Source organism: Pseudomonas sp. P135 (assembly GCF_020312125.1).
Lineage (GTDB): Bacteria > Pseudomonadota > Gammaproteobacteria > Pseudomonadales > Pseudomonadaceae > Aquipseudomonas > Aquipseudomonas fragariae.
In genome coordinates, this window is sequence record NZ_JAGPYR010000026.1 from 1 (window position 1) to 46,265 (window position 46,265).

At 60.7% G+C, this 46,265-nt stretch carries 38 protein-coding genes; 18 read left to right on the plus strand and 20 right to left on the minus strand.

Annotation, left to right across the window (positions count from 1 at the left end; translation table 11 throughout):
* Window positions 1–312 precede the first annotated feature (312 nt).
* Both KBY08_RS24555 and nadC read right to left on the minus strand, forming a co-directional pair.
* Complete coding sequence (locus tag KBY08_RS24555) at window positions 313–1,389, minus strand: TIGR00266 family protein (RefSeq protein ID WP_024639794.1); 1,077 nt, start codon at window positions 1,387–1,389, stop codon at window positions 313–315.
* Between the two features lie 47 nt (window positions 1,390–1,436).
* Window positions 1,437–2,285, minus strand: coding sequence for a carboxylating nicotinate-nucleotide diphosphorylase (gene nadC, locus KBY08_RS24560; protein WP_003406592.1), 849 nt, complete (start codon window positions 2,283–2,285; stop codon window positions 1,437–1,439).
* A gap of 354 nt (window positions 2,286–2,639) precedes the next feature.
* On the opposite strand from nadC, the gene KBY08_RS24565 reads away from it, so the two are divergent.
* The 3 genes from KBY08_RS24565 (at window position 2,640) to ampE (ending at window position 6,499) form a co-directional block, all read left to right on the plus strand.
* A complete protein-coding gene (locus KBY08_RS24565; RefSeq protein ID WP_024641528.1) occupies window positions 2,640–4,895 on the plus strand; it encodes a DUF1631 domain-containing protein in 2,256 nt (751 codons plus the stop codon).
* A 203-nt stretch (window positions 4,896–5,098) separates the two neighbouring features.
* Window positions 5,099–5,647: a 1,6-anhydro-N-acetylmuramyl-L-alanine amidase AmpD gene (gene ampD / locus KBY08_RS24570; RefSeq protein WP_011266650.1), complete on the plus strand. Its 549-nt coding sequence runs from the start codon at window positions 5,099–5,101 to the stop codon at window positions 5,645–5,647.
* Between the two features lie 15 nt (window positions 5,648–5,662).
* Window positions 5,663–6,499, plus strand: a complete 837-nt coding sequence (gene ampE / locus KBY08_RS24575; RefSeq protein WP_004412346.1) for a regulatory signaling modulator protein AmpE — start codon at window positions 5,663–5,665, stop codon at window positions 6,497–6,499.
* Window positions 6,500–6,534: 35 nt separating this feature from the next.
* Here the strand turns inward: ampE and KBY08_RS24580 are convergent, their stop codons facing one another.
* Complete coding sequence (locus tag KBY08_RS24580; protein WP_162886053.1) at window positions 6,535–7,335, minus strand: TatD family hydrolase; 801 nt, start codon at window positions 7,333–7,335, stop codon at window positions 6,535–6,537.
* Window positions 7,332–8,327, minus strand: coding sequence for a catabolite repressor/activator (gene cra / locus KBY08_RS24585; RefSeq protein WP_003406606.1), 996 nt, complete (start codon window positions 8,325–8,327; stop codon window positions 7,332–7,334). Before cra ends, KBY08_RS24580 begins: the two co-directional genes overlap by 4 nt.
* A gap of 354 nt (window positions 8,328–8,681) precedes the next feature.
* Here cra and ptsP point away from each other — a divergent pair, with 354 nt between their 5' ends.
* From ptsP to KBY08_RS24600, 3 genes are read left to right on the plus strand one after another with little or no spacing between them, the layout of a single operon-like run.
* Complete coding sequence (ptsP, locus tag KBY08_RS24590) at window positions 8,682–11,552, plus strand: phosphoenolpyruvate--protein phosphotransferase (protein ID WP_111522766.1); 2,871 nt, start codon at window positions 8,682–8,684, stop codon at window positions 11,550–11,552.
* Window positions 11,552–12,493, plus strand: coding sequence for a 1-phosphofructokinase (pfkB, locus tag KBY08_RS24595; protein ID WP_003406610.1), 942 nt, complete (start codon window positions 11,552–11,554; stop codon window positions 12,491–12,493). The genes ptsP and pfkB overlap by 1 nt, the downstream gene beginning before the upstream one ends.
* A gap of 12 nt (window positions 12,494–12,505) precedes the next feature.
* A complete protein-coding gene (locus KBY08_RS24600) occupies window positions 12,506–14,248 on the plus strand; it encodes a PTS fructose-like transporter subunit IIB (protein WP_024659553.1) in 1,743 nt (580 codons plus the stop codon).
* 39 nt (window positions 14,249–14,287) lie between these two features.
* Here KBY08_RS24600 and KBY08_RS24605 read toward each other — a convergent pair whose 3' ends face one another.
* From KBY08_RS24605 to dksA, 12 genes are all read right to left on the minus strand, one after another.
* Window positions 14,288–15,466, minus strand: coding sequence for an acetyl-CoA C-acetyltransferase (locus KBY08_RS24605; RefSeq protein WP_104652922.1), 1,179 nt, complete (start codon window positions 15,464–15,466; stop codon window positions 14,288–14,290).
* A gap of 107 nt (window positions 15,467–15,573) precedes the next feature.
* Window positions 15,574–16,440, minus strand: coding sequence for an oxygenase MpaB family protein (locus KBY08_RS24610; protein WP_032654549.1), 867 nt, complete (start codon window positions 16,438–16,440; stop codon window positions 15,574–15,576).
* A 383-nt stretch (window positions 16,441–16,823) separates the two neighbouring features.
* The gene (pgi, locus tag KBY08_RS24615) at window positions 16,824–18,488 is read right to left on the minus strand and encodes a glucose-6-phosphate isomerase (protein ID WP_103378524.1); all 1,665 of its coding nucleotides are present in this window, start codon (window positions 18,486–18,488) and stop codon (window positions 16,824–16,826) included.
* Between the two features lie 253 nt (window positions 18,489–18,741).
* Window positions 18,742–19,593 (minus strand): pantoate--beta-alanine ligase, encoded by an 852-nt coding sequence (panC, locus tag KBY08_RS24620; protein WP_060406416.1) that lies wholly within the window; start codon window positions 19,591–19,593, stop codon window positions 18,742–18,744.
* Entirely contained in the window at window positions 19,590–20,390 is an 801-nt protein-coding gene (gene panB / locus KBY08_RS24625; RefSeq protein ID WP_024660963.1) for a 3-methyl-2-oxobutanoate hydroxymethyltransferase, read from the minus strand. The genes panC and panB overlap by 4 nt, the downstream gene beginning before the upstream one ends.
* Window positions 20,391–20,618: 228 nt before the next feature.
* The gene (folK, locus tag KBY08_RS24630) at window positions 20,619–21,125 is read right to left on the minus strand and encodes a 2-amino-4-hydroxy-6-hydroxymethyldihydropteridine diphosphokinase (RefSeq protein WP_024639808.1); all 507 of its coding nucleotides are present in this window, start codon (window positions 21,123–21,125) and stop codon (window positions 20,619–20,621) included.
* Complete coding sequence (locus KBY08_RS24635; RefSeq protein ID WP_024641214.1) at window positions 21,118–22,521, minus strand: polynucleotide adenylyltransferase PcnB; 1,404 nt, start codon at window positions 22,519–22,521, stop codon at window positions 21,118–21,120. The genes folK and KBY08_RS24635 overlap by 8 nt, the downstream gene beginning before the upstream one ends.
* Window positions 22,522–23,219: 698 nt before the next feature.
* Entirely contained in the window at window positions 23,220–24,653 is a 1,434-nt protein-coding gene (locus KBY08_RS24640; protein WP_024639810.1) for a sigma-54-dependent transcriptional regulator, read from the minus strand.
* A gap of 22 nt (window positions 24,654–24,675) precedes the next feature.
* Complete coding sequence (locus KBY08_RS24645; protein WP_024641215.1) at window positions 24,676–27,630, minus strand: sensor histidine kinase; 2,955 nt, start codon at window positions 27,628–27,630, stop codon at window positions 24,676–24,678.
* A complete protein-coding gene (locus KBY08_RS24650; protein ID WP_002552060.1) occupies window positions 27,614–27,790 on the minus strand; it encodes a hypothetical protein in 177 nt (58 codons plus the stop codon). The genes KBY08_RS24645 and KBY08_RS24650 overlap by 17 nt, the downstream gene beginning before the upstream one ends.
* 98 nt (window positions 27,791–27,888) lie before the next feature.
* Window positions 27,889–28,776, minus strand: coding sequence for a tRNA glutamyl-Q(34) synthetase GluQRS (gene gluQRS / locus KBY08_RS24655; protein WP_024660965.1), 888 nt, complete (start codon window positions 28,774–28,776; stop codon window positions 27,889–27,891).
* Window positions 28,777–29,307: 531 nt separating this feature from the next.
* Complete coding sequence (gene dksA / locus KBY08_RS24660; RefSeq protein WP_003406657.1) at window positions 29,308–29,748, minus strand: RNA polymerase-binding protein DksA; 441 nt, start codon at window positions 29,746–29,748, stop codon at window positions 29,308–29,310.
* A 348-nt stretch (window positions 29,749–30,096) separates the two neighbouring features.
* Between dksA and KBY08_RS24665 the strand changes: the two genes are divergently transcribed.
* Together KBY08_RS24665 and sfsA are read left to right on the plus strand one after the other, a co-directional pair.
* A complete protein-coding gene (locus KBY08_RS24665; RefSeq protein ID WP_111522765.1) occupies window positions 30,097–31,269 on the plus strand; it encodes a pyridoxal phosphate-dependent aminotransferase in 1,173 nt (390 codons plus the stop codon).
* Complete coding sequence (sfsA, locus tag KBY08_RS24670; protein ID WP_003406665.1) at window positions 31,269–31,982, plus strand: DNA/RNA nuclease SfsA; 714 nt, start codon at window positions 31,269–31,271, stop codon at window positions 31,980–31,982. Before KBY08_RS24665 ends, sfsA begins: the two co-directional genes overlap by 1 nt.
* Before the next feature lie 30 nt (window positions 31,983–32,012).
* On the opposite strand, the gene KBY08_RS24675 is transcribed toward sfsA, so the two are convergent.
* A complete protein-coding gene (locus tag KBY08_RS24675; RefSeq protein ID WP_164990148.1) occupies window positions 32,013–32,342 on the minus strand; it encodes a Rieske (2Fe-2S) protein in 330 nt (109 codons plus the stop codon).
* 226 nt (window positions 32,343–32,568) lie between these two features.
* On the opposite strand from KBY08_RS24675, the gene deoC reads away from it, so the two are divergent.
* Window positions 32,569–33,354, plus strand: coding sequence for a deoxyribose-phosphate aldolase (gene deoC, locus KBY08_RS24680; protein WP_024651883.1), 786 nt, complete (start codon window positions 32,569–32,571; stop codon window positions 33,352–33,354).
* A 366-nt stretch (window positions 33,355–33,720) separates the two neighbouring features.
* On the opposite strand, the gene KBY08_RS24685 is transcribed toward deoC, so the two are convergent.
* Window positions 33,721–34,065: a pentapeptide repeat-containing protein gene (locus KBY08_RS24685; RefSeq protein WP_003371360.1), complete on the minus strand. Its 345-nt coding sequence runs from the start codon at window positions 34,063–34,065 to the stop codon at window positions 33,721–33,723.
* A gap of 100 nt (window positions 34,066–34,165) precedes the next feature.
* Window positions 34,166–35,704 (minus strand): bifunctional aminoglycoside phosphotransferase/ATP-binding protein, encoded by a 1,539-nt coding sequence (locus tag KBY08_RS24690; protein WP_003406690.1) that lies wholly within the window; start codon window positions 35,702–35,704, stop codon window positions 34,166–34,168.
* A gap of 130 nt (window positions 35,705–35,834) precedes the next feature.
* On the opposite strand from KBY08_RS24690, the gene mrcB reads away from it, so the two are divergent.
* The 3 genes from mrcB to KBY08_RS24705 are packed head-to-tail and all read left to right on the plus strand — an operon-like array spanning window position 35,835 to window position 39,246.
* Entirely contained in the window at window positions 35,835–38,156 is a 2,322-nt protein-coding gene (gene mrcB, locus KBY08_RS24695) for a penicillin-binding protein 1B (protein ID WP_003427455.1), read from the plus strand.
* A 17-nt stretch (window positions 38,157–38,173) separates the two neighbouring features.
* On the plus strand, window positions 38,174–38,917 hold the full coding sequence (locus KBY08_RS24700) for a tetratricopeptide repeat protein (protein ID WP_050427267.1): 744 nt from the start codon (window positions 38,174–38,176) through the stop codon (window positions 38,915–38,917).
* On the plus strand, window positions 38,917–39,246 hold the full coding sequence (locus tag KBY08_RS24705; protein ID WP_003406693.1) for a YqcC family protein: 330 nt from the start codon (window positions 38,917–38,919) through the stop codon (window positions 39,244–39,246). Before KBY08_RS24700 ends, KBY08_RS24705 begins: the two co-directional genes overlap by 1 nt.
* Window positions 39,247–39,257: 11 nt before the next feature.
* Here the strand turns inward: KBY08_RS24705 and KBY08_RS24710 are convergent, their stop codons facing one another.
* Window positions 39,258–39,674, minus strand: coding sequence for a DUF4124 domain-containing protein (locus KBY08_RS24710; protein WP_003406694.1), 417 nt, complete (start codon window positions 39,672–39,674; stop codon window positions 39,258–39,260).
* 397 nt (window positions 39,675–40,071) lie between these two features.
* Between KBY08_RS24710 and KBY08_RS24715 the strand changes: the two genes are divergently transcribed.
* From KBY08_RS24715 to msrQ, 6 genes are all read left to right on the plus strand, one after another.
* Complete coding sequence (locus KBY08_RS24715; protein ID WP_003406695.1) at window positions 40,072–41,796, plus strand: acetolactate synthase 3 large subunit; 1,725 nt, start codon at window positions 40,072–40,074, stop codon at window positions 41,794–41,796.
* Between the two features lie 2 nt (window positions 41,797–41,798).
* Window positions 41,799–42,290: an acetolactate synthase small subunit gene (gene ilvN / locus KBY08_RS24720; protein WP_002552075.1), complete on the plus strand. Its 492-nt coding sequence runs from the start codon at window positions 41,799–41,801 to the stop codon at window positions 42,288–42,290.
* A gap of 47 nt (window positions 42,291–42,337) precedes the next feature.
* The gene (ilvC, locus tag KBY08_RS24725; RefSeq protein ID WP_002552076.1) at window positions 42,338–43,354 is read left to right on the plus strand and encodes a ketol-acid reductoisomerase; all 1,017 of its coding nucleotides are present in this window, start codon (window positions 42,338–42,340) and stop codon (window positions 43,352–43,354) included.
* 170 nt (window positions 43,355–43,524) lie between these two features.
* The gene (pssA, locus tag KBY08_RS24730; RefSeq protein ID WP_003406703.1) at window positions 43,525–44,370 is read left to right on the plus strand and encodes a CDP-diacylglycerol--serine O-phosphatidyltransferase; all 846 of its coding nucleotides are present in this window, start codon (window positions 43,525–43,527) and stop codon (window positions 44,368–44,370) included.
* Between the two features lie 69 nt (window positions 44,371–44,439).
* A complete protein-coding gene (gene msrP, locus KBY08_RS24735) occupies window positions 44,440–45,453 on the plus strand; it encodes a protein-methionine-sulfoxide reductase catalytic subunit MsrP (RefSeq protein WP_103714208.1) in 1,014 nt (337 codons plus the stop codon).
* On the plus strand, window positions 45,453–46,085 hold the full coding sequence (gene msrQ / locus KBY08_RS24740) for a protein-methionine-sulfoxide reductase heme-binding subunit MsrQ (protein WP_057457682.1): 633 nt from the start codon (window positions 45,453–45,455) through the stop codon (window positions 46,083–46,085). Before msrP ends, msrQ begins: the two co-directional genes overlap by 1 nt.
* Window positions 46,086–46,265 lie beyond the last annotated feature (180 nt).

A 46,265-nucleotide genomic window follows, 5' to 3' on the forward strand; every position in this document is an offset into this window, starting at 1 on the left:
AAACGGCTTGAGCCCCGTAAAATACAGGGCTCAGGCGGCGAGCTAAAACTGTCCAACTTTCGGGGGGCAGTCCACAGCGTGGGAATGCAGTTCACGACGCTCCGCGTCGCAAGAGGACGCGGAGCGTCCGGAACGGCATGCGCCGCAGAGCGCCGCACGATAGTGAGATGATCGTTCCGCACGCTCCTGCGTGGGAATGCAGTTCACGACGCTCTGCGTCGCCAAGAGGACGCAGAGCGTCCGGAAATGCATGCGACGCAGAGCGCCGCACGATAGTCGGGATTTCTCCAGTCTAATAACGTAATGCTGAAGTTAACGTTCGCTTCTGCCTACGCCTGCCGGCCCTGCGGCCAGCATGCGCCCGGCCAGTCGAGAGAAGGGCAGGCTTTGCAGCCATACCGTGCCGGGGCCGGTCAGTCTGGCGAAGAATACCCCTTCACCGCCGAACAGCATCGACTTGATGCCGCCACCGACCATGCGGATATCGTAATCGACCGTCTGGGTCATGGCTGCCAGGCAGCCGGTGTCGACATCCAGCGCTTCGCCTGCCGCCAGTTCGATCTTGCGCACCGTGCCGCCCATGTGCACGAACACCCAGCCGTCGCCTTCCAGCTTTTGCAGGATGAAACCTTCGCCCCCGAACAGGCCGGTGAGGATTTTCTTCTGAAACTGGATACCGATGGATACGCCTTTGGCGCCGGCCAGGAAACTGTCTTTCTGACAGATCAGCTTGCCGCCGAAATCGCGCAGGTTGAGCGGCAGTATCGTGCCGGGGTAGGGCGCTGCAAATGCCACGCGGCCCTTGCCCGAACCCTGTTGCGAAAACACTGTGGTAAACAGGCTCTCGCCGGTCAGCATGCGTTTGCCAGCACCGAACAGCGAACCCAGCAGCCCGGACGATTGATTGCTGCCGTCGCCGAAGATGGTTTCCATCTGCACGTCGCAGGTCTTGTACATCATCGCCCCGGCTTCGGCGACGGCGCTTTCGCCTGGGTCAAGTTCCAGTTCGATGAACTGGGTTTCCGTGCCGTACAGTTTGAAGTCCACGCCATCGGTGGTCTGCGCCAGGCCATAGCCGCCCGAGGCGTTCGGATCAGGCGTAAACGAAGGGCGTCTGGCGGGTACAGAGGCCGGCGCGGGTGTCGGGGCTGCCTGCGCGGGCAGCCCCGACGGCTTGGGCTGGATCATGTCCGGCGTCGGCTCAGGGAAAGGCGTCACACCGTCCTTCTTCATGGCGCGCACCTGCGGCACCTGATAGATCGGCTGCCAGTCCGGCATGCCTTGCTTCCAGCACCACGCACCGGGCGACTCACGGGCAATCAGCCGTGCAGCATCCGCGTCCATCGGGCCGAGTTGCTTGCCCGCGTTCATCACAAACCATTGTTCCAAAGCGTCTACTCCCGAGCGAATAGTGACAGTTGGCTGTGCGCGATGGGTCAGAGGCTCAGGCGCATGGACAGGTCCACGGCTTTCACATCCTTGGTCATCGCACCGATGGAAATGTAATCGACACCCGTTTCGGCAATCACCCGCAGGGTATCGTCGTTGATGCCGCCGCTGGCTTCCAGACTGGCACGGCCCGCGGTGAGGCGCACGGCCTCGCGCATGTCATCAAGGCTCAATTCATCGAGCATGATGATGTCGGCGCCTGCGTCCAGCGCCTGCTTGAGTTCACCCAGGCTCTCCACCTCGACTTCCACAGGCTTGCCGGGTGCAATCCGGTGCGCCGCTTCCACTGCCTGGGCGATGCCGCCACAGGCTGCAATATGGTTTTCCTTGATCAGAAACGCGTCGTACAGCCCGATACGGTGGTTATGACAGCCGCCGCAGGTGACTGCGTATTTCTGCGCCATGCGCAGGCCGGGCAGGGTCTTGCGGGTATCCAGCAATTTGACCTGAGTGCCTGCGACCATGTCCGCGAAGTACTGCGCCCGCGTGGCCACTCCCGAGAGCATCTGCAGGAAATTGAGCGCGCTGCGTTCGCCGGTCAACAGCGAGCGGGCCGGGCCTTCAAGATGAAACAGGGCCTGATTCGGGTTGACGCGATCGCCATCGGTCACTTGCCAGTGCACGGCGACGCGCGGGTCCAGTTGCCGAAAGACCGCATCGACCCAGGCAGTACCGGCGATCACCGCTGTATCGCGGGAAATGATGGTGGCCTTGGCCAGTCGCTCTGCCGGAATCAATTGAGCAGTGATATCGCCGCTGCCGACATCCTCCAGCAACGCGCGACGCACATTGGCCTCGATCTCGGCGGTCAGGTCGGCAATTCGTAAATTCGGCATAGCGGGCTCCAGTAGCAAAGTCGTTCGAGTATAAGGCACCGCATCCCGCTTACCCACCTGCGCCAATGCCAGGGTGTTACCTCCGGGAACGTGCAGTTGGTCGGTTTGGCAAATTCGTTTGCGATGGAACGCGAATATCGCGGTCTATCGCTGCACATGAATGTCTTGCCGCTTCCTTTGCGAAAGTGAAAGAAAAGTCTGACTGGCGCTGATGACAAGTTTTGAAAGATAATCCGACTTGTAATTGACGCCATGGGTTTGACGTTGCGCAAGGCCAAGGGGGTCGCTTCACAGTGCGAGGGTAGCAAGCCACGTTTGTGATGGGGTTCAGGTTGTTTCCTGTCAGGGGGTGTAATGCCGAACGACGAAAAAGTAGTGCCGTTGAGCAAATCGTTCCCTTTACAGGGGGCGGGTACTCCTTTGGCCCGATTACCTGTTGTGTTGTTGCAGGTTCGCGACAAGGCTGCCCAGCAGCTCAAGGACGCATTGCAGGCGTTGTTCGATAACGCCGACGACACGCTGTTCGAAATGGCTGACCGCGCCCGCAGCAACACCGAGCAGAACATCTTTTTTGAAGCCATGCGTGACCTGCGCCTCAAGCGCAAAAGCATAGAACGGGGTTTCCTCGACAAGTTCTACGAGTCCTTCCTGGTCCTGGGTCAGTATCAGATTCAGGAACCCGTGCTTCCGGCCGCTGTGTCTTTCGACAAGCTGTCGCTGGTGCACAACGATGATCTCGAGAAGACCGTGGCCGTGGATGCCATGGTCAGCAAGGTCATGAGCCGTGACGCCCTCGCCCTGGGCCAGCTCACTGCCCGCCTGAACGTCCTCATTCCTCAAGCCATTGCCGAAGACTCCAACCCGCTGGGGCCGGCGATGCTCTGCAGATTCTTTCTGGAGGCCGGGCGCAGCCTTGGCGTCGAGATCAAGGTCAAGCTGATCATTCTCAAGCTGTTCGAGAAGTACGTCCTGGCCAATACGGACGATCTGTACAGCGAAGCCAATCAGTTGCTGATTGCCACCGGTGTATTGCCGGACATGAAAGCGTTGCCGGCCCGGCGCTCATCCGACCGGGCAGCGCCGAGAAGTCGCGCCGCCGAGATGTCCGACCCTGCCCTGAACGAAGCCGCCGACAAGCTCGACAAGGGTGTGCAGGAGGTTTTCTCGGCCTTGCAGGAACTGCTGCTGCACGTTCGCGGCAATCTTGCGCCGCGCCATGAACCCAACGCTGAAGTGCGTCCGATTTCCAGCCGGGACTTGCTGCGCCTGCTGTCTCACCTGCAGCAATATGTACCGTCGCAGGACACTGCAGACGATTTCGACCTTCGCAACCAACTGGAACAGCTGCTGACGCGAGTCAACGTTAAAACCGGAAAATCCAGAATCGTCGGTGTCGGTGATGAGGATGTCATCAACCTGATCGCTATGCTGTTCGAGTTCATTCTCGATGACCGCAACCTGACGCCGTCATTGCGCGCTCTGATCGGGCGCCTGCAGATTCCGATGCTCAAAGTGGCGGTCATCGACAAAAGCTTCTTCAGCCGCGGCAGTCATCCTGCCCGCCGCCTGCTCAACGAAATTGCCACTGCCGCGCTGGGCTGGGGGGGGCGTGACGACTATCAGCGCGACTCGCTGTATCAGCGCGTCGAGCAGATCGTGCAGCGCCTGCTCAATGACTTTGTCGATGACCCGGCAATCTTCTCTGAATTGCTGGCGGATTTTCTGGCCTTCACCAGTGACGAACGTCGCCGCAGCGAGTTGCTCGAGCAGCGCACCCGTGATGCCGAAGAAGGCCGCGCGCGTGCCGAACTGGCCCGACAGCAGGTACAACACGAACTGAATCAGCGCCTGCTGGGCAAAACCTTGCCTGAGGTTGTTGTGCGGCTGTTGCAGGAGGCCTGGAGCAAGGTCCTGCTGCTGACCTGCCTCAAGCATGGCGAGGAGTCCAGCGAGTGGCAGGCCGGGCTGGAGACCATGGACGAGTTGATCTGGAGCGTCGAGCTGCATGATGACCCGCAGGCCCTGCAGCGCCTGCTGGATCTGGTGCCGGGACTGCTCAAGTCGCTGCGTGACGGTTTGACCAGTGCCGCGTTCGACCCGTTTGCCACCAGCGATTTTTTCAGTCAGCTGGAATCGCTGCACGTCCAGGCGTTCCAGCACTTCTCGCGCTTGCAGGAGGGCGAGGGCGACACTGCGCAAGGCGGAACGGCGCAGGCAGACAGCCAGGCCGTCGAAGGCCCGCCGATGATGGCGGTGGTTGAAGAAATCGTCCTCATCACCCCTGAAGAGCAGATGCTCAATGAGCCGGTGGTCCAGTTACCTGACGATGACGCAGGCCTGCAGATGGTCGACAAGCTGCGGGTCGGTTGCTGGGTCGAGATTCAGGAAGATGAAGAGCACAAGCTGCGTTGTAAATTGACCGCGATTGTCGAGCCGACCGGGCGTTATGTGTTCGTCAATCGTACCGGCATGAAGGTTCTGGAAAAGACCCGCACCGGCCTTGCCGTCGAATTTCGTCGCGGCGCGGTACGTATTCTCGACGACGCGCTGCTCTTCGACCGGGCCCTGGAGTCTGTCATCAGCAATCTGCGCAAGCTCAAGGGCGCCTGATCGGCGGCTGTGCCTGTCGCCAGATACCCGTTTGACTAAGGTGCCGACGCCCCGCGTCGGCCTGCAGTCCACGCCGCTGAGCCAAGGATCCTTGCCGTCTACAGCGTGTTTCCTACATCGCGGATCCGTACCCAGGCCCCCACATAGGCTCCTGTCACGGGCATAATCAGTGCTACTTATTCCCCCCCGTTCAAGGAGCATTCATGCAACTGGACTCCGCAAGCGGCTGGTGCGACGGCGTGCAGCATTGCCCCTCGCCCAACTTCAATGCGCGACCCGAAGGCGAAATCTCGCTGCTGGTTATCCACAACATCAGCCTGCCGCCAGCGCAGTTCAAGACCGGCAAGGTGCAGGCTTTCTTTCAGAATCAGCTCGACATCGACGAGCATCCCTACTTTGTGGGGATTGCCGATCTGCGCGTTTCAGCGCATTTTCTGATCGAACGTGATGGCGAGGTCATTCAGTTCGTCTCTTGTCTTGATCGTGCGTGGCACGCCGGTGTTTCCAGTTTTCAGGGCCGGGAGGGGTGTAATGACTTTTCTGTCGGCATCGAACTGGAGGGGACGGATGACCAGCCTTTCACCGATGCGCAATACGACGCGCTGATCGACCTGACGCGACAGTTGCGTCAGGCGTTCGAGGCGATCACCCCCGAGCGTATCTGTGGTCACAGTGACGTGGCGCCGGGACGCAAGACTGATCCTGGGCCCTGTTTTGACTGGGCCAGGTTTCGAGCGGCTTTGCTGGATTGATGTGAGGGACGAACAATGAGTTTTCTGGTGCTACTGCTGGCCGTTCTTATCGAAAAGTTTTCTGCGCTGCGTCAGCGCGTTCAGCGTGACGGACCGTGGCTGAAAGAACTGGCAAAACTCGAGGCCAGCCCGCGGACCTCGACACGTCCGTGGGTAATGCTGGCGCTGCTGGTGCTTGTGCCCGTGCTGATCCTGCAACTGGCGCTGACCATCATCGGCTCGGTGGCCTATGGCTGGCTGGTTCTGCCCATTCACCTGCTGGTGTTGATCTACAGCCTTGGCCGGGTTGACCTGATTGCGGTGCTCGGGCCGTTTCGCGATGCCTGCCGACGTGGCGATGCGCAGGCGGCGGTGCATGTGGCCGAGCGCGACATGGGCGTGCAGGCGGACAACAGCGAGCAATTGCTGCAGGGTGTGCAGGGCTACCTGCTCTGGCAGGCGTTTCAGAGTTTCTTCGCCGTGATTTTCTGGTACTTCGTACTCGGCCCGGTGGCTGCGCTGGCCTACAGGCTGTTGGCACTTGCTGTCGAGCACGGCAAGACACCCGCACTGGTGGAACGCGCAGGGCAGTTGCGCCATGCGTTCGACTGGGTACCGGTCAGGTTGCTCGCCGCCAGCTTCGCATTGGTCGGCAATTTTGTGGCGGTCACCCGGGTGATGCTGCATGAGCTGCTGAACTGGAACATCAGTGCTGCACAACTGATCACGCGCGTCGGCTGCGCCGCCAGCGAGGTTCCGCCGCCGATGATGGGGGCGCAGGGCGTTACCGGCCTCGACATGCTCTGGGAGCTGCTGGTACGTGCTGCGGTGGTCTGGTACGCGGGGTTCGCCCTGTGGACCCTTCTGCTCTGATTCGATCCTGGCCGCGCAGGCTCAGGCATGTGACATCAGGTGTGTGACAGGCGAGGCCAGTCGAACAGTTCGCAGGCATTGTCCGTGCTCGCCTGGGCCAGGCGCTCGGGGCTGATCTTCATCAGCCCCGCGAGGGCCTCGCAAATGTCGGGCAAATGCTGCGGGCTGTTGCGCTGATAGGGGTGCATGGCGGGCGCCATGTCCGGTGAGTCGGTTTCCAGCACCACGCTGTCCAGCGGCAGTTCGGCGATGACCCGATGCATGCGCAAAGCCTGCGGCCAGGTCGCGGCTCCGCCCAGACCCAGTTTGAACCCCAGCCTGATGTATTCGCGCGCTTCTTCGCGGCTTCCGGCAAACGCATGAATGATGCCGCTGCGCTGTGGCTTGTGGCGCTTGAGCGTCGCGATCACATCGGCATGGCTGCGTCGCACGTGCAGCAAGGCGGGCAGGTTGAAGTCGTTCGCCAGCTGCAATTGCGCGTCAAAGAGCGCCTGCTGACGCACCTTGTCCGGCTGCTCGACGTAATAATCCAGACCGATCTCACCTACCGCACACAGCTGCGGATGGCCTTGCAGGCGCGTCAGCCAGTCGCCCAGCTCGGTCAGGTGTGCAGTGCGGTGCTCATCGATGTACACCGGATGCATGCCGAACGCTGCGTGCAGGGCGGGGTTGGCCTCGGTCAGTTCCCAAAGCCGCTGCCAGTTACGCTGATACACCCCGAGCACCACCATGCGCTGCACGCCGAGCGCCAGACAGTTGTCCAGCACTTGAGCGCGGTCGGCATCGAAGTCCGGAAAATCCAGGTGGGTGTGGGTATCGATCAGCGTCACATTCACGCCTCGTGAATACGTTGCTTGAAGGCCCTGGCAATCGCATGCACGCCTGGCTGGTAGTCATCCTTCTCGATAGCCGCCAGCGCCAGTTGCAGGGCTTTGTCGGCGATCAATTGGTGTTGCTGGGCCATGGCGTTGACGGGCAGCGGCAGGAAATCCAGCAATTGAGTATCGCCGAAAGTGCCCAGATGCAATTGGGTTGATTGCAGTGCCTGGCTTTGCAGTACATCGAACACGCCTTGCAGCAGCACGTAGGACGTGGTGATCAACGCGTCCGGAAGATGTCCCTGGCGCTGTAACATTTCGGTCATCAAACGCTGACCACACTGGCGGCTGAACGCTTCGCCATGCTCAATGATGGTGGCTCCGGTAAACCCGTCGAGTGCGTGTTCGAAGCCGGCGGCACGCGCGCGACTGATGCTCAGTTCAGGACGTGCGCTGATCAGGGCGATGTGTCGCGGTCGGGTTTGCAGGAGGCTGTGGGTCAGTTGCTGACAGGCGTCGTGGTCGTCGCTGACCACCGAGCAGAAAAACTCGGGATTCATTTCCCGGTCGATGGCGATGATCGGCGTGCCCTTGAGCTGCAATTCGCGGTAGCTGTCGTCACCGGTCGGCAGGCAACTGGCGACCAGCAGTGCATCACAACGGCGTGCACGGAACAGCTGCAGAAGCTGCAGCTCGCTGGCGGGGTCGTCATCGGAACTGGCGATAAGGAGTTGATAACCGAGTCTACGCGCGCCTTGCTCGAGCAATTTGGCGATACGCGCATAGCTGGGGTTTTCCAGGTCGGGCAGGATAAAGCCCAGTGTCTTGCTATGACGGCTGCGCAGGCCCGCCGCTTGCGGGTTGGGCCGGAAGTCGTGCTGCTCGACCACGGCTTTGACACGCTCGACCGTTGCCGGGCTGATACGCTGTTTTTCGGCCTTGCCATTGATGACGTAACTGGCCGTAGTGACAGAAACACCTGCCAGACGTGCGATATCGCTCAGTTTCACCCCGGAATTTCCTTTTATTAGGTACGCGGCTCAGGACAATCGAGTTATTTTTTTCATGGCGCTGATCTTTACACCAGACCGTAGGAAATTCCCAAGTACTTCACGTATTTTAGGAATTGTCCCACAGTGATCGCACCGTCCGGGCTTCAATGAATCCCCAGAATCGAGTAACGTGCCGGGCAATTCTAGATTAAACGATTCAGCACGCCTGTTGTCTGCTGCAATCGAGATGAAAGTGATGTCCGATACGATGCTCGGACAGATATCACCTTCATCCCCCTAAGCTGTCGATCACACGATCGCCATTAAAACAAGAATCAGGTGGCGCCTTGGCGCTGCACAGGAGTCAAGGCAATGCTCGAACTCACTCTGGAGCAAATATCCATGGCCCAGTCGGCTGTGGATAAAACTGCCGCACTTAAGCTGATTGCCGACCACCTGGTCGCTGATGGTCTGGTTGCCGAGGGCTACCTCACCGGGCTGATGAACCGTGAGCAGCAAGGCTCGACCTTCCTCGGTCAGGGCATCGCCATCCCACACGGTACACCCGAAACCCGCGACCTGGTGTTTACCACCGGTGTGCGTCTGATGCAGTTCCCCGAAGGGGTGGACTGGGGCGACGGACAAATGGTTTACCTGGCGATTGGTATCGCTGCCAAATCCGACGAGCACTTGCGCCTGCTGCAACTGCTGACGCGCGCATTGGGTGAAGAGGATCTTGGCCAGGCACTGCGCGAAGCGAAGACCCCGGAAGACCTGCTCAAACTATTGCAGGGCGCTCCGCAGGAACTGGCGCTCGACGCACAGATGATCAGCCTCGGCGTATCGGCCGACGATTTTGAAGAACTGGTCTGGCGCGGCGCACGCCTGTTGCGCAAGGCCGACTGCGTGAGTAACGGTTTTGCCGCCGTGCTCCAGCAAGTGGAAGCCTTGTCGCTGGGCGATGGACTCTGGTGGTTGCACAGCGAGCAAACCGTCAAGCGTCCTGGTCTGGCGTTCGTCACCCCCGACAAACCCATGCGTTATCTGGGCCAGCCGCTGACCGGACTGTTCTGCCTGGCCAGCCTCGGTGAGGCGCATCAGGCGCTGCTCGAGCGTCTGTGCCTGTTGTTGATCGAAGGCCGCGGCCACGAGTTGGGTCATGCCACCAACAGCCGCGCCGTGCTCGAAGCGCTGGGCGGCGAACTGCCAGCCGAGTGGCCGACCCGGCAGATTCAACTGGCCAACGCCCATGGCTTGCACGCCCGCCCGGCGAAAATACTGGCGCAGCTGGCCAAGGAGTTTGACGGCGAAATCCGCATGCGCGTGCTGGAAACCGGCGAAGCCGCCGTGTCGGCCAAGAGCCTGAGCAAGCTGCTCAGCCTCGGTGCCCGTCGTGGTCAGACGCTGGAATTCATCGCCGAGCCGACCATCGCCGACGACGCACTGCCCGCCCTGATCGCCGCCGTGGAGCAAGGTCTGGGCGAGGAAGTCGAACCCTTGCCCGCCGTCTCGCAGACCGAGGCTGCGCCAGCACCGGCCCCGGCTGCTGCCAAACCGCTCAGTGCTCCGCCAGCCGGTAGCGTATTGCAGGCGGTGTCTGCTTCACCGGGGATTGCCATGGGGCCGGCCCACGTTCAAGTGCTGCAAAGCTTCGATTATCCCCAACGGGGCGAGTCGGTGGCTGCCGAGCGCGAGCGCCTGCACAAGGCGATCGGCGAGGTGCGCAGCGATATCGAAAATCTTATTCAGCGCAGCAAGTCCAAGGCCATCCGGGAAATCTTCATCACCCACCAGGAGATGCTTGAAGACCCGGAACTGACCAGCGAAGTCGAAGCGCGCCTCAACAACGACGAAAGCGCGGCCGCGGCCTGGGCCACGGTTATCGAGACCGCTGCGGTTCAGCAGGAACAACTGCAGGACGCACTGCTGGCCGAGCGCGCCGCAGACCTGCGTGACGTCGGTCGCCGCGTGCTGGCGCAGATCTGTGGCGTCGAAACCGTTGCAGCTCCGGACGAACCCTACATTCTGGTGATGGATGAAGTCGGCCCGTCCGACGTTGCCCGTCTCGACCCGGCGCAGGTCGCCGGTATTCTTACCGCACGCGGCGGTGCCACCGCGCACAGTGCCATCGTGGCGCGTGCGCTGGGCATTCCCGCGCTGGTGGGGGCCGGTGATGAAGTGCTGCTGCTCAAGCCGGGCACCGTACTGCTGCTCGACAGCCAGCGCGGACGGCTGACCGTCGCGCCTGACGAGGCGACCCTGCAGCGCGCAGTACAGGACCGTGACGCGCGTGAGCAACGTCTCAAGGCGGCCGCCGCAGCGCGCATGGAGCCCGCTGTGACGCGCGATGGTCATGCCGTCGAAGTCTTCGCCAATATCGGCGACAGCACCGGCACACCGGCTGCCGTGGAGCAGGGCGCGGAAGGCGTCGGTCTGCTGCGCACCGAGCTGCTGTTCATGGCGCATTCCCAGGCGCCGGATGAAGCCACGCAGGAAGCTGAATACCGCCGCGTGCTGACTGATCTGGGCGGGCGTCCGCTGGTGGTGCGTACGCTGGACGTCGGTGGCGACAAGCCGCTGCCTTACTGGCCGATCGCCAAAGAGGAAAACCCGTTCCTCGGCATCCGCGGTATCCGTCTTACCCTGCAGCGTCCTGATGTCATGGAAAGCCAGCTGCGCGCCCTGTTGCGTTCGGCAGACAGCGGCCCGCTGCGCATCATGTTCCCGATGATCGGCACGCTCGAAGAGTGGCGTCAGGCGCGGGACATGACCCAGCGCCTGCGCGAGGAAATTCCGGTCAGCGACCTGCAACTGGGGATCATGATCGAAGTGCCATCGGCTGCGCTGATCGCCCCGGTGCTGGCGAAGGAGGTGGACTTCTTCAGCATCGGCACCAATGACCTGACGCAATACACCATGGCCATCGACCGCGGCCACCCGACACTGTCGGCCCAGGCTGACGGGCTGCACCCGTCGGTGCTGCAACTGATCGACATGACCGTACGCGCAGCGCATGCCAACGGCAAATGGGTGGGCGTGTGCGGCGAACTCGCTGCAGACCCGCTGGCGGTGCCGATTCTGGTCGGCCTGGGCGTGGATGAATTGAGTGTCTCGGCGCGCAGCATTGGCGAGGTCAAGGCTTGCGTGCGTGAACTGACCCTGAGCAGCGCTCGGGAACTGGCGCAAAATGCGCTGACGGCGGGCAGCGCCGCCGAAGTCCGCGCGCTTGTGGAGGCTGTGTAATGGCGAAGATTCTTACCCTGACCATGAACCCGGCGCTGGACCTGACTGTGCAGTTGGGGCAGTTGGAGCTGGGCCAGGTCAACCGCAGCACGGCGATGCTCACTCACGCAGCGGGCAAAGGCCTGAATGTGGCGCAGGTGCTGGCTGACCTGGGCCATGACCTGACCGTTGCCGGCTTTCTCGGCGTCGACAATCAGCAAGCGTTCGAAGCGTTGTTCGAGCGTCGTCAGTTCGTCGACGAGTTTGTCCGGGTGCCGGGCGAAACGCGCAGCAACATCAAGCTGGCCGAAGGCAGCGGCCGTATCACCGACCTGAACGGCCCGGGGCCGCAGGTCAGCGAAGAGGCGCAGCAGGCGCTGTTTACCCGCGTCGAACAGATCGCACAGGGTTTCGACGTGGTGGTCGTGGCGGGCAGTCTGCCGCGCGGCGTCACCCCGGAGTGGCTGCAAAAACTGCTGCTGATGCTCAAGGACCTTGGTCTGAAAGTGGCGCTGGACAGCAGTGGTCTGGCCTTGCGCGCGGGTCTGAAGGCCGGGCCCTGGCTGATCAAACCCAATACCGAAGAGCTGGCTGATGCGCTTGACGCTCCGATCATCTCCATCGCGGCGCAAGCCGAGGCAGCCGCGCGTCTGCAGGCGCAGGGCATCGAGCATGTGGTGATCTCTCAAGGCTCCGAAGGCGTGCACTGGTTCAGCCCGAGCGTGGCGCTGCATTCGCTGCCGCCCAAGGTCACCGTGGCCAGTACGGTCGGTGCGGGCGACTCGCTTTTGGCGGGCATGGTGCATGGCTTGATCAGTGGTCAAGAGCCGCACAAGACCTTGCGCACTGCCACAGCGATTGCCGCCATGGCGGTGACCCAGATCGGTTTCGGTATTACCGATGCCGCGCAACTCAAACGGCTTGAAGGCGGCGTCACTGTACGCAGCCTTTCAGAACAATAAGAGAGGATCGTCATGAAGTTAGCCATAGTTACGGCCTGCCCGAACGGCAAGGTCAGCAGCGTACTCAGCGCACGATTGCTCGAAGCGGCGGCCCTGCGCCAGGGCTGGGAAACCAGCGTCGAAATCATCGATCCCAACAAGGCCGATCAGCAGTTGTCCGCCGAGGACATCGAAGCTGCCGATCTTGTCCTGGTGGTCAATACCGGTCCTGTGGACTTGAGCCGCTTTGTCGGCAAGCGCCTGTTTCAGGATTCACCTGCGCATGCGTTGCAGGATGTCGACAGCTTTCTGCAGCGCGCCGAGCGAGAAGCGCAGGTGCATGCAGCGTCCGAAGCAGCGGCGCCTCAGGCAAGCGGTGGCAGCGGCGGGCAACCGCGCATCGTTGCAATCACGGCCTGTCCGACCGGTGTAGCCCACACGTTCATGGCGGCCGAAGCGATCCAGCAGGCTGCCAAGCGTCTGAATTACGACCTGCAAGTCGAAACCCAGGGCTCGGTAGGTGCGCGTAACCCGCTCAGCGCCAAGGCCATCGCCGATGCCGATGTGGTGCTGCTGGCGGCGGATATCGAAGTCAACACCGACCGCTTTGCCGGCAAGAAGATCTACCGTTGCGGCACCGGGATCGCGCTCAAGCAGTCCGAAGCGACTCTGAAAAAAGCCCTGGCGGAAGGGCAGGTGGAGTCCGATGAGGCCGCCGCCAAGTCACCTGCCAGACAAGAGAAGGCGGGCGTCTACAAACACCTGCTGACCGGCGTGTCGTTCATGCTGCCGATGGTCGTGGCGGGCGGGCTGTTGATCGCTCTTTCCTTCGTATTCGGTATCACCGCGTTCAAGGAGCCGGGTACGCTGGCTGCGGCACTGATGCAGATTGGCGGGGAAGCAGCGTTCAAACTGATGGTGCCGTTGCTGGCCGGGTACATCGCCTATTCGATTGCTGACCGTCCGGGGCTGGCCCCCGGCATGATCGGTGGTCTGTTGGCGAGTACGCTGGGGGCCGGGTTCATCGGCGGTATCGTCGCGGGCTTCCTGGCCGGTTACAGTGCTGCGGCGATCAACCGCTACGCACGTCTGCCGGCCAGCGTCGAGGCGCTCAAGCCGATTCTGATCATCCCGTTGCTGTCGAGCCTGTTCACCGGTCTGGTGATGATCTACGTGGTCGGCAAGCCGGTTGCTGGCATGCTCGAAGCGTTGACGCACTTCCTCGACAGCATGGGCACCACCAATGCGATCCTGCTGGGTGTGGTGCTGGGCGCAATGATGTGCGTCGACCTCGGTGGGCCGATCAACAAGGCGTCCTACGCCTTCTCGGTCGGTTTGCTGGCGTCCCAGAGCTACGCGCCGATGGCCACCGCCATGGCTGCGGGTATGGTGCCACCCATCGGTATGGGCATCGCTACGATCCTGGCTCGCCGCAAGTTCGCCCAGAGCGAGCGTGAGGCCGGCAAGGCGGCGTTCGTGCTGGGGCTGTGCTTCATTTCGGAAGGTGCCATTCCCTTTGCCGCCAAGGACCCGTTGCGGGTGATTCCGGCCAGTGTCGTGGGTGGCGCGCTGACCGGTGCGCTGTCGATGTACTTCGGCTGCAAGCTGATGGCACCGCATGGCGGCCTGTTCGTGATGCTGATCCCCAACGCCATCAACCATGCGCTGCTTTATCTGGTGGCGATCATCGCCGGTAGTGTGCTGACCGGCGTGATCTACGCGCTGATCAAGCGCCCGGAGCCCGCTGACATGGAAGTGGTGCCCGCAGCCGCCTGATGATGCAAGGCGCGGGCTGCCCCGCGCCTTCTTCCTGCTCTAGCGTTCGAGTGCCAGAGCAACCCCCTGACCACCACCGATGCACAGCGTGGCCAGGCCCTTCTTCACATCGCGCCTGATCATCTCGTGCAGCAGTGTTACCAGCACGCGGCAGCCCGACGCGCCAATCGGGTGACCAAGAGCGATAGCGCCACCATTCACGTTGAGCTTTTGCGGATCCAGCCCCAGCTCCTTGCCGACCGACAGGGACTGTGCAGCGAAGGCTTCGTTGGCTTCGATCAGGTCCAGCTCGGCCAGCGACCAGCCAGCCTTGTCCAGGCAGCGACGTGTGGCACTGACCGGCCCGATGCCCATGATGGCCGGGTCGACACCGGCGTTGGCATACCCGGCAATGCGCGCCAGCACCGGCAGGCCCAGTTGCTCGGCTTTAGCGGCACTCATCAGCATCACGGCGGCCGCTCCGTCGTTCAGCGACGAGGCATTGCCGGCGGTGACCGTACCGTCCTTTTTGAACGCGGGCTTGAGCTTGGCCAGCGTCTCGGCAGTGGTGCCGGCGCGGGGCTGCTCGTCTGTTGCAAAGGACAGCGGATCACCCTTGCGCTGCGGGATCAGGATCGGGGTGATCTCATCGACGAAGCGTCCGGCTTCACTCGCAGCCATCGCCTTCTGCTGAGACAAAGCGGCGAACTCATCCTGGGCTTCACGGCTGATGTCGTACTGCTGCGCGAGGTTCTCGGCAGTGATGCCCATGTGGTAATCATTGAATGCATCCCACAGGCCGTCAGTGATCATCGTATCGACCATGCTGGCGTGGCCCATGCGCAATCCGGTGCGCGCGCCCGGCAGCACGTAGTTGGACAGGCTCATGTTTTCCTGGCCACCGGCGATGATGATCTCGGCGTCGCCGCAACGAATCGCCTGGGTCGCCAGGTGCAGGGCCTTGAGGCCGGAGCCGCAGACCTTGTTCAGGGTCATGGCCGGTACCGAGAAGGGCAGGCCGGCCTTGATGGCTGCCTGCCGCGCAGGGTTCTGGCCAGCGCCTGCGGTCAGCACCTGACCCATGATGACCTCATCGACCTGCGCGCCGTCCACGCCGGTGCGGGCAAGCAGTTGACGAATGACCGCTGCGCCGAGGTCGACTGCGGCGACAGAGGCCAGTGAGCCCTGAAAACTGCCCACGGCGGTACGCGTGGCGGCGACGATAACGACGTCGTGCATGGTGCTGATCCTCATTGTTATTGAGTGCTCATGGTGGCACAGATAGGCAGGCAGGTTCCAACCGTGAACCGCCCGGTCACGGTTTGCCGAAAACCTTCATGTCACGTTCAAACGCCCATGCGGCGTCTGGCACGTTGCGCCGATCCGTCGCGCACGGCCCAGCGCAGAATGGGCGCAGTATTGTTGACGCCCAGGCGGATCATCCGGCGCTTGAAGGGGCTTTGCGTGACGTCGAGCATGTCGCTGGCCCAGTCCGGCAGCAGCTCGATACCGGCGCGCATCATCAACACGCCAAAAGGCTTGGCCAGCCAGTTGGGTGCGGGCGCATCGAGCAGCAGGCGCAGCACTTCGCGGCTGCGCGCGTCACAGACCAGTTGGCCGCGTATGTCGGCCAGATAGTCAGCAATGGCCTGACGGGAGCGCGGAACGTTGCGCGCGCCGAGTCGCTCGGCGACCAGCGCCGTTTCCGCGTAGTACGCGTCCTGATCGGCGAGCGACATGTCCGGGTTGAGATAGCGCACATGCGCTGCGAGAAAGCTGCTGACTTCGGCTACATGCACCCAGGTCAGCAACTCCGGGTCGCTGGCGGCATACGGCCGGCCATCGGGCGCGGTGCCGACGATGTTCAGGTGAATGTTGCGGACCTTGTCGATCAGCCAGTTGGCATCTCGCGTGGAGCCGTAGGTGGTGCCGGACAGAAACTGCCCGGTGCGCCGCAGGCGGCCGAGCATGTCCTGACGAAAGTTGGAGTGGTCCCAGATGCCCGCCAGTGCCAGCGGGTGCAACGCCTGCAGCATCAATGCGCTGATGCCGCCGACCAGCATGCTGGTGAAATCGCCATGCACCTTCCAGCACACCGCCTGAGGGCCAAACAGGCCCGGGTCGCCCTTGGGGGTCTCCAGATCCAGTTGACCCAGGGCCAGGCCGGTAAGGCTGATGACCTGGGTTTCGATGCGGGTGCGGATGAATTCCATGTCGTGCTCGGGCATCTGGGAGGGAAGTACGGCAAAGAGACTTTTGTGGTAACGGACCGTGCGACCCTTCGCTTGCTTGCGAAAGGGCCGGTACATCCGCTAAAGATGTATCACTCGAAATAAAGCTTTCGCGAACAAGTTCGCTCCTACAAGGAGAGCGTACATCCGCTGATGATGTACAGGGCTTCTGCCCGCAGGGCGTGGGAGCGAACTTGTTCGCGAAAGGGCCCTGTGCAGCCGCAGAAGTTTCTGCGTCTGACATAACGCCTTCGCGAACAAGGCGGATCGCCGCCCCGGTCGCTCCTACAAAAGCCCCGTTTCCCCTACTCATCAAGACTTCTGCGTAACGCTGAGCGCAGAGCGTGGGAACGAGAGGGAAACAATCAGCCGCGGTGACGGCCGCGGAAGTAGTTGATCAGGCCTTGGGTCGATGCATCGTCAGCCGGCTCTTCGGTGCCGCCGGTCAGACGCTGGTACACCGCCTTGCCCATTTCCTTGCCCAGCTCCACACCCCATTGGTCAAAGGCGTTGGTGCCCCAGATCACGCTCTGCACGAACACCTTGTGTTCATACATGGCCACCAGCGCGCCAAGACGACGCGGGCTGATGCGCTCGACCACCAGCGTGTTGCTCGGACGGTTGCCGGGGATGACCTTGTGCGGTGCCAGCTTCTGCACCTCTTGCTCGTCCATACCCTTCTCGCGCAGTTCTGCTTCGGCTTCTGCGCGGGTCTTGCCCATCATCAGTGCCTGGCTCTGCGACAGGCAGTTGGCGTACAGCCACTGGTGATGGTCGGCAACCGGGTTGAAGCTGACGATCGGCACAATGAAGTCGGCCGGAATCATCTGCGTGCCCTGGTGCAGCAACTGGTGGTAAGCGTGCTGACCGTTGGCACCCACGCCGCCCCAGATCACCGGCCCGGTGTCGGTCGAGGTCGGCGTACCGTCCTGACGGACGCTCTTGCCGTTGGATTCCATGTCCAGTTGTTGCAAGTGCTTGGTGATGTTGCGCAGGTAGTGATCGTACGGCAGGATCGCGTGGCTTTGTGCGCCCCAGAAATTGCCGTACCAGACGCCCAGCAAGCCCAGCAACACCGGCATGTTCTGCTCGAAAGGCGCGCTCTGGAAATGCTGGTCCATGGTGTAGGCACCGGACAGCAGTTCCTTGAAGTTGGACATGCCGATGGCCAGCGCGATAGGCAGACCGATGGCCGACCACAGCGAATAGCGACCGCCGACCCAGTCCCACATCGGGAAAATGTTTTCTTCACGGATGCCGAAGGCCACGGCCGCCGCGTTGTTGCTGGACACCGCGATGAAGTGGCGATGCAGTTCGACTTCCGAGCCGCCCTGCGCCAGGTACCAGGCGCGTGCAGCCTGCGCATTTTTCAGGGTTTCCAGCGTATTGAAGGATTTCGACGAGACGATGAACAGCGTGGTCTCGGCACGAATCTTCATCGACAGCTCATGGAACTCGCTGCCGTCGATGTTTGCCAGGTAATGGCAGCGGACACCTTTGTGCGCGTAGGCCACCAGCGCTTCGGAGACCAGCTCCGGGCCGAGGAACGAGCCGCCGATGCCGATGTTCACCACGTCGGTGATCGGTTTTTCGGTATAACCGCGCCACAGGCCGTCATGGATGCGGCCGACCAGTTCGGTCATCTGATTGAGGACGCGGTGTACGTCCGGCATCACATCGACGCCGTTGACTTTCAACTTGTCGCCGACCGGGCGGCGCAGAGCGGTGTGCAGGGCAGGGCGGCCTTCGGATGAGTTGACCAGCTCGCCATCATACTGAGCCTTGATCGCCTCCTTGAGGCCCACTTCACCCGCCAGGCTGACCAACAGGTCGCGGGTCTCGGTGGTGATCAGGTTTTTGGAATAATCGAGAAACAGGCCAGCGCTGCTTAGGGTGAATTGGCTGAAGCGCTGCGGGTCGGTGTTGAACGCTTCGCGCATGCTGAAGTTCTGCATGGCCTGGCGGTGTTTGTTCAACGCTTGCCAGGCGGGCAGAGCGGTCACATCGGAAGGAGTGCGGTAGTACGCCATCGCTGCGGGTTTCCTTTAACTGGTTCTGTCTTTGGATATTCTTGGAGCGAGGTCGCAAGCTTTCTCACGGGCTACACATCGCAGACTACCCTTCGCGTACCTGTTTGTCTGCGCCTCGCCTTACATGACCCCGGTACTTTTTCACACACAGGCAACCGGGGCTTTGTCACGAATACGGTCGGTTGTGGTTCAGGCAACCTGTACCGGTATGGCATTGCCGGTGTGCCTTAGTTCATTGCCGGCGCACATCCTGTCAGCTTCTGGTCAGGTGCAGGTTGTCGATCAAGCGGGTTTTGCCCAGGAATGCCGCTGCGAGGATGACCACTTCGCGATTGTCGGCAGTCGCCGGACGCAGGCTGGTGGCATCGCGTATCTCCAGATAGTCGATGCGAAAACCGGCAGCCTCCAGTTGCTGCTTCTTGCTCGCCAGCAATGCGTCGAAATCCTGTTCGCCGGCACTGATCACGTCGGCGGTCTGGCGGATCGCCTGATACAGCGCGGGTGCCGCGGCGCGCTGAGCGTCGCTCAGATACCCGTTGCGCGAGGACAGCGCCAGGCCATCGTCGGCACGTACTGTCGGTTCGCCGATGATCTGGATCGGCATGTTCAGATCACGCACCATGGCCCGAATCACGGCCAGTTGCTGGAAGTCTTTTTCACCAAAGATCGCCAGGTCAGGCTGCACCATGTTGAACAGCTTGCTGACCACGGTCGCGACACCTTCGAAATGGCCGGGACGGCTGGCGCCACACAGGCCTTGCGACAGGTGCGGCACGCTGACCAGTGTCTGGTCGGCCATGCCATGCGGGTACATTTCTTCCACGCTGGGCGTGAACAGCAGATTGCAGCCGGCCTGCAGGAGTTTTTCCTGATCGGCAGCCAGCGTGCGAGGGTAGGTGGCGAGGTCTTCGTTGGGGCCGAACTGCAGCGGATTGACGAAAATAGTGGCGACCACGAAATCGGCACGCTGCGCCGCCTTGGTGACCAGCGCGGCGTGGCCGCTGTGCAGGTTGCCCATCGTCGGGGTCAGCGCGATCCGCTTGCCTTCGCTGCGTGCCCGCGCAACGGCGGCGCGCAGGTCCTGTACGGTTTTTACTGTGTTCATGCCGAGAATCCGTGTTCAGTGGCCGGAAAGCTGAGGTCTTTGACGGCGGCCACGTAGGCCCGGATAGCCGACTGGATATCGGCCTGACCGGTCATGAAATTTTTCACGAACTTGGGCACGCGCCCGGTGATGGACAGGCCGAGCATGTCGTGCAGCACCAGGACCTGGCCGTCGGTGGCGCTGCCGGCACCAATGCCGATGACCGGGATCTTCACCGCCTGGGTGATTTCCTCGGCCAGTTCGCTGGGCACGCACTCCAGCAGGATCATCGCTGCGCCTGCCTGTTCCAGTGCGATGGCATCGGCGCGCATCTGCCGCGCCTGCGCCTCCAGCCGGCCCTGAACCTTGTAGCCGCCCAGCACGTTGACTGCCTGTGGGGTCAGGCCCATGTGCGCGCACACCGGAATGCCGCGCTCGGCCAGCAAACGGATCGACTCGGCCAGCCAGGCAGCGCCTTCGACCTTGATCATGTGTGCGCCCGCCTGCATCAGCGTCGCGCTGTTGATCAGGGTCTGCTCCAGCGTTGCGTTGGCCATGAACGGCAGGTCGGCAAGAATCATCGCGCCCTGGTTGCCGCGTTTCACACAGGCAACGTGGTACGCCGTTTCAGCGGTGGTAACAGGCAGGGTGCTGTCGTGACCCTGCAGGACCATGCCCAGCGAGTCGCCTATCAGCAGCACTTCGACACCCGCCTGGGAGGCCGTGTGGGCGAAAGTTGCGTCGTAGCAGGTCAGCATGGTGATTTTCTCACCCTTCTGCTTCATGGCCAGCAGCGACGTAACGGTTATGTTCGGCATGTAAAGTCCTCCATCAGGCGCTGTGAAGACGGGTGCTCAGCGCGTGAGAGTCATCCTGGAAAAGCAGGCACACCGTCGTGTCGCGGTGTTTTGCAAAGGCCTGTTTCGCGCCCGTTCGCCTGTGGTGTGGCGGCGGGAGGCCTATCTTCGTGAGGAGGGGGCGTGAAGTCAATTGAAGGTGTTACCTGTGCGTCGGAGCGGTTACACCGGCGCGGTGACAGACAGGCTTCATGCCTCGGCGGGCAGACGCTCAAGACCTGTGAACGGGCATTCATCGAGCAGACGATTCAGTGGGCGCCCGTCGGCCAGTGTCAGCCCCGGAGCCAGCTCTGCCAGCGGGTACAGCACGAATGCCCTGGCCTGCATGTGGTAATGCGGCACCTTGAGGCGTGGCTCATCGATAAGATGGTCGCCGAACAGCAGAATATCGAGGTCCAGCGTGCGTGGCCCCCAGCGTTCGTGGCGTTCACGGCCCTGGTCCAGTTCGATGGCCTGTAGCGCATCAAGCAGCGTCAGGGGCGCCAGAGCGGTGTCGACAGCCGCGACGGCGTTGGTGAAGCGCGGTTGGCCGGGCAGCAGCGAGTCGCTGATATAGAAGGACGACACGCCGCTCAACTGACAATCGGGTAGCTGCGCAATGGCCTTGAGGGCGCTGCGCAATTGCTCGGCAGGGTCAGCCAGATTGCTGCCCAGACCGATGTACACGCGTTCAGTGGCCAACAGCGGTTCATTCACCGCTTTGCGCCTCGCCCGTGCTGCGCTTGCGTTTGGCGCCGCTGTTACGACGCCGCTTGCGCGGGGCTGTGCCGGCCGCCTCGGGCTTGTTGCTCAGGTCGCGAATCATGTCGCGGCGTTCGCTGTCGTTGCAGTCCTGATAATCGGTCCACCACTGGCCCAGACCATCGGTCTGCTCGCCCGCTGTTTCACGCAACAGCAGGAAATCGTAGCCGGCGCGGAACCGCGAGTTGTCGAGCAGCAGGTCGGCACGCTTGCCCGAACGGCGCGGCAGGCGCTCCTGCATGTCCCAGATCTCGCGGATCGGCAGCGTGAAGCGCTTGGGGATAGCGATGCGCTGGCACTGTTCGATGATCAGTTCGTGAGCGGCTTCCTGCATGGCTGCGATCGGCGGCATGCCACGTTCCTGGGCACGCAGCACCTTGGCCGGCAGCGCAGGCCAGAGCAGGGCAGCGAACAGGAACGCCGGCGTGACCGGCTTGTTCTGCTTGATGCGCAGGTCGGTATTGATCAGCGCATTGCTGATCAGCGTATGGGTGTAGGTCGGGTTGTATTCCAGGGCCTTGGAGCTGGCCGGGAACAACGGTTCGAACAGTTCCAGGTCCACCAGCATTTCAAAGGTGGGGGCGGCATGCCCGGAGAGGAACAGTTTGAGCACTTCCTCGAACAGGCGTGCCGACGGAATGTCACGCAGCATCGGCGCCAGTGCACGGATCGGCTGAGCGCTGTGCTTCTCGATACCGAAGTCCAGCTTGGCAGCGAAACGCACGGCACGCAGCATGCGCACCGGGTCTTCCTTATAACGCTGCTCCGGATCGCCGATCAGGCGGATCAGGCGATTGCGGATGTCGTGCACGCCATTGGCGTAATCCAGGACGCGTTCGCTGACCGGGTCGTAGTAAAGCGCGTTGATCGTGAAGTCGCGACGCTGGGCGTCTTCTTCAAGCGTGCCGTATACGTTGTCACGCAGGATGCGTCCGCTTTCGTTGCGCGAGGACTGGTTGCTGTCCTCTTCTTCGTCATCCTGGGGATGATTGGCGCGGAACGTCGCCACTTCGATGATCTCGCGACCGAAGTGGATGTGCACCAGCTTGAACCGGCGGCCGATGATCCGCGCGTTGCGGAATTCGGCACGCACCTGTTCGGGCGTGGCGCTGGTGGCGACGTCGAAATCCTTGGGCGTGATGTTGAGCATCATGTCGCGTACGCAGCCACCGACCAGATAGGCCTGGTAGCCGGCGTTCTGCAGGCGCTCGACGATATTCACGGCATAGCGGCTGAACTGACTGCGTTGCAGCGAATGTTGGCTGCTGTTGAGCACTTCAGGCGTGGTGCGCGTATGTTGCTGCGGTTTGCGCAGTGGGGAACGAAATGACTGGAACAACTTCTTCAGCATGGGATGCACTGTTTGAAGGAATATTCGGCCAAAAACGTGGAATGACCGCATGATGGGCGGGGATTCTAGCATTTAGTCGAGGGATGGTGTAGGAAGCTGTCGCGGAAGGGTAAACGATGGCGCGGATCAAGGCGGGGAAGCTACTGGGGGAGCCGAAGCTCCCCCAAAGTGTGTGCTCTTTATTATTGTTTTCTGCCTGGGCTTCTTGTTTTTGTTGAGTGCCCATTCACGAGACCTGCGTCTGTGAAACCTCCCAGTCGGGAGTCAAGAGCAAACGGATTGCTTTGGTCGCTGCGTTGCAATGATCATTCGATCCAACCAGTTCAGGCGCTACCTAAGGGTAGTTTTTGTTGTTCTCGGCCTGGTTGCGGGGCAAGCCCCAAATACAACTCCTCTCCAAAAGAATCAGTTAGCTGCGCCTCCGCCGTGTTGTTCTTGTTATGCGTGAGTCGATTCGTATTGTTTTTATTGTGGGTGTCGTACTGCTTGTTGTTCTTCTTGTACTAAACATATAGCAGAAGCTGTGCCAACTTTTGCCAGGCCCCGTAAACCGGGGCTTTTCGGGCAGCAGGGCGTTTTTGCGCACACAAAAAAGCCGGGCCTGCGTTACCGTAAGACCCGGCTTTTGTTACGTGAAACGCTTGAGGTAACAGTTTGTCCCCGCCCTGCGCACCGCGTGCCAGAGCCCTGGGCCGGTTTTATGTCTCGCTGGCGACGCCCTTGCGCCGCGGGATGCCCAGACGCTGACGGCGTTCCCACAGACATTTGCGACTGACGCCCAGCTTGCGCGCCAGCTCGGTTTCAGTCATGTGATCCTGATGCTCCAGAACGAAGTGCTGAAAATAGTCTTCGAGTGACAGGTCTTCGGCGGGCTCGTTGCCCGACGAGCCGGAAGAGCCCGGTAACGGCGCCATGCCCATGTACTCGTCGTCATCCAGACCGTCGAGCTCGATGTCGATGCCCAGCAGGTCAGCGGTGATTTCCGGGTTCTCGCACAGAATCACCGAGCGTTCCACAGCGTTTTCCAGCTCGCGTACGTTACCCGGCCAGCTGTAATGGCGGATCGCTTGTTCGGCGTCGTGTGCAAATTTGAGGTCGTCGCGTCCGACCTTGCCGCTCTGGCGAACCAGGAACGCATGGGCGATTTCCAGGATGTCGTTGCCACGTTCGCGCAGCGCCGGGAGCTTCAGGGCGATGACGTGCAGACGATAGAACAGGTCTTCACGAAACTCGCCATTTTTGGCCAGCGTTTTCAGGTCTCGGTGGGTCGCGGCAATCAGGCGTACGTCGACCTTTTGCGATTGCACCGAACCGACCCGGCGAATCTCGCCTTCCTGCAATACGCGCAGCAGGCGAGCCTGGGCTTCCAGCGGCAGCTCGCCGATTTCATCGAGAAACAGCGTGCCACCGTCAGCAGCCTCGACCAGACCTGCGCGGCCTGCGCTGGCCCCGGTGAACGCGCCTTTTTCATGACCGAACAGTTCGGACTCGATCAGCGATTCGGGAATGGCCGCACAGTTGACGGAGATCATCGGCGCCTTGGCGCGGCGTGAGAGGTTGTGCAGGGCGCGGGCGACCAGTTCCTTACCGGTGCCCGATTCCCCTTGAATCAGGACGTTGGAATCAGTCGGGGCGACTTTGCGGATCTTGCTGTAAAGATCCAGCATGGGCGGGCATGAGCCGATGATGCCGATCTCGCCATTGTGGTTCTGTGCCGGGCCTTTTTCAGCGCTGCTGGTCCGGGCGGTGGCGCCGCGTTCGTCCTGAAGGTGCTTGACCGTCTGCCGATCACGCAGGATCCGCGAGACGGCCTGGAGCATTTCATCGTGATCGAAGGGTTTGGCGATGTAGTCCACCGCGCCCATCTTCATCGAATCGACTGCCGAGCGCAGGCTCGCGTAACTGGTCATGATCAGCACCGGTTTGCCCTCGCCGAGCTTGATCAGCTCGGTGCCGGGTGCGCCGGGCAAGCGCAGGTCGCTGACGATCAGATCGAACGACGGGATGCTGAAGCGTTCCTGAGCCTCTTGAACGGAGCCGGCTTCACTGACTTCATACTGGTTGCGTTCAAGCAGGCGACGCAGGGCTGAGCGGATAATCGTTTCGTCTTCGACGATCAAAATATGCGGCATTGATTCAGTTCTCTCGACGGTCTCAGTTCGCGGTGGACGTCGCGTCGACATGGCGTGGCAAGGTCACCCTGATTCGGGTTCCACGCTGCTGCTCGGGATCGGCCGGGCTGTCGATGGTGATTTGTCCATAATGCTCTTCAACGATGGAATAGACCAGCGCCAGGCCAAGTCCGGTTCCCTCGCCAGGATCCTTGGTGGTGAAGAACGGCTCGAACAATCGGTCCATGATTGCCTTTGAAATCCCACTGCCTTCGTCTTCGACGATCAAGTCCACAGTGTGCTCGGATACTTCGCTTCTGACCCTGACTGCGCTGCCTGCCGGGGAGGCGTCGCGGGCGTTGGAGAGCAGGTTGATCAACACCTGCGCCAGCCGTTGCGGATCGCCAACCGCCCAGTGCTCGGGGTTACACAGGTTGTAGAAGTGTACTTCGAAATTGCGCCGGTTCAGTGCCAGCAGACCAATAGCATCCTGAGCCACCACGGCCAGACAAACGGCTTCGTCGCTATGCTGATGAGCGCCCGCGTGAGCAAAGCTCATCAATGACTGGACGATGCGCGATACGCGTTTGGTCTGTTCGAGGATCTGGCTGCTGATTTCCTTGAGCTCGCCGTCTTCTTCGCGTTCTTCGCGCAGGTTCTGGGCGAGGCAGGCAATGCCGGTGATCGGATTGCCGATTTCGTGCGCCACACCGGCGGCCAGGCGGCCGATACTTGCCAGGCGTTCCGAATGCACCAGTTTGTCTTCGAGCATCTGCGTGTCGGTCAGGTCCTCGACCAGCACCACCAAGCCGCTGTTGCCCGGCGCCAGAGGCTCGTTGATGGCTGCCTTGTGCAGATTGAGCCAGCGTGTCTGGCCGTCCAGACCGAGCTTCTGCTTGTGCAAATGCTCATCGGGCAGGCTGGTAAAACCGGTCAGCAGGCCCTTCCACGGCTCGGCAATGGTTTCCAGTCGCGAGCCGACCACACGCTGCGCGACGATGCCGGTCAATTCTTCCATGGCCCTGTTCCACATCAGGATCTCCTGATCTTCGGCCAGCGAGCAGACGCCCATCGGCAGTTCTTGAAGGGTCTGGCGGTGGTAGCGACGCAGGGCATCGAGTTCGGCGGCAAGGCCGGTGAGGCGCGAATGGTAGTCCTCAAGCCGGCTTTCAATGAAATGTATGTCTTCGGTGACGTATTTTTCGCTGCCCGATTTGTACGGCAGAAAGGTTTCCACCATGTCCTGGGCAACGCTCGGCCCCATCAGCCCGGACAGGTTGGCCTCGATGCGGTCGCGCAGGCGACGCAGGGCATAAGGGCGGCGCTCGTCGAAGGGCAGGTAGAGATCGCGCAGCGCTTGCTCGACCTCCTTCTGCGCGGCTTTCGCGCCCAGCGGCTTGGCCAGTTGGGTGGCGAACTCCTGCGGCGACACCGCGTGCAGTTCCCGGCGTTGCGGGCGGCGCACGTTGTCGACTGCGCAGGCCTCGGCGGCCCCGGCTTCTTCAGGGCTGGCATTGGTGAACAGCGAGATCAGGGTGAACAGCAACACGTTGGCGGCGAGCGAGGCGATGGCTGCCATGTGCCAACTGGTGTCGTCCAGCACATAGATCATGTTCAGCCAGGGAATGTAGAAGCCCTGCAGGTTGCCGATCAGCGGCAACAGCATGCTGACCGCCCAGACTGAAATGCCGGCCAGCAGCCCGGCGATGAAGCCGCGTCGGTTGGCGGTCGGCCAGTACAGCACCGACAGCACGCCCGGCAGAAATTGCAGGGTTGCAACGAAGGCGACGATGCCCAGGTTGGCCAGATCCTGCTGCGCGCCGAGCATCAGGTAGAAGCCGTAACCCAGCGCGATGATCGCCACGATCAGTCCGCGTCGTGTCCACTTCAGCCAGCGGTAGATATTGCCCTCGGCGGGTGGCTGATACAGCGGCAGCACCAGGTGATTGAGTGCCATGCCGGACAACGCCAGCGTGGTGACGATGATCAGCCCGCTGGCCGCCGACAGCCCGCCGATGTAAGCGAGCAGGGCCAGGGACTTGCTGTTGGCGGCGATACCGATGCCGAGCGTGAAGTATTCCGGGCTGGTGGTGGCGCCAAGTTTCAGCCCGGCCCAGAGGATCAACGGCACTGCCAGGCTGATCAACAGCAGAAACAGCGGCAGACCCCAACTGGCGCTGACCAGCGAGCGCGGATTGAGGTTTTCCGTGAAGGTCATGTGATACATGTGCGGCATGACGATGGCCGAGGCGAAGAACACCAGCAGCAGCGTGCGCCACGGGCCTTCCTGCAAAGGCGTGTGCAGCGAGGCGAGGGCGGTCTGGTTCTGCAGCAGCCACAGTTCCAGTTGTTGCGGGCCGTCGAACACACCATACAAGGCATACAGCCCGACGCCGCCCAGGGCAATCAGCTTGATCAGCGATTCAAAGGCGATGGCGAACACCAGGCCCTCGTGTTTCTCGCGGGTCGCGATGTGCCGTGAGCCGAAGAAAATCGTGAACAGGGTGATCAGTGCGCAGAACGCCACGGCGACCCTGTCCTGCACGGGCTCGCGGGTCAGAATGCCGATGGAGTCGGCGACCGCCTGAATCTGCAAGGCCAGCAGCGGCAGCACGCCGATCAGCATAAATACGGTGGTCAGTGCACCGGCCCAAGTGCTGCGAAAACGGAACGCGAACAGATCGGCCAGTGATGACAGCTGGTAGGTGCGGGTAATTCTGAGGATCGGGTAAAGCAGCACCGGCGCGAGGAGGAAGGCCCCGGATACCCCCAGATAACTGGACAGAAAGCCGTAGCCATACTGATAGGCCAGACCGACCGTGCCATAAAACGCCCAGGCGCTGGCGTAGACGCCCAGTGACAGGGTGTAAGTCAGCGGATGACGAATGATCCAGCGCGGAATCAGGCCGTGTTCGCTGACCCAGGCTACACCGAACAGCACCAGCAGGTAGGCGGCGCTGACCAGCAGCATCTGCGTCAGACTAAAGCTCATCGGCATCTCGCTGGCTCTGCAGAATGAACGTCACCACAATCAGGATCAGCCACAACATGTAGGGCCGATACCAGGCACCTGTGGCATCGATCCACCAGTCCATGATGGCTGGAGAGAACAGATAAATGCCGACCACCAGAAGCAAAACCAACCGGTATATGTACATCTGGTCTCCCTGCGCTGGTAGATGAGGAGCGGCATGTTAACGGATGCCGGGCAACCTGCAAGTATCCTTGCGTCGCAGTTTGTGGCGACTGCTCTGGATCAGTCTATCCGGGCTTCTTCAATATTGCGCAGTCGGGGTATCAGGTCAGCGTTCCAGTGACGGATGCCCCAGGCAAGCACTTCCTGTGCAGTGCCGTCGGCCATGTGCGTATCGAGCGGTTGCCCCAATGCGCGCAAGGCCCGCAGCAGCAGCGGCGTCGCCTGATCGGCCGGCAGCGGTGGGGAGCGATAGGATTTGCCCAGCTTGTGGCCATCCGGCTGGGTGATCAACGGTACATGCAGGTAGCGCGGTTGGGGCAGGCCCAGCAGTTCCTGCAGGTACAGCTGGCGGGGGGTCGAGTCGAGCAGGTCGGCGCCGCGGACGATATCGGTGACGCCTTGCCAGGCGTCGTCAATGACCACGGCCAGTTGATAGGCATACAGCCCATCGCGCCTGCGGATCACAAAGTCACCGCTTTCGCGGCCCAGGTGCATTTTGAAGGTGCCCTGAACCCGGTCGTCGAAACGATATTCCAGCTCCGGTACGCGAATGCGGATCGCCGCGTTGTCTGGCGAATGTCCGGCATTGCGGCAGAAACCCGGATAAATACCCTGAAAGCCTTCGAGCTGTTTGCGCGAGCAGGTGCAGGCGTAGGCCAGGCCATGATTGAACCAGCGCTGGAGGATCTCGGCGTAGGCGTCATGGCGCTCGCTTTGCCGCACCATCTGGCCGTCCCATTCAAAACCGTAGCGCTCGAGTGTCTCGAGAATCCCCGCCTGCGCACCGGCCACTTCACGCGGCGGGTCGAGATCCTCCATGCGCAACAGCCACTGACCGTCTGCCGCGCGCGCATCGAGATAGGAGGCTAGGGCTGCGACCAGCGAGCCAAAATGCAGGTAACCACTGGGAGTCGGCGCAAAGCGCCCGATATAGGCCGGTTTTTTCATGGGCGGGATGTTACGGGTGACGGGCTTGGGCGGGCAAGTGGAACGCAGTGGGTGGTTATGCAGAGTCTTGTGCCAATGCTCCGCGTTGGCATGCAGTTCGTGACGCTCTGCGTCACACGGCGGTTCTGCGATTTCAGGTGGCTGGGGGTTCGACTCAAGTCACCTTTTCGCCCCTCGGCGACTCACTTTGAGGGACCAAAGTGAGCAAAGTCCCCGCTCCGGTTTCCGGCCCGACTTCGTCGGGTTCCTTCGCCCTGTCACTGATCCGGGGGTCGCCGCAACGCGCCATCCATGGCGCGGTGCGGCTAGCCTGGCGTCCTGCCAGGCTACCCCCGGATCAGTGGCAGGACTCAGCCGTCACTAACGTCGCACTCTGCGTCGTCAGTGCCATCGCGATCAAAGAGCGCATGGGAGTCAGTTGGGCTGTGGACAGCGATGAGCAAGGAGTGGGAGCAAGATTCGCTGTCATAGTGCTTCAACAGGCACAAAAAAAGACGCCGAAGCGTCTTTTCAGTCAAAGGCGGCCCCAGGTCATTTACCGACCTGTTTTTCCTTGATTTCTGCGAGGGTCTTGCAGTCGACGCACTGGTCTGCAGTCGGGCGAGCCTCAAGACGGCGGATGCCGATCTCTACGCCGCAGGATTCGCACCAGCCATATTCTTCGTCCTTGATCAGTTGCAGCGTCTTGTCGATCTTCTTGATCAACTTGCGTTCGCGATCGCGGGCACGAAGTTCAAGGCTGAACTCTTCTTCCTGACTGGCACGGTCTGCCGGGTCGGGGAAGTTGGCAGCTTCGTCCTTCATATGGTCTACCGTTCGGTCGACCTCTTGCATCAAGTCCTGCTTCCACTTGTTCAGGATCTTGGTGAAGTGCGCGCGCATCGGCTCGCCCATGTACTCTTCACCCTTCGTTGGCACGTAGGGCTCAAAGCCGCTGATTAGATGGTTCTGTTGCTTTTCTGGGGTGGGCATGTCTGGACCGCCTCTCACTCTTCTAATCTATTGCGCAGGATTGTTCCATCACCGACACCCGTCGGCCCTGCAGCTGCAAGCGGGCGAACTTACCAGATCAAATCGGAGTGCGCTACTCCCGGTTGTCGAGCATGACGACGCCGTCTTCTTATGGAGATGGCCATTTCGCATCTGCCCTGCATCTAAATGAACTCTAGTCGCTGCGCACCGTCGTAGCTTTCTTTTATTCAGCGTTTGGAGACCGCGCTTTTCAGTCCGCAAATGCACCGTCGGGCGGGTGGTTGGGTAGAATCATGGCGCGCCGTGATGACAATCATGTTTTAACATCCGCCCTTTAAAGGAATATCCATGAGCCAGCCTTACAGTGCGCGCAGTCGCGCCATAGAACCTTTTCATGTCATGGCGTTGCTGGCGCGTGCCAATGAATTGCAGGCGGCGGGTCATGATGTGATTCACCTTGAAATCGGCGAGCCCGATTTCACCACTGCAGAGCCCATCATAAAGGCTGGCCAGGCGGCACTGGCGGACGGCAAGACGCGTTACACCGCCGCGCGCGGTCTGCCGCAACTGCGTGAGGCCATTTCCGGGTTTTACGCTCAGCGTTACGGCGTCGACATTGATCCTCAGCGGATTCTGGTCACGCCGGGCGGTTCAGGCGCCTTGTTGCTGACCAGCAGTCTGCTGGTCGATCCGGGCAGGCACTGGTTGCTGGCCGACCCTGGCTACCCGTGCAATCGTCACTTTTTGCGCCTGATAGAAGGCGAGGCGCAACTGGTGCCCGTCGGTCCGCAACAGCGTTATCAACTGACCCCTGAGATGGTGGCCACGCACTGGAATCACAACAGTGTCGGCGCTCTGGTGGCGTCACCGGCCAATCCGACCGGCACCCTGTTGAGCCGCGACGAACTGGCAGCCTTGTCTCAGGCACTGAAAGCCCGCAATGGCCACTTGGTGGTGGACGAGATCTATCACGGCCTGACCTACGGTGTGGACGCCAGCAGTGTGCTGGAAGTGGATAACGACGCTTTCGTTCTCAATAGTTTTTCAAAGTATTTCGGCATGACCGGGTGGCGTCTGGGCTGGCTGGTCGCGCCACAGGATGCCGTGGCCGATCTGGAAAAGCTGGCCCAGAACCTCTACATCAGCGCGCCAAGCATGGCGCAACATGCCGCGCTTGCCTGCTTTGAGCCGCAGACACTGGCCATACTCGAGCAGAGGCGCGCCGAGTTCGGCCGCCGCCGGGACTTTCTGCTGCCAGCGCTGCGCGAACTGGGTTTCGGTATTGCCGTCGAGCCGGAAGGGGCCTTTTATTTGTATGCCGACATCTCCGCGTTTGGCGGCGATGCCTTTGCCTTTTGCCGGCACTTTCTGGAAACCGAGCACGTCGCCTTTACACCAGGCCTCGATTTCGGCCGTTTTCAGGCCGGGCACCATGTGCGCTTTGCCTACACGCAGAGCCTGCCGCGCCTTGAGCAGGCGGTCGAGCGAATCGCTCGTGGTCTGCGTAGCTGGGGTGTCTGATGCGTTTTTCTCCGCAGCTTGAACAGGGTCGTCTGCTGGTGCGTTACAAGCGCTTTCTCGCTGATATCGAAACCGATAGCGGTGAATTGCTGACCATTCACTGCCCTAACACCGGTTCGATGCTCAACTGCATGATGCCCGGCGGGCGCGTGTGGTTCAGTCGCTCGAATGACCCCAAGCGCAAACTGCCGGGCACTTGGGAAATCAGCGAAACCCCGCAGGGTCGCCTGGCCTGTATCAATACCGGACGGGCCAATACGCTGGTTGAAGAGGCGTTGCGCGCCGGGGTCATCAGCGAACTGACGGGGTTCACGGCGCTCAAGCGCGAGGTGGCTTACGGACAGGAAAAAAGTCGTGTGGACTTTCGTCTGGAGTACCCGGATGGCTATCTGTATCTGGAAGTTAAAAGTGTCACTCTGGGATTCGATGGTTCCAGCGTGGCGGCATTCCCCGATGCGGTGACCCAGCGCGGCGCGCGGCACCTGCGCGAACTGGCGACGCTGGCGCGCGAAGGCGTGCGCGCCGTGCTGTTGTATTGCGTCAATCTCACCGGTATCGACGCTGTGCGGCCGGCGCAGGAGATTGATCCTGCCTACGCGGCGGCGTTGCGTGAAGCCATCGATGCCGGTGTGCAAATTCTCGCCTACGGTGCGCAACTGACGTCGGAAGAGATTTTTATCGACCGGCGCCTGCAGGTGCACGGGCTGGATTGAGGCGTCTGGCTACAGGCGGCTCAGACTTCGTCAGGCCTCCAGATGCAGCGACACCCAGATGCCCTCGGCGTCTTCACGGCTTTTGATGACGGTCAAGGATTGACCTTCGCAAGGCCCGGCAACGCATTCGCCGTTCTCGATCAGAAACAACGCCCCATGCGTCGCGCACTGGATCAGGCTTGCACTGCTGTCCAGAAATTGATCGGGTTGCCATTCCAGCGGAATGCCGCGATGCGGGCAGCGGTTCTTGTAGACAAACACCGCGCCCTGACGACGCACGGCAAACAGCGCATGTTCGCCCAGCGCAAAGCCTTTGCTATGAGCTTCGGGCAGGTGACTTGAAGTGCAAAGGAATATCAAGAAGCCTCCATAGGCCCATTCTTCGGGTGCCAGTTTTCGGGTCGATGCCTGATCGGACAAGTCTGTCATTTTCTTCGGATTGATGCGCTGCGTTACGTTGAAGTCATCACAGGATGCGTCGGTTCTTTCCTGTCTTTTTGTAGCCATCGTCTTTAAGTACGCCGCTCGCACCTGTCAGCCTTGCAGCTGTATATCGTCCGCTCATGTTTTGCAGAGCGGAAACACTATGAAAGAGATGACAGCAGATGATGAGCGGCTGGCGCGTCAGGTCATCGGGCTGCTTGAGCTGTTTGCCCTCAATACAGACGACACGGAGCAGCGCATTGTCGGCATCTGTCGGCGCGCATGCACGCCTGTGGGGCCGGTTGCAGCGGTCAGCGTCCAGCAACGTTTCGTGTGTCTGGCACGCACCACGCTGGATCGCTTACAGGCTCGTCATATCAAGGTCGTCGCCGTGGTCAATTTCCCTCATGGCAGCAGCAATGTTCAGTCCGTCATCGCCCAGGTACGTGCTGCGCTGATGGCTGGCGCGGATGAAATCGACGTCGTGTATCCCTTTCGCGCGCTGCTCGGCGGAGACCGGCAGCCCGGCCTGGCGATGATCTCGGCGTGTTCGGCCTTGTGTGCCGGGCAGGTGAGGCTTACAGCGACGCTTGAAACCGGTGACTTGCGTGACTCGCAAATGATCCTCGACGCTTGCCGCGATGCGATCGTTTCGGGCGCTGACTTCATCAAGACCAGCACCGGCAAGGCCGCCAGGCATGTCACGCCGCAGGCTGCACGGATCATGCTGGAGTCCATTGCCGACGTAGGCGGGCAAGTAGGGCTGAAGGTTGCAGGCGGGATCCGTACGTTCGACGAGGCGCGTGTTTACATGGCACTGGTCCGCGCGCGATTTGGCCTGCAATGGATCAACGCCGGGCGCTTTCGGCTGGGCGGCTCCAGCGTGCTGGACGACTTGCTGGCAAGGCTCGGCCTGCTCGAGTCGCATGGTGGTGGCGATGGCTTTTGAATGATCGATGGCTTTGCGCCGGACAAAAAAAGACCCGGCAAAGAGCCGGGTCAAAAACCGTGATTAGCCTGATGAGGAGATAATCTGAAAGTCCGAACCAAGGTCTTTCAGGCTACCGTCCAGTCTCGCGACCGGATGTGATAATCATAACGATTCTCATTTGTAAGTCAACATTTCTTTTGGTCGCACGCGTGCCTGTGCCTGCGGGTGATTCAGGCAGGATATTCATGGATTAAACGTGACGGAGTACAGCGTAGCCTCAGTGGCGAGCGGGTTGCGCATGCGAGGGAAGAAGGGGTGAAAGCAGGGCGCTACATCGCCAGCCTGCTGTGCATTGCGCGTGCAGGCTGCAACGTTTTTGCGGTATCAGTGGGTACGGTAGCGCAGGCGCGTGCCGAAATTCACCGACATCAGAATCTCGTCAGCCGAGAGTTCAGCCGGGAAGAACACGCCTGAAATCTGTGCATGAGCGATGCTCGCACCTTCCATCGGCGTATTGCGCAGGTCCAGGCCACGAAGGTCGGCAGAGCGAAAATAGGCGTCGGTGAAGTCGATATTGGCGGTGTCCAGCGCGCGCAGGTCCAGCCCCCTGAAGTCGCCCCCCACCATGTCGATGGTGCCGGTTCGCGGTTTCTCTTGATTGAAACCTTCGACGTCATCTTTGCGCAGCAGCATATAAAGCGGTGAGTCGATCTGTTTGGGGTGGCTCATGATGGCCTCCGACATGTCATTGCGTTGGAATTGTGGCGCCAGTATATCGCCATCATTGTAAGGCCGTGAAGCGCTAACCGCTCAACGGCCATGTGTCGTTTTACAGACCCGGCAGGCGCTGACGCAGGTTGTCGATAAGGCTGTCCAGATCGCTGCTGACGTTGGTTGCAACCTTCTTGCTGCGCAGGATTTCGTCGGCGCCGAGCGGCTCGCGACTGGCCTGCTGAGCCTCGATGACTTCCAGTGTCGCGTCAGAGGGGTCGTTGTCCTGTGCCTGACGCTGCGCAAGCCAGCCAGCGATCACCGCCTGCGGTGCTTCGCAATCCAGAATCAGGAACGGGACGCCGGTGTTTTCGGCAATCTTTGCCGCCGCATCGCGCTGCTCGCGCTTGAGGTAAGTGGCATCGATTACCACCGAGAAGCCTGCGCGCAGGGTTGCGGTGGCCAGCTCATGCAGGCGTGCATAGGTTGTGCTGCTGGCTTGCGCGTCATACAGATCCTGACCCTGGCCGGCAAACAGGCGCTTGCGCTCTACGTCCGAGCGCAGGCGGATGGCGCCCAGCGATTCCACCAGACGCATCGCCACGTGGCTTTTGCCAACGGCAGAGACACCGTGGGTGATCGTCAGAAACGGTGAAGGGATGGCGCTGTAGCTCTCGGCCAGATTGGCATAGTTGCGGTACTGACGAAGCGTCGCCGCGCGCTGCAAGCCGTCGGCATCGGCCGGCTGGCTGAACAGTGCCACCTTGGCGCGGACCATTGCGCGGTAGGCCTTGTAGAAATTCAACAGCTCCAGGCCCGCGTAGTCGCCGGTGACTTCCAGGTACTGACTGATCAAACGCCGTGACAGCGACTTCAGGCCACGGTCTTCAAGGTCCATTGCCAGAAAGCCGATGTCGGCATAGACATCGGTCTTGCGGAACGGCTCGTTGAACTCGATGCAGTCGAACAGCACGACCTTGCCATCAATCACCGTCGCATTGCCCAGATGAATGTCGCCATGGCACTCACGGATGAACCCATCGGCCTTGCGGTGGGCCAGCAACGGCTTGAGTCGCGCAAAGCTCGACTCTGCCCACGCGTGCAGGGCATCAAGCTGTGCCAGGTCGGATTTTTCGCTGATCAGCGGGCGAATCTGCTCGAAATTCTGTACCACCGGGGCCATCACGCTGTCAGCCGAGCCCAGTTCGCTTTCAGCTCCGACCTGCGGCGAGGTCAGGTGAAAACCGGCAATCTGGCGCGCCAGTTCGTCGATGTGCGCAGTCGTCAATTCACCGTTGGCCTGCAGCGTGCTCAGCAGGCCATCCTGCGAGAACTGTTTCATCTTCAGCGCGTATTCGATCGCTTCACCGTCGCCGCCCAGTTGCGGCGTGTCCTCTGTGCCAGTGATTGGCAGGACTTCGATGTAGAGATCGTCGGTCAGACGCTGATTCAGGCGCAACTCTTCTTCGCAGAAGTGCTTGCGCAGGGCCAGCGTGGTGAAATCCAGAAAGCCGAAGTTCATCGGCTTTTTGAATTTGTAGGCATACGGACCCGTCAGCAGCACCCAGGAAATGTGCGTTTCGATGACCTGGAAACTCTCCACCGGATGGGGGAAGAGGGCAGGGTTCTGCAGGGCAGCAATCAAAGACTGGCTCACGGTCGATCCTTCAGGAATGTGTTCAAAATGTAAGTACACGATGCCGCCATTATGGCCGCTTGGCGCGAGGCTGCAAACCGCTGACTCGGGCGTCTGTCGATCCTCGGTAAAGTGCGTATAATCCGCGCCCATGACTCGATCCCGCACCTCTCGTTCTGCAAAAAAACAACCTCCCCGCAGCCTTAACAAGTGGCTGGGCTGGGCGTTGAAGCTCGGTATTGTCGGCCTGGTTCTGCTCGGCGGCCTGGCCATTTATCTCGATGCAATCGTCCAGGAAAAATTCTCCGGCAAGCGCTGGACCATCCCGGCCAAGGTCTATGCACGGCCGCTGGAGCTGTTCGTCGGACAGAAGCTGAGCCGCGATGACTTTCTCATCGAACTCGACGCCCTGGGCTATCGCCGCGAAAGCGTGGCGAATGGTCCCGGCGCCGCTGCGGTGAACGGCAATACCGTCGACCTCAATACGCGTGGCTTTCAGTTTTACGAAGGCACTGATGCAGCGCAGCAGGTGCGCGTGCGCTTTTCCGGTGACTATGTAGCCGACCTGTCTTCGGGCAATGGTGCCAAGCTTGCGGTGGCACGACTCGAGCCCTTGCTGATCGGCGGCCTGTACCCGAAGAATCTGGAAGACCGGATCCTGATCAAGCTGGATCAGGCGCCGCCCTATCTGCTCGACGGGCTGGTAGCGGTCGAGGACCGGGATTTCTATCACCACTTCGGCGTGTCGCCCAAGTCCATTGCCCGGGCGATCTGGGTCAATACCTCGCAGGGGCAGATGCGCCAGGGCGGCAGTACGCTGACCCAGCAGTTGGTCAAGAACTTCTACCTGACCAATGAACGCAGCCTTACCCGTAAGCTGACCGAAGCCATGATGGCCGTTCTGCTGGAGATTCATTACAGCAAGCAGGAAATCCTCGAGGCCTATCTCAACGAAGTGTTCGTCGGGCAGGACGGCCAGCGCGCCGTTCACGGTTTCGGTCTGGCCAGCCAGTATTTCTTCAGCCAGCCGCTGTCCGAGCTGAAAATCCATCAGGTGGCGATGCTGGTCGGACTGGTCAAGGGGCCTTCCTTCTACAACCCGCGGCGCAATCCGGAGCGTGCTCTGGAGCGTCGTAATCTGGTGCTCGACCTGTTTGAGCAGCAGGGCGTCGCCACTCCCGAAGTAGTCGCTGCTGCGAAAAAAATGCCACTGGGTGTGACCAAGACCGGGACCCTCGCCGACAGCTCGTTCCCGGCGTTCCTCGATCTGGTCAAGCGTCAGCTGCGCGAAGACTATCGCGACGAAGACCTGACCGAAGAAGGGCTGCGGATCTTTACCAGCTTCGATCCGATCCTGCAGATGAAGTCCCAGGCGGCCATGGACGACACGTTCAAGAAGCTCGCCGGGCGCAAGGGCTCTGATGAAGTGGAGTCGGCCATGGTCGTCACCAATCCTGAAACCGGCGAAGTGCAGGCGTTGATCGGTGGGCGTGAGGCCGGGTTCTCGGGCTTCAACCGGGCGATCGACGCGGTGCGTCCGATCGGCTCGCTGGTCAAGCCGGCTATCTACCTGACGGCACTTGAGCGGCCAAGCCAGTACACCTTGACCAGCTGGATTGCCGACGAACTGTTCCAGGTCAAAGGCGCCGATGGCCAGATATGGAAACCGCAGAACTACGATCACAAGTCACACGGCAATATCTTCCTGTATCAGGGGCTGGCGCACTCTTACAACCTGTCGACCGCCAAGCTGGGTCTTGAACTGGGCATTCCAAACGTGTTCAAGACACTGGCCAAACTGGGTGTGACGCGCGAATGGCCGACCTATCCGTCGATGCTGCTGGGTGCGGGTGGCTTGAGTCCGATGGAAGTGGCCACCATGTATCAGACCATCGCCAGCGGCGGGTTCAATACGCCGATGCGTGGTATTCGCAGCGTGCTCACCGCGGAAGGCGAGCCACTCAAGCGTTATCCGTTCCAGATTGAACAGCGCTTCGATCCGGGTGCCATATACCTGGTGCAGAATGCGATGCAGCGGGTCATGCGCGAAGGTACGGGCAAATCTGTTTACAACGTATTGCCGAGCTCGTTGAATCTGGCGGGCAAGACCGGTACCAGTAACGACTCGCGTGACAGCTGGTTTGCCGGGTTCAGTCAGGACCTGCTGGCGGTGGTGTGGATGGGGCGCGACGACAACGGCAAGACACCGTTTACCGGTGCCACCGGTGCCCTGCAGGTCTGGACCAGTTTCATGCGCAAGGCCGGCCCGCTGCCGCTGGACATGGCGATGCCGGACAACGTCGTTCAGGCGTGGGTCGATGCGCAGACCGGTCAGGGGTCGGATGCAAGCTGCCCGAATGCCGTGCAGATGCCGTATATTCGCGGCAGTGAGCCCCAGCCCGGCGCGACATGCGGCGGCGCTCCGGCACCTGCCACTGAGGTGATGGACTGGGTCAAGGGTTGGTTGAACTAGGCAATCGAGGTTTTCAAGTGAATAAATGGTGGATTCCAGCTTTAACGGCACTGGCCTTGCTGAACGGCTGCGCCAGTGTGGAACGCGGCTCGATTCCGGTCGTGGATTCGAGCTCCAAGGTGTCCAATGGCGAAGGTGCGGCAGCGTCGCGTAACGGTACTTACCGGACCAACACGGCGCCTGTGCAACAGCAGCCGCAAGCCGTGCCGCAGGACTCGGGCGTCGTAGTGATGGTGCCGGGCGCGGGTGGCGCCGATGCAGGACAGAGTTACTCTGCGCCAGCCAGTCAGGCGCCGTTCAGTGTCAACACTCCGCCTGTCGATGCTGCGCCGGTCACCCAGGCCCCGGTCAGTCAGGCTCCCGCAAACAACAGCTACAGCATGCCGGCCGCTTCTGCCCCGACCGGGATCCCGTCCAGCGGTGGCGGTCTGTCGGAGGACGAGCAGCTTGACGGGCCTGTACTGGCATTGTTGACCACCGCCCAGCAACAGCAGACCAGTGGCGATCTCAATGGCGCGTCGTCCAGTCTCGAGCGTGCGCAGCGGGTTGCACCGCGCGAGCCGCAAGTGCTCTATCGTCTGGCTCAGGTGCGTCTGGCTCAGGGCGATGCGGCCCAGGCCGAGCAGCTGGCACGTCGTGGTCTGACTTACGCCAACGGGCGTACCAGCCTGCAGGCCAGTCTGTGGGGATTGATCGCTCAGTCACGCGAAAAGCAGGGTGACGCGGCCGGTGCTGCCCTGGCTCGTCAAAAGGCTCGCTGATGGACGGACGTTTACCTGAGGTTGCCGAGCAACTGTTGCTGATAGAGCGCGAGTTGCGCGTGCTGGGCTGGTGGGATACCACGCCGCCCAGCGAGCAGGCGCTCGCCAGTCAGGAACCGTTCAGCGTCGATACCCTGGAGTTCGCCCAGTGGCTGCAGTGGATTTTCCTGCCGCGGATGAAGGTCATCCTCGAGCGCGACCTGCCGTTGCCCAATGCTTCCGGCATTCTGGAAATGGCCGAGATGGTCTATGCCGGGTGCATGAGTGAAACCCGGCAGCTGCAAGCGCACCTGGCGCGGTTCGACCAGCTGATCACAGCAGCGCGCTGATCGGCGCGCTTCTAGCGGCAGTATTCGCTGATCGCCTTGTTGGTTTCTTCGATACGCGTCTTGCGGTTCTCATCCGTAAGGCGCCTTGATTCTCCTCCAACCTGCTCGCGCACTCGCGGATTGTTTTGCAACTGCGCAAGATTGGTGCGCAGGGTTTCGCAATTTTCCGCGCGCTTGGCTTCCTGAGCCTTCACCTGGCTTTTGACTTTCTGGTCAATCTCGCGTTGTTGCGCAGCCCCGTCGTCCGCAGGCATGCCCGGCGCGGCGGCAGGTGGCGGAGTCTGCACATTGATTTCCTGCACCGGCTGGCCAGTGGGGGGCTGGGCATCAAAGTGCGTTACGCCCTGGGCATCCACCCACTTGTAGATCGAAGCGGCCTGGCTGGTTGCGCTGATGGCCAGCGCGGCGGCGAGAATCATCCAATGCATGTCGGGTCCTTGAAAGTCTGTGCATGCAGAAAGCTACCATAACAGTGCATTTCAGTCCGAAACGGTGCGATTTCACTTGTCGGGTGTCAAGAAAGCGCACGGATCGCTTGACTTGAAGGGGGGGAATCACAACAATCCAAAGTTCGCTGTAGAAGGACTGCCAGAAGCAGACCCTCTCGGTAGATCATGAGGCGCACACCCGCGCCGACCTGTAACACCCGCAACGCGTTACCTCGCGCTGGGTGGGAATGTTCCGCAACACTCAGGGACCTCCCAATACTTGCTCAGTCAGTGCTGACGTAGTCGGCGACCACCGTCGCTCATGCTCTGCTGGCAGTAAACCTATTAAGACCCGTCCCGGAGTGGGCGGTATTCTGGCGTTTTAGAGGTGAACAACGTGGAGCTTTTATCTGGCGCTGAAATGGTCGTCCGCTTTTTGCGTGACGAAGGCGTTGAGCATATCTATGGGTACCCCGGTGGTGCCCTCCTGCATGTCTACGATGCTCTGTTCAAAGAACCGGCGGTGAGCCACATCCTTGTTCGCCACGAGCAGGCTGCCACGCACATGGCCGATGGCTATGCGCGGGCTACCGGCAAGGCAGGCGTGGTGCTGGTGACCTCGGGTCCTGGTGCAACCAATGCCATTACCGGTATCGCCACGGCGTACATGGACTCCATTCCGATGGTGGTCCTGTCCGGTCAGGTAGCCAGTACGCTGGTGGGCACCGATGCGTTCCAGGAGACCGACATGATCGGTATCTCCCGGCCGATCGTGAAGCACAGCTTCATGATCAAGCACCCGTCGGAAATCCCGGACGTCCTGAAAAAGGCTTTCTACCTGGCACAGTCCGGTCGTCCGGGCCCGGTGGTCGTCGATATTCCGAAGGACATGACCAACCCGGCCGAAAAATTCGAATACGTCTTCCCGAAAAAAGCCAAGCTGCGCTCCTACAGCCCGGCGGTTCGTGGCCATTCCGGTCAGATCCGCAAGGCCGTCGAGATGCTGCTGGCGGCCAAGCGTCCTATCGTCTACGCCGGTGGCGGGGTGATCATGGGCAATGCTTCGGCGCAACTGACCGAGCTGGCGCAACTGCTCGATGCACCGGTAACCAACACCCTGATGGGGCTTGGGTGCTATCCGGGCACGGATCGCCAGTTCGTCGGCATGCTCGGGATGCACGGCAGCTACACCGCCAACCTCGCGATGCACCACACCGATGTGATCCTGGCCGTCGGCGCGCGCTTCGACGACCGAGTCATCAACGGCGCCAGCAAGTTCTGCCCGAACGCCAAGATTATTCACATCGATATCGACCCGGCTTCGATCTCCAAGACCATCAAGGCCGACGTGCCTATCGTCGGTCCTGTCGAAAGCGTGCTGACCGAAATGGTTGCCACCTTGAAAGAGATCGGCGAGACACCCGACAAGGCATCCGTTGCTGCGTGGTGGAAGCAGATTGACGAGTGGCGCGGTACGGGGGATCTGTTCCCGTACAACCGTGGCGATGGCACAGTCATCAAGCCGCAGGCCGTTATCGAAACGCTGTGCGAAGTCACCAAGGGCGACGCTTATGTCACCTCGGACGTCGGTCAGCATCAGATGTTCGCTGCGCAGTACTACCGCTTCAACAAGCCGAACCGCTGGATCAACTCGGGCGGCCTGGGCACCATGGGCTTTGGTTTTCCGGCAGCAATGGGCGTGAAACTGAGTTTCCCGGACGAGCACGTGGCCTGCGTGACCGGCGAAGGCAGTATCCAGATGAACATTCAGGAGCTGTCGACCTGCCTGCAGTACGGCCTGCCGGTGAAGATCATTCTGCTCAACAACGGTGTGCTGGGCATGGTCCGCCAGTGGCAGGACATGAGCTACGGCGCGCGTCACTCGCATTCCTACATGGAGTCGCTGCCTGATTTCGTCAAGCTGGTCGAGGCCTATGGTCACGTCGGCATGCGTATCACTGACCTGAAGGATCTGAAGCCGAAGATGGAAGAAGCCTTTGCCATGACTGACCGGCTGGTGTTCATGGATATTCAGGTCGATGTGACCGAGCACGTCTATCCGATGCAAATCAAGGACGGCTCCATGCGCGATATGTGGTTGAGCAAGACGGAGCGGACATAATCATGCGCCATATCATTTCCCTGCTGCTGGAAAACGAACCGGGTGCACTGTCGCGCGTCGTTGGTCTGTTCTCCCAGCGTAACTACAACATCGAAAGCCTGACGGTTGCGCCGACCGAAGACCCGACCCTGTCGCGTCTGACGCTCACCACCGTAGGTCATGATGAGGTGATCGAGCAGATCACCAAGAACCTCAACAAGCTCATCGAAGTGGTCAAGCTGGTCGACCTGTCGGAAAGCGCTCACATCGAGCGCGAACTGATGCTGGTCAAGGTCAAGGCCACCGGCGCGCAGCGTGCGGAGATCAAGCGCACCACGGATATCTTCCGCGGGCAGATCGTCGACGTGACCGCCAGCGTCTACACCGTGCAACTGAGCGGCACGAGCGACAAACTGGACAGCTTCATTCAGGCCATCGGCACCGCCGCTATCCTGGAAACAGTACGCAGTGGCGTAACGGGCATTGCCCGTGGCGACAAAGTGCTGAGCATTTAAATCAATTAAGCAAATGGCCTGCGTGGCCAAGATAACAGGGGATTTCCATGAAAGTTTTCTACGACAAAGACTGTGACCTTTCGATCATTCAGGGCAAGAAAGTCGCCATCATCGGTTACGGTTCGCAAGGCCACGCTCAGGCGTGCAACCTGAAAGACTCCGGCGTTGATGTCACTGTCGGCCTGCGTAAAGGTTCGGCCACTGTCGCCAAGGCCGAGGCTCATGGCCTGAAAGTGACTGACGTCGCTTCTGCCGTTGCTGCCGCCGACCTGGTCATGATCCTGACCCCGGACGAGTTCCAGTCCCAGCTGTACAAGAACGAAGTCGAGCCGAACCTGAAAAAGGGCGCAACACTGGCGTTCTCCCACGGCTTCGCGATCCACTACAACCAGGTTGTGCCGCGCGCTGACCTCGACGTGATCATGATCGCGCCGAAGGCCCCGGGCCACACCGTGCGTACCGAGTTCGTCAAAGGCGGCGGTATCCCTGATCTGATCGCGGTTTATCAGGATGCTTCCGGCAATGCCAAGAACGTTGCCCTGTCCTACGCTTCGGGCGTTGGCGGCGGCCGTACCGGCATCATCGAAACCACCTTCAAGGACGAGACTGAAACCGACCTGTTCGGCGAGCAGGCTGTTCTGTGCGGCGGTACTGTCGAGCTGGTCAAGGCTGGTTTCGAAACGCTGGTCGAAGCTGGCTACGCGCCGGAAATGGCTTACTTCGAGTGCCTGCACGAACTGAAGCTGATCGTTGACCTCATGTACGAAGGCGGTATCGCCAACATGAACTACTCGATCTCCAACAACGCCGAATACGGCGAATACGTCACCGGCCCTGAAGTCATCAACGCCGAATCCCGTCAGGCCATGCGCAACGCTCTGAAGCGCATCCAGGACGGCGAATACGCGAAGATGTTCATCAGCGAAGGTGCTACCGGCTACCCGTCGATGACTGCCAAGCGTCGTAACAACGCTGCGCACGGTATCGAAATCATCGGTGAAAAACTGCGCTCGATGATGCCTTGGATCGCGGCGAACAAAATCGTCGACAAGGACAAGAACTAAGCTTTTCCGGTTCACCGCCGGACTACAGCTGGTTTACAGGAAAAGGCGCGACCCATCGGTCGCGCTTTTTCGTTCTGGGTCAGGCTCTGGTATAAAGCTGCATCGTTTGCTGGCGAACCGTCGCCGCAGATCTGTGTCGAACCTTTTCATACCGCTGCAAGGTAATCTCCATGAGCGAACGTCCTGAAGAGCCCGTCAAGGCCTCTGACGCTGAAAGTCTGCTACCTATCGATGAACACGTGGAAGAGGGCCATGACGCCGAAGGCCGGCAGGTCCGGCATCGGGGTATCTACCTGCTTCCCAACCTGTTTACCACGGCGAATCTGTTCGCGGGTTTCTACTCCATCATCAGCTCCATGAGTGCGCAAAGCGCCATGAGCGCCGGTGATTTTGCCGGGGCAAGCAAGTATTTCGCATTCGCTGCGATTGCGATCTTCGTGGCCATGGTGCTCGACGGCCTGGATGGTCGTGTGGCGCGCATGACCAACACGCAAAGCGCGTTTGGCGCCGAGTACGATTCGCTGTCCGACATGGTTGCCTTTGGTGTGGCCCCGGCGTTGCTGGCATTTGGCTGGGCGCTGGGCGACATGGGCAAGGTCGGCTGGATGGTTGCCTTCATCTATGTAGCCGGCGCCGCATTGCGTCTGGCGCGCTTCAATACGCAGGTCGGCAAGGCTGACAAGCGCTACTTCATCGGCCTGGCCAGTCCGGCAGCGGCAGGTGTAGTGGCCGGCACGGTCTGGGCATTCAGCGATTTCGGGATTCAGGGCTCCAAGCTGTCGTTTCTCGTTGCGTTGCTGGTCGCGGCCGCCGGTATGCTGATGGTCAGTAACATCAAGTACAACAGCTTCAAGGAGCTGGACTTGAAGGGCCGCGTGCCGTTCGTTGCGATTCTGGCGGTGGTCTTGGTGTTTGCTGTCGTATTCAGCGACCCGCCGCGCATTTTGCTGCTGATATTTCTCGCTTACGCTCTGTCCGGCCCCATTCAGTATCTGCTACGTCGCCGCAAGGCCTAGTCAATGATCTAATTTCCACCATACTCCGTAGTCTATTGGTGCATCAGTTCCCTGGCCTGCGGAGTCATCATGTTAATCAAACTTCCTTCTGCGTCCGACTCCAAAGAGTCGGACGTCACGCCTGAATCCATTTATCTCTCGCGACGCACATTGCTCGCCAGCTCGCTTGCAGGTCTTGCCGTCACGGCAATGCCGCGCTGGGCGGGGGCCGCAGATGCTTCGCGGTATGCCGATGTAGAGCCAGGCAAAGCGCCAGGCTGGTTCGCGGAAAAACTGCCTGCCACGAAATGGCAGGCGGTCAACGTCCAGGACGAGGCGATCACGCCGTTCAAGGACGCAACCCATTACAACAACTTCTATGAGTTCGGTACTGACAAGGGCGATCCTGCCAAGAACGCTGGCTCTCTGCAGACCGAGCCGTGGAGTGTCGTGATCGATGGTGAAGTCGCCAAGCCTGGCCGCTATGCGCTCGAAGACTTCATGAAGCCTTACCAGCTGGAAGAGCGGATCTACCGGTTGCGTTGCGTCGAAGCCTGGTCGATGGTCATCCCATGGATCGGTTTTCCGATCTCTGCGTTGCTCAAGCAGGTAGAGCCGACCTCCAAAGCCAAATACATCCGGTTCGAAACGCTGGAGGACGCCAAGTCCATGCCGGGTCAGCGCTCGGACTTTGCCCTGATCGACTGGCCTTATGTAGAAGGGCTGCGTCTGGACGAGGCGATGAACCCTCTGGCGATTCTGGCGGTGGGCATGTATGGGCGTGAGCTGCCTAACCAGAATGGCGCACCGTTACGCCTGGTGGTGCCATGGAAGTACGGTTTCAAGAGTGTGAAGTCCATCGTGCGTATCAGTCTGGTCAGTGAGCAGCCGAAGACCACCTGGCAAAGCATTGCGGCAAACGAGTATGGCTTCTATGCCAACGTCAACCCGACTGTCGATCACCCGCGCTGGACGCAAGCCCGCGAGCGCCGCTTGCCGAGCGGTCTGTTCAGCCCGAATCTGCGCGACACGAAAATGTTCAATGGCTATGAGGAAGAGGTGGGTTCCTTGTACGCCGGCATGGATTTGCGGAAGGACTATTGATGCGATATCCGTTTTTGCGTCTGGCTGTATTTCTTGCCGCTTGTATTGCGCCTGTGTGGTGGTTGTACCAGGCATGGATTTTTGCGCTCGGACCTGATCCCGGCAAGGTCCTTGTGGAAAACTTCGGAGTGGCGACGCTGGTCATGCTGCTGATCACGCTCTCCATGACACCGTTGCAGCGCCTTACCGGTTGGTCCGGGTGGATTGTGGTGCGTCGCCAGCTGGGCCTGTGGTGCTTTGCCTATGCGTTGCTGCACCTGAGCATGTACGCACTGTTCATTCTGGGGCTGGATTGGGGGCAGTTGGGTGTCGAGCTGGTCAAGCGTCCTTATATCATCGTCGGTGCGCTGGCGTTGCTGGGGTTGCTTGCGCTGGCGCTGACTTCCAACCGTTATAGTCAGCGCCGTCTGGGAGCACGCTGGAAAAAGCTGCATAGGATCATCTACGTAATTCTGGGGCTGGGCCTGCTGCATATGTTCTGGATTGTCCGGGCCGACCTTAAAGAGTGGGCGCTGTATGCGGGGATAGGTGCATTCCTGTTATTGCTGCGCATTCCCGTGTTTGCTCGGCGAATCCCGCGTCTGGGCGGCGCTGCGAAGGCCAGATCGGTAAAAGTTCAAAATAACGGTTGACGCCCTCGCTGAGGTGTCTATAATTCGCCCCACTTCCGGCGCAGACGGAAACGAAAAAGCCTTGTAGATCAATGGTTTGCAAGGTTTTGAAGTGAAGAGTCAGCGAGGAAGGAGGTCGGGTCTGGAGTGATCGACAGCGGTGAGAAAAAAGAGTTTGACACGCGGTTGTAACGCTGTAGA

Bases quoted from the DNA above. Each gene is read 5' to 3' on its own strand.
- deoC (WP_024651883.1), top strand. From the start codon at position 32,569: ATGAAAGAGATGACAGCAGATGATGAGCGGCTGGCGCGTCAGGTCATC.
- sfsA (WP_003406665.1), top strand. From the start codon at position 31,269: ATGCGTTTTTCTCCGCAGCTTGAACAGGGTCGTCTGCTGGTGCGTTAC.
- KBY08_RS24645 (WP_024641215.1), bottom strand. From the start codon at position 27,630: ATGCCGATGAGCTTTAGTCTGACGCAGATGCTGCTGGTCAGCGCCGCC.
- KBY08_RS24610 (WP_032654549.1), bottom strand. From the start codon at position 16,440: ATGGAATTCATCCGCACCCGCATCGAAACCCAGGTCATCAGCCTTACC.
- pssA (WP_003406703.1), top strand. From the start codon at position 43,525: ATGAGCGAACGTCCTGAAGAGCCCGTCAAGGCCTCTGACGCTGAAAGT.
- KBY08_RS24665 (WP_111522765.1), top strand. From the start codon at position 30,097: ATGAGCCAGCCTTACAGTGCGCGCAGTCGCGCCATAGAACCTTTTCAT.
- msrQ (WP_057457682.1), top strand. From the start codon at position 45,453: ATGCGATATCCGTTTTTGCGTCTGGCTGTATTTCTTGCCGCTTGTATT.
- ampE (WP_004412346.1), top strand. From the start codon at position 5,663: ATGAGTTTTCTGGTGCTACTGCTGGCCGTTCTTATCGAAAAGTTTTCT.
- KBY08_RS24565 (WP_024641528.1), top strand. From the start codon at position 2,640: ATGCCGAACGACGAAAAAGTAGTGCCGTTGAGCAAATCGTTCCCTTTA.
- KBY08_RS24705 (WP_003406693.1), top strand. From the start codon at position 38,917: ATGGACGGACGTTTACCTGAGGTTGCCGAGCAACTGTTGCTGATAGAG.
- panC (WP_060406416.1), bottom strand. From the start codon at position 19,593: ATGAACACAGTAAAAACCGTACAGGACCTGCGCGCCGCCGTTGCGCGG.
- KBY08_RS24710 (WP_003406694.1), bottom strand. From the start codon at position 39,674: ATGCATTGGATGATTCTCGCCGCCGCGCTGGCCATCAGCGCAACCAGC.
- ilvC (WP_002552076.1), top strand. From the start codon at position 42,338: ATGAAAGTTTTCTACGACAAAGACTGTGACCTTTCGATCATTCAGGGC.
- pfkB (WP_003406610.1), top strand. From the start codon at position 11,552: ATGGCGAAGATTCTTACCCTGACCATGAACCCGGCGCTGGACCTGACT.
- pgi (WP_103378524.1), bottom strand. From the start codon at position 18,488: ATGGCGTACTACCGCACTCCTTCCGATGTGACCGCTCTGCCCGCCTGG.
- KBY08_RS24650 (WP_002552060.1), bottom strand. From the start codon at position 27,790: ATGTACATATACCGGTTGGTTTTGCTTCTGGTGGTCGGCATTTATCTG.
- KBY08_RS24605 (WP_104652922.1), bottom strand. From the start codon at position 15,466: ATGCACGACGTCGTTATCGTCGCCGCCACGCGTACCGCCGTGGGCAGT.
- KBY08_RS24635 (WP_024641214.1), bottom strand. From the start codon at position 22,521: ATGCTGAAGAAGTTGTTCCAGTCATTTCGTTCCCCACTGCGCAAACCG.
- panB (WP_024660963.1), bottom strand. From the start codon at position 20,390: ATGCCGAACATAACCGTTACGTCGCTGCTGGCCATGAAGCAGAAGGGT.
- dksA (WP_003406657.1), bottom strand. From the start codon at position 29,748: ATGCCCACCCCAGAAAAGCAACAGAACCATCTAATCAGCGGCTTTGAG.
- ptsP (WP_111522766.1), top strand. From the start codon at position 8,682: ATGCTCGAACTCACTCTGGAGCAAATATCCATGGCCCAGTCGGCTGTG.
- ampD (WP_011266650.1), top strand. From the start codon at position 5,099: ATGCAACTGGACTCCGCAAGCGGCTGGTGCGACGGCGTGCAGCATTGC.
- ilvN (WP_002552075.1), top strand. From the start codon at position 41,799: ATGCGCCATATCATTTCCCTGCTGCTGGAAAACGAACCGGGTGCACTG.
- nadC (WP_003406592.1), bottom strand. From the start codon at position 2,285: ATGCCGAATTTACGAATTGCCGACCTGACCGCCGAGATCGAGGCCAAT.
- mrcB (WP_003427455.1), top strand. From the start codon at position 35,835: ATGACTCGATCCCGCACCTCTCGTTCTGCAAAAAAACAACCTCCCCGC.
- gluQRS (WP_024660965.1), bottom strand. From the start codon at position 28,776: ATGAAAAAACCGGCCTATATCGGGCGCTTTGCGCCGACTCCCAGTGGT.
- KBY08_RS24640 (WP_024639810.1), bottom strand. From the start codon at position 24,653: ATGCCGCATATTTTGATCGTCGAAGACGAAACGATTATCCGCTCAGCC.
- KBY08_RS24600 (WP_024659553.1), top strand. From the start codon at position 12,506: ATGAAGTTAGCCATAGTTACGGCCTGCCCGAACGGCAAGGTCAGCAGC.
- msrP (WP_103714208.1), top strand. From the start codon at position 44,440: ATGTTAATCAAACTTCCTTCTGCGTCCGACTCCAAAGAGTCGGACGTC.
- KBY08_RS24685 (WP_003371360.1), bottom strand. From the start codon at position 34,065: ATGAGCCACCCCAAACAGATCGACTCACCGCTTTATATGCTGCTGCGC.